This window comes from Modestobacter lapidis (assembly GCF_054780755.1).
This window is the reverse complement of record NZ_BAAGVS010000013.1, coordinates 57,672-99,112: the sequence shown is the minus strand read 5'-3', so window position 1 is coordinate 99,112 and position 41,441 is coordinate 57,672. Positions and strand designations below refer to the sequence as shown.

Sequence of the window (41,441 nt, the reverse complement as noted above, 5' to 3'; positions counted from 1 at the left end):
GCTTCTCGGTTCCTCGACAGTCCCGATTATCGCAGGTCAGGGGCACCTTCCGTTTGATCAACTTTGCGCTATGCAGTCCCGACATGAAAGCCCCGGGCTAGGGCAGGTTGGGCAGGACGCGCAGGTGCCCGCGGCGGGTGCCCCTGCCGTCGTCGGCCGGGTCGCGCGGGGGCTCCGGACGGGCCGCCTCGCGGACCGCGTCGGCGAGGGCGAGCAGGTCGTCACCGGTCGGGCCTTCGTCGGTGTCGATCTCGTGCCGGACGACCTCCCAGCCACGCGGCACGGTCAGCCGCTCGGCGTGCAATTCGCACAGGTCGTAGCTGTGCGGCTCCGAGTAGGTCGCCAACGGGCCGACGACGGCCGTCGACTCCGCGTACACGTAGGTCAGTGTCGCCGCTGCCGGTTGCGCGCAGCCGCTGCGCGAGCAGCGACGTGACTGCCTCACCACCGGGTCCTCACAGACAGGCACACTAACCGCGACCCGGCGTCCTGGGGAGCAGGCGCACCGCAAGTCGATACGTCCACTCGCCGCCGATCTTGGGAGAGTGGGCCGGTGACGATCCCGACCGGCACGGTCCTGCTGCTCGGTGCGCGCAGCGAGATCGGCCTGGAACTGGCCGTGCGTCTGGTCCGCACCGGCGACCGGCGGGTGGTGCTGGCCGCCCGGCGCAGCGCGGAACTCGACGACGAGGAGGCCCGGCTGCGGGCGGCCGGCGCCACCGACGTCGTGCGGCTGGAGTTCGACGCCGACGATCTCGGCCGGCACGGGCACGTGCTCGGCGAGGCGCTGGCGCACGGCCCGGTGTCGGTCGCCGTCCTGGCGTTCGGCGTGCTCGGTGACCAGTCCCGCGCGGAGACCGACGCCGCGCACGCCGTGGCCGTCGTCCACACCGACTACGTGGCGCAGGTGTCGGTGCTCACCCACCTCGCCCGGCTGCTGCGCGCCCAGGGATCGGGCCGGCTCGTCGTCTTCTCCTCCGTGGCAGGGGTGCGGGTGCGCCGGGCGAACTACGTCTACGGCTCGGCGAAGGCCGGCCTCGACGGGTTCGCCGGCGGCCTGGCCGCCGCCCTGCACGGCTCCGGCGTCGGGCTGCTGCTGGTCCGGCCCGGCTTCGTCGTCGGCCGGATGACCGCCGGGATGAGCCCGGCACCGCTGTCCAGCACCCCCGCCCAGGTGGCCGACGCCACGGTGCGGGCCCTGCAGCGGGGACGGCCGGTGGTGTGGGTGCCCGGCGCGCTGCGCCCGCTGTTCGCCGTGCTGCGGCTGCTCCCCTCCTGGGCGTGGCGGCGGATGCCCCGATGACGGCCGCCGATCCGTCCGGCGACGGTCCGCGGGGACGTAGGCTGCCCCCTGCGATGGACCGTCCCCCTGCCCGCGCCCGGCGCGACCGTCACGGCCGCGGCCTGCGTGGCCGCCTGGTGCCGCCGGGCGTTCCGCTGTCCCGCAGCCGCGCCGAGCAGTTCGACGACCTCGTCCTCGACGCCGTCGAGGACCTGGAGCGGCGGTGGGAGCGCGAGCTGGCCGGGGTCGAGTTCGCCGTCGAGGACGTGCCGTGGGTCGACCACTCCAGCCCCGACGACGTGGTGCTGGACGCCGACGTCCTCGACGACGGCAGTGTCCCGCTGGCTCGGGTGCTCCCCGCGCACCGCGAGGACGGGCGCGAGCACCCGGCGCGGATCGTGGTCTACCGGCGGCCGCTGGAGATCCGGGCGACCGACCGGGACGACCTCGCCGACCTGGTCCGCGACGTGGTCGTCGACCAGGTCGCGGTGCTGCTGGGCCGCGACCCCGAGGAGATCGACCCCACCGGCTGACCGGCGCCGCCCGCCCGGCCGCCCCGGGCGGCTTTGCCATGCTGGGCCCTGAGATGACCACGCACCGCGGACCACACCGGCCGAGCCTCCCCTCCGGCGTCCTCGCAGGCACGCCGGGAGCGCGCGCGTGACCGCCGCGGCGGTCTCCAGCACCGCGCTGGTGAGCTGGGTGGCCGCCGCCCTGCTCCTGGGTGCGGTCCTGGGGGCGGCGGCCGCGACCCTGGTCGCCGGCCGGTCGGGCCGCCGGGGCGGCGCCGGGACCGGCGGCCCGGGCGGGACGACGGCGCCCGTCCCGGGCGCGCGACAGGTCCGCGAGGTGGACGACCTGCCCGGCTTCCTCGAGCACCCCCCGGGCTCGCCCGACCCTCCGCCGGCGGCGGTCGCCGGGCCGGCTCCGGCCACCGGCGCGACGGCGACGCGGCCCGCCCGCCGGTCCGGTGCCGGGCGGCACTCCCCCGACGCCCTCTCGGCCCGGCGCACGCTGCTGGCGATGGCCTCGGCCGCGGCCGTGCTCGTGCTGGTCGCCGCCGTCATCGCCCTGGTGGGCGGCGACGACCCGGCGGGCGACGGGACGCCGGCCTCCTCGCCCGTGCCGTCGCCCACCCCACCGGAGCCGACCCCGCTGGAGCCGACCCCGGCGGAGCCGGCTCCGACCGAGGTCGCCGCCGGGGCGCTCGCCGACCGGTCGGTGGCGCCCGGCGACGACGGCCTGACGGCCCGGGCGAGCTTCGGCACCGTGCTGCTGGAGCGACGGGCGGTGGGCGTGACGGTGACCCGGCCGGATTTCGACGTCAGCAGCGACGGGGAGCGGTCGCTCGCCCACGTCCGGCTGCCGACGTTCAACTGCCTGGTCCGGGAGCCGCCGGCGGACCCGGAATCGGCCGGGTGCGCGCGAGGGGCCACCGAGTACGCCGACCTCAGCAGCCCCGGCCTGCGGATGACCCGCGCCGGCGACCGGCTGGAGCTGGCCGGCCGCATCGCCACCTACACCCGCCCACCGGCGGGCCCGGCGGCCTACACCGGGCGCAGCTACCCGATCCGCGCGACCCTCACCGCCGAGGGGCCCGAACGCGACGGCCGCACTCCGGCCGGCGGCGTGCTGCGGCTCGGTCCGGACAGCGCCCCGACCACGGACCGGCCCGGCGCGAACGTCCTGCAGTTGCGCGGCTGACCGCAGCCCCGCTCAGACCCGGCGGGCGAGACCGCGGAACCCGGCGGACGCGGTGAGGGTGACGACGGGCGAGCCGAGCGCCCGGTCCAGCCCGCCGACGTCGGAGAATCCCCACCACGGCAGCCGGATGGCCGCATCGGGCCCGTCCAGCAGGGTGAGCAGCACGGCGGCCGGTCGCTCCCGACCGGGCAGCACGGCGACCTCCACCCGGCCGATCGCGGCGTGCAGCCGGGCCGCGGCCCGGGCGAAGCGCTGCTCCCGCGCCGGCAGCCGCGCCAGCAGCCCCGGCAGCCAGTGCTCGAGCTCGCCGGGGTCGCGGCTGCGCCGCACCTCGCCGACCGCGTCCAGCTCGTCGACCAGTCGGCGGCTGCGGCTGGTGGCGACCTCGGCGGTGGCCAGCACCGCGGCCAGCCGGCACACGGTGGGGTCGCCGAGCGGCAGGCCGGTCAGCCGCAGCGTCCAGGGGCCGCGGACCCGGGCGAGCTGGTCCACCACGCCGTCGGCGAGCCGGCCGGCGATGCCGTCGTCCCGGGCGTACAACCTGCTCGACGGGCTCCCGCCGGGCACGGGCCCGGCGGCGTCGCCCAGCAACGTCACCGCGGTCGAGGGTCCCCGGCGCCGGAACGACAGCAGGGCCGTCCCGTCGGGACGACCCTGCTGATGCTGCTCGACCACCACCGCCCGCGGCCGGGCGGAGGCGAGGAGGGGCGCCGACTGCTCGTTGAGAACGGCGGTCAGCCACGGCCCTCGGGCGGTGAGGGGAGCTGCGGGTTCGGACATGAGCGGCGCGGCCGCGCGGATCTCCTGGACCACTCGGGCACGTCCGACGGCGACCCGGGTCAGCACACCGACCAGTCGACCACACGGCCGGTCCGGCCGGGACGAGCGGCCCTTCGGCCTCGTCGTAGGGGCCCGCGCCGAGCTCGCGAGGTGCGGGGGGCGACGAGGTCCTCTTTCAGCCGGCGCGACGGCGCAGGCGGCGGCGCTCACGCTCGGACAGGCCGCCCCAGATGCCGAAGCGCTCGTCGTTGGACAGTGCGAACTCCAGGCACTCGGCCCGGACCTCGCAGCCGGTGCAGATCTTCTTCGCCTCGCGGGTCGAGCCGCCCTTCTCCGGGAAGAACGCCTCGGGGTCGGTCTCGGCGCACAGGGCGCTCTCCTGCCAGCCCTGCTCATCGGCGTCCAGCCCACCGAGCGGCCCACCGGTGAGGCCGATGTCGAACGCGGCCCCACCCCCGGCGCCCAGCCCCAGCACGTCACCCGGCCGCTCGACCGGCGCGGCACCGGCTGCGGCGCTCTTGTACTCGCTCAACCACGAAACCTCGGCCATCACGATGCGTCCCCTCACGTCTCGTCACGGCGAGCGTTCCCGGGCGGTTCCCGAGCGGCCAGCGCCTGATGACAACGACGGAATTACACGCGTGTCGTTGAGTCGCGGTCAAGTTGACGAGGTGTAACGCCGGACCCCATCCGTCACAGCGGTCACCGCCTGTCTCGAAGAGGTCACGAAGACCCTCGACACGCCGCCTCCCAGGGCACCTTCTGCCCACGGTCACGCACAGGTTTCGTACAGATCATCATCTCTCCGGCAGTCCCGATCCGGGTCGCCCGTGGACTTCTGCCATCGGGCAGGATGACCGGGTGCAGATCGTCGTGCTGGCCGGAGGCGTCGGCGGCGCCCGTTTCCTGCGCGGCGTGCTGGCCGCCGCCCCGGGCGCCCAGGTCACCGCCGTGGTGAACACCGGCGACGACGTGACCCTGCACGGACTCCGGATCTGCCCCGATCTCGACACCGTGATGTACACGCTCGGTGACGGGATAGCCGAGGAGCGCGGATGGGGCCGGCGCGGTGAGACCTGGACGGTGAAGGACGAACTGGCCGCCTACGGGGCCGAGCCGAGCTGGTTCGGCCTCGGCGACCGCGACCTGGCCACCCACCTCGTCCGCACCCGGATGCTGGACGCCGGCTACCCGCTCTCGGCGGTGACCGCGGCGCTGGCCGACCGCTGGCGGCCGGGGGTCCGGCTGCTGCCGATGAGCGACCAGCGGGTCGAGACCCACGTGGTCGTGACCGATCCCACCACCGGCCGCCCGCAGGCCATCCACTTCCAGGAGTGGTGGGTGCGGCACCGCGCGGCCCTGGCGGCGCACTCCTTCGTGCAGGTGGGCGTGGACGAGGCCCGGCCCGCCCCGGGCGTGGTCGAGGCGCTGGCCGCCGCCGACGCCGTGCTGCTCGCCCCCTCGAATCCGGTGGTCTCGATCGGCACCGTGCTGGGCGTGCCCGGCATCCGGGAGGCGCTGGCCGCCGCGCGGGGCCGGGTGGTCGGGATCTCGCCGATCGTCGCCGGCTCGGTCGTCCGCGGCATGGCCGACCGGTGCCTGCCGGTGATCGGGGTGGAGGTGACCGCCGAGGGGGTGGGGCGCCATTACGGCGCCCGCGCCGAGGGCGGGGTGCTGGACGCCTGGCTGGTGCACACCGGAGACGACGCCACCGTGCCGGGCGTCGACGTGCGGGCCGTGCCGCTGCTGATGAGCTCCCCGGCGGCGACCCGCGACCTGGCCCGCGCCGCGCTGGACGCCGCCCTGGAAGCAGCAGGACCCCGTTCTCCCCACCCTTCGCGAGCTCAGGGCGGTGCCCGGAACGGGGCCGAGGGGCCTGATGCCTGAGGAGCCCCCTCAGCCGCCGGCTGAGCCGCCGGCTGAGCCGCCGGCGGGCCTCTCGATCCACCCGGTGCCCGGGCTGCCCGAGTTCGTCCCTGGCGACGACCTGGCGGCCGCGATCGCCGCGGCGGCCCCCTGGCTCGCCGACGGCGACGTCGTGGTGGTCACCTCCAAGGCGGTGTCCAAGGTCGAGGGCAACCTGGTGCGCCTCGAGCCCGGCACCGACCGGGAGGAGGCCCGCCAGCGGGCGGTGGCCGCGGAGACGGTGCGCGTGGTGGCCCGCCGCGGGCCGCTGTCGATCGTCGAGACCCGGCACGGCTGGGTGGTGGCGGCCGCCGGCATCGACGCCTCGAACGTCGCCGCCGACGCGCTGGTCCTGCTGCCGGTCGACGCCGACGCCTCCGCCCGGCGGCTGCGCTCCCGCCTCGCCGGGCTGCTCGGCGTCTCGGTGGCCGTGGTGGTGAGCGACACGTTCGGCCGCACGTGGCGCGACGGCCTGACCGACGTGGCGATCGGCTCGGCCGGGTTGCCGGCCCTGCTGGACCTCCGGGGCGCGGTCGACGCGCACGGCAACCGGCTGGAGACCACCCAGATCGCGCTGGTCGACGAACTGGCCGCCGCGGCCGACCTGGTGAAGGGCAAGCTGGCCGGGGTGCCGGTCGCCGTGGTCCGCGGGCTCGCCGTCCCCGCGCCGTCGCCCGACCCCGGCACCCGGCCGCTGGTCCGGGTGGGGCCCGGCGACCTGTTCCCGCTGGGCAGCCGGGACGTGGTCGCCGGCCGCGCGCCGGCCACCCGGATCGGGTTCCGCGACGGGGACCAGGCCGCGGTGGCCGCCGCGTTCCGGGTGGCCGCCGCCGCGTTGCCCGAGTTCCCGGTGGTGCTGTCCTGGGGGCAGGACGACGACGGCGTGATCGACGTGCACCTCACCGACGCCACCGGGCTCACCACCGCCCTCAACGTCGGCGCCGTGGTCGGAGTGGCGCTGGTGCACCTGCGGGCCGAAGGCTGGGCGACCCGCTGGGAGCCGGTCAGCAGCCCGGGGGCGTCGTCACTGGTCGGCCGGCTGCGGGTGGGCGCGGAGGCCGATCCCGGACCGGCCGGTGCGGCGGGCAGCCCGGCCGGCCACGCCCGTTAGCCCGGCCACGCCCGTCAGCCCGGCCACGCCCGTTAGCGTTGCGCCGCATGCGGGGCATCATCCTGGCCGGTGGCACCGGCAGCCGGCTCTATCCGATCACCCAGGCCGTCAGCAAGCAGCTGATGCCGGTCTACGACAAGCCGATGATCTACTACCCGCTCTCGACGCTGATGATGGCCGGCGTCCGGGAGGTGCTGGTGATCACCACGGCCGGCGACCAGGCCGCCTTCCGGGCCCTGCTGGGTGATGGTTCGCGGCTGGGCATGCGGATCGAGTACGCCGTGCAGCCCCGGCCGGAGGGCCTGGCGCAGGCGTTCCTCATCGCCGCGGAGTTCCTCGCCGGGCAGGCCGCGGCCCTCGTGCTGGGCGACAACATCTTCTACGGCGCGGGGCTGGGCACGGCGCTGTCCCGGCTGCCCGATCCCGATGGCGGGCACGTGTTCGCCTACCACGTGGCCAACCCCAGCGACTACGGCGTGGTGGATTTCGACGCCGACGGGCGGGTGCTGTCGATCGAGGAGAAGCCCGCGCGGCCGAAGAGCTCCTACGCCGTCCCGGGGCTGTACTTCTACGCCCCCGACGTGGTCGAGGTGGCCAGCGGCATCACCCCCAGCGCCCGGGGTGAGCTGGAGATCACCGCGGTCAACGAGCACTACCTGCGCCAGGGCCGGCTCACCGTCACCGTGCTCGACCGGGGCACCGCCTGGCTGGACACCGGCACGTTCACCTCGCTGCGGCAGGCCACCGAGTTCGTCTCCGTGGTCGAGGAGCGGCAGGGGCTCAAGATCGGCTGCATCGAGGAGGTCGCCTGGCGCAACGGCTGGCTGGACGACGACGCCCTGCACGCCGCCGCCGTGCCGCTGGCCAGGAGCGGCTACGGCGACTACCTGCTCGGCCTGCTCCGCTAGGGCCGCTGAAGAAGAACCCTCCTGCCCCCCACCACTCGCAAGCTCGCGGCGGGCCCCTGCAGGAGGGCCTACAGGGCCCGGTGGTCGGTGGGCGCCATCCGCGGGCCCCGCTTGGGCGGCATGCTGCCGCCGACCTCCAGCAGCCGGACGACCCGCTGCCGGTGCCCGCGCCACGGCTCGAGCAGCGCCAGCATCCCGTCGTCGTCGGTCTTCCGGCCGGCCAGCGACCAGCCCACCAGGTTCTTCAGGTGGTAGTCGCCCACGCTGACCGAATCCGGGCACCCCACGGCGCGCTGCGCCACCTCGGCGGCCGTCCACACCCCGATGCCCGGCACCGACTGCAGCCGCCGGCGCAGGTCGGCGCAGTCGGTGTGGTCGGTGACCTCCAGCCGGGCGGCGACCGAGGCGACCGCCCGCAGCGCCCGCCGCCGGGCGCCGTCCAGGCCGCAGCGGTGCCACTGCCAGTCGGTCACCTCCAGCACCCGCTGCGCGGACGGGACGACGCGCATCCCGGCCGGCGCCGGACCCGGCGCCGCGTCCCCGGTCAGCCGCAGCAGCTCGCGCCACGTGCGGTGCGCCTCGAGACCGGTCACCTTCTGCTCCAGCACGGCCGGCACCAGAGCGTCCCAGGTGCGACCGGTACGGCCCAGCCGCAGCCAGGGGGTGCTGCGGTGCAGCCGGTCGACCAGGGGGTGCTCCCCCACCGGGAAACCCCCGGGCACGTCCTCGGCGCCGAGCCACCCGGGCACCGCCGTCCCTGCCCAGGCCGCGCCCGGCCCCCAGGCGGCGATCCGCAGCTCGGCAGCGGTGCCCCACAGCCGCACCGTCGACGGCCCGTCCGGGGTGGTGGTGGTCCGCCAGACCCCGGACTCGGCGTACTGCAGCGTCGGGTCGCCGACACCGCGGCGGTCGCGGGACAGCACCCGGCGCACGTCCAGCGGCCAGTCCGGCCGCCACACCGCGGTCCAGTCGGCCGTCGTGAGCGCGTCGGCCCCCGTGCAGGGTCCCGCCGCGAGCTTGCGAGTGGTGGGGGGCAAGGGAGCCTCCCTCAGCGCGGGGCCATCCGCAGCGCGGCGTCCATCCGGACGACCTCGCCGTTGAGGTACCCGTGCTCGACGATCGCCAGCGCCAGCTCGGCGAAGTCCTCCGGGCGGCCCAGCCGCCGCGGGAAGGGGATGCCGGCGGCGAGGCTGGTCCGGGCCTCCTCGGGCAGGCCGGCCAGCAGCGGGGTGTCGACCAGACCCGGTGCGATGGTGCACACCCGGACGCCCACCGAGGACAGGTCGCGGGCGGCGGGCAGGGTCAGCCCGACGATGCCGCCCTTGGAGGCGGCGTAGGCGATCTGGCCGATCTGCCCGTCGTAGGCGGCGATCGAGGCGGTGTTGACCACGACGCCGCGCTCGCCGTCCGCACCGGGCTCCGTGCGCGCCATCGCCGCGGCGGCCAGCCGGAGCACGTTGAACGTGCCGACGAGGTTGACCATCACGGTGCGGGTGAACGGGGCCAGCTCGTGCGGGGAGCCGTCGCGGCCCAGCGTGCGGGCGGCCCAGCCGATGCCGGCGCAGTTCACCGCGATCCGCAGCGGCCGGTCCTTGCCGGTGGCGTCGGCGATCCCGGCCTGCACCGACTCCTCGTCGGTGACGTCGGTGCGCACGAACGTGGTGTGCCCGCCCAGCTCGGCGGCCAGCGCCTCACCGCGGTCGGCCTGCAGATCCAGGATCGTGACCGCTGCGCCCCGTGCGGCCAGCGCCCGGGTGGTCGCCTCCCCCAGGCCCGAGGCGCCACCGGTGACCACTGCTGCGACGTCGAAGTCCTTCATGCGCGCCAAAGTATCCCGGAACGAGGTCCTTCTTCAGGCGAAGCCGTCGCCCAGGCGCCCCTGCACCTCGGCCAGCAGCGACTTGACCCGCTCGGCGTCGCCGACCGGGCAGACCATGGTCACGTCGGCGGTGTGCACCACGACGCTGTCGCGCACCCCGACCAGCGCCACGAGGTGCCCGGGATCGTCGCTGAGCACCACGTTGCCGCTGCTGTCGAGCAGCACGGTCAGCCCGCGGACGGCGTTGCCTGCCGGGTCGGTGTCCAGCGTGTGCGCCAGCGCCGGCCAGGATCCGACGTCGAGCCACTCGACGTCGAGGTCGACGACGGCGACCCGGCCCGGTTCGGCGGCAGCCGGCTCGAGGACGGCGTAGTCGACGCTGATCTTCGGCAGCGTCGGGAACACCTCGGCCAGCACCGCGTCCCGGACCGGCCCGGCCGGGGCGGCCACGATGCGGCCGAGCCCGGCGGCGGACTCCGGAAGGTGCTCGGCGAGCGCGTCGAGCACGGTCCGCGCGCGCCACACGAACATGCCGGAGTTCCACAGGTACTGGCCGCTGTCGAGGTACCGCTGCGCGGTGGCCCGGTCGGGCTTCTCCCGGAAGGACGCGACCTCCGCCGCGCCCTGGACCTCGGTGCGCGCACCCTTCTGCACGTAACCGAACCCGGTGGCGGCCGACGTGGGCGTGACGCCCAGGGTGACCAGGGCCCGCGGCCGGACGGACAGCAGGTCGTAGGCGGTGTTCACCGCGGCGGCGAACCGCTCGACGGGCCGGATCACGTGGTCGGCGCTGACCACGGCGAGCTCGGCGTCCGGGTCGACGTCGGCGACCAGCGCCGCGGCCAGGCCGATGGCATTGGCGGTGTCCCGGGCCACCGGCTCGAGCACCAGCCGGTCGGCCCGCAGCTCCGGCAGCGCCGCGCGCACCTGGTCGCCGTAGCGCGCGGCGGTGCAGACCCAGATCCGCTCGGCCGGCAGCACCGCCTCGAGACGGCTGAACGCCTCGGCCAGCAGGCTGTGCGCTCCGCCCTGCCCCCCGCGCCCGGCGTCCCCTCCGTGCCCGGCATCCCCCGCCACGATGTCGAGCAACTGCTTGGGCCGGTGCGCCCGGGAGAGCGGCCACAACCGTGTCCCGGAGCCGCCGGCCATGATCACCGCGTGGCGCACCGTCAGGCCCTGCGGTCCAGCTCGCCGGCCGCCCGCTGGAAGCGGGCTCCGGCGGCCACCCGGCCGCTGACGTAGGACACCAGCATCCGGCCGCCCAGACCGAGCCGCAGGGCCGCACGCAGCGGCGCATGGCGGCGGCCGGGGTACTGCCCGGCCAGGTAGCGCAGCGCGCTGGTGTGGTGCACCCGCTGCATCCGGTGCGGCTCGCGGCGGGTGGCGTGGCCCCCCTCGTGGACCACGACGGCCGACGGGGCGTAGACGTTCAGCCAGCCCCGCCGGCCCAGCCGCTCGGCCAGGTCGACGTCCTCGAAGTACATGAAGTAGCCCGGATCGAACCCACCGACGGAGTGGAAGGCCGCCAGGTCCACGAGGAAGCAGGAACCCGACAGCCAGCCGGCCGGCCGCTCCCGGGGCGCCTCGCGCTCGCGCCGGTACCGCGCCGTCCACGGGTTCGCCGGCCAGGCCCAGCCGACCAGTGCGTGGCCGATGCCGGTGCCCAGCGCGGGCAGGTCGCGTGCGGAGGGGTAGAGCTCGCCCTCGGGCGTGCGGATGGCCGGGCCGACGGTGGCGGCCCGCGGCCAGCGACCGGCCACGGTGAGCAGCTCGTCGACCGAGCCGGGCTCGAACCGGACGTCGGGGTTGGCGATCAGCGCGCGCCCCTCCCGCACGTCGGCGAGGGCGGCGTTGGCCGCCGCGCCGTAGCCGACGTTGCCGCCGGTGCGGAGCAGGTGCACGTGCGGGTACCGGGCCGCCGCCCGCTCCGGCGCCCCGTCGGTGGAGCCGTTGTCGGCGAGCACCACCTCCACCGGCCGGGTGGTCGCCGCGGCGAGGGACTCGATGAAGCCGGTGAGCGTGTCACCGGGCGAGTAGGTCACCGCCACCACCCGCAGCGGGGGCATCGGTGCGGTCGTAGCCACGCGTCGACCCTAGAGGCGGTCCACCCGGAGGTTTCGGACCGGGCGGTCCGGGCAGGCAGCACGGTCCCGGAACGCCCGCACGCCGCACCCCGTACCCCAGGAGTACCCATGGCAACGAGCACGGCGGAACGGGACGGGGCAGGCGCGCCGCCGGCAGCCGACGGCGGTGCGGCCCGGCCGCCCGGGGCGCGCGCCGACCTGTGGTGGGCCCTGCCCGGTGCCGTGATCGGCGGCCTGGTCATCTGGGCGGCGCACCGCGGCCTCATCGACGACGCGTACATCACGCTGGACTACGTCCGGAACGTCGCCCGGGACCTGCACTGGGGGATGATCCCGACCGAGGAGTCCAACGCCGCCACCTCACCGCTCAACGTGCTGATGCTGTCGCTGAGCACGTGGCTGCTCTCCGTGGTCACCGGCGACGTCCGGCCGGTGCTCGGCCTGGGCCTGCTCACCGCCGTGCTGTCCGCGGCGCTGGCCGTCTGGGCGGCGCGGACGGCCCGCCGGCTGGGCGTGTCCGGCGCGTGGTCCCTGGCGGTGCTGGTCGTCGTCCTCGCCAACCCGTTCGTCAACTCCGCGCTGGGCCTGGAGGTGCTGCCGATCTCGGCGTTCCTCATGGGGCTCACCGCGCAGGCGGTCCGGGGCCGGCGGGTCGCCTTCGGCGTGCTGGCCGGCCTGCTGGTGCTGACCCGGCTGGACCTCGGCGTCATCGTGGCCGTCGTCTACCTGCTCACCCCGGCGCTGCGGCGACGCTGGTGGGTCGCCCCGGCCGTGGCCTCGGCGGTGGCCCTGCCCTGGTACGCGTTCAGCTGGTGGCACTTCGGCTCCGCCATCCCGGCCACGTTCGTGATCAAGACGCTGCAGGAGTCCTTCGGGAACCAGACCTTCTTCAACGGGCTGTGGACCCTGTGGGCCGGTCGCGGCGAGCTGCCCATCGCCCTGGCCCTCGCGCCGGCGGCCGCAGGCGCGGTGACCGTGGTCGCGATCCTGGTCGCCGGCGTGCGGCGCCGGCTGTCGGCGCACCTGTGGCCGGTGGCCGCTGTCGGCCTCGGCGGCGCCGCCTACTACGCCGCCTACTCACTGCTCGAGGTGCCGCCGTACCAGTGGTACTACGTGCCCAGCACCGTCGCGCTCGGGCTGGCCGGCGTCTTCGGCCTGGCGCTGGTGCTCCGGCAGACCACCCCCGTCTCCCGGCGGGAAGTCCGGCTGGCCGGCCCGGTGGGCACCGCGGCGCTGTTCGCCGCCCTGGCCGTCGTGTCCCTGGACGGACGTTCCCTGCCGTGGCAGTACCCCGTCTACTTCGGCTCCTGGGCGCTGCCGTCCGAGTACCGGGACATCGGTGCGGCCGTGCACGAGGAGATCGGCGACGCCACCGTGCTGGCCCCGCCGGAGATCGGCACGCTGGCATACGGGTGCGACTGCTCGATGGTGGACATGTTCTCCGACCCCGGGATCACGTTGCCGTTGATCGAGCAGCGGATCGACGAGGCCGGCCCGGTCGGCCGCTTCCTGCTCGAGCTGAACTTCGCCCGCCTCGACCGGGACGAGGAACCCCGGGAGCTGGACTACCGGCTGGTGTGGACGCAGGGCGAGGTGCCCGAGGGGGTGCCGTCATGGCCGACCACGTCCCCGGCGACCGGTCCGGCGGCCCTCTACCTCGAACCGGTCGGCTGACCCGGCAGCGCCCGACGCAGTAGCGTCGGACCGGTGCAATCCCTGGACACCAGCGCCGTCGCCGACGACCGTCCCGACGCCCGGTACCCCGCCCGGCGCCGGCACGTGCTCGCCGCCGGGCTGGGTGCGGTGGCCGCCGCGCTGGTGTTCCTGCTGGTCCGCGGCAGCCTGATCGACGACGCGTACATCACCCTCTCCTACGCCCGGAACCTCGCCGAGCACCTGCACTGGGGGCTGACCGAGTACCGCACGGCCAACAGCGCCACCTCGCCGCTCAACGTCCTCGTCCTCGGCGCCGCGGCGTTCGTCGTCCGGGATGCGGTGTGGGGGCTGGGCCTGGTCTTCGTGCTGCTCACCGCCGCGCAGGCCTGGGGGCTGTCCCGGCTGGCCGGGGCCGCACGGCTGGGGCCGGTCACGGTGGCCCTCGGTGTCGGCATGGTGCTGCTCTCCCCGCTGATGCTCTCGGTCGTGGGCATGGAGATGGCGCTGGCCGCCGCCCTGCTGGTGTGGCTGACGGTGGCCGCCGTCGAGGACCGCCCGGCGCTGTTCGGCGTCCTCACCGGAGCGCTGGTGCTCACCCGCCTGGACCTCGGCGTCTTCCCGCTGGTGCTGCTCCTGGCCGTCGGCGCGATGCGCCGCCGGGCGGTCCGGGTGGTCCTGGTGGCGGCTGCGACCGTCGCCCCCTGGTTCGTGTTCAGCTGGATCGCGCTCGGTGCGCTGGTGCCGGACACCCTGGTGATCAAGACGGTGACCAGCGCCGGCTGGGGGCCGTGGGCGTTCGGCAACGGCCCGGGGCTGTACCTGGACGTCTACCCGGCGGCGACCGCGGTGACCGCCCTCCCCGTGCTGCTCGGGCTGGTCGCGCTGCTGGCCTGGCCGGCCACCCGGGCGTGGCGGCGACCGCGCTGGGCCGGGCTGGGCGCGGTCGCCGCGCTCGGCCTGGGCGGTGTCCTGCACTACGCGGCCTACTCGTTGCTGGCCCCGCCGCCGTACCACTGGTACTACGCCCCGTCGGTGATCGCGCTGACCCTCGTGGCCGCCGTCGCGGCCGGTACCGCCGGCCGCGGGGACCCCCGGTCCGGGAGCTCGCCCGAGCCCGGCCGGCGGCCCGCGACGCCCGCCCTGGTGTGGGCCACCGCGGGCGTCCTGGTGCTCGCGGCCGACGTCGGCTTCGCCGCGCAGCGGCCGCTCCCCTGGACCCAGGTGCCGATCATGACCAACTGGGCCACGGCCGCCCAGTACGAGACCGCCGGCACGGCGATCGGCGAGCGCGTCGGCGAGGAGGTGGTGCGCAGCCCCGGCGAGATCGGCACGCTGGCGTACTACTGCCGCTGCGACATCGTCGACCTGTTCTCCGACCGCGGAACCCTGCAACCGATGATCGACCAGCGGGAGCGCGAGGCCGGCCCGCTGATGCGGTGGCTGCTGCAGCTGAACTTCGCCAACCTCGACCCGGCGCCCGCCGCCGTGCCCACCCAGGCGGTGATCTGGGTCGGCGGCCCGGAGGCGGCGGACGCACCCTGGCCGGTCGACTCCAACTGGCGCGGCCCCGGTGCGCTGGACCTGGTCCCGGTCGGCCCCTGACCGGTCGCTCCCGGGGGCTCGGGTGGCTCCTGGGGGCGATGTGACGGAACGGGTCACCACATCGCCGCCGCGCCCGGGTTGCGGTCGTGGGGACGGTGACCATCCGGGTACCGTCGGTCCTCGTGACTTCCGCGCGTCCTGACCTCGTCGTCGTCGGCTCCGGTTTCTTCGGCCTGACGGTGGCCGAGCGGGTGGCCACCGAGCTGGGAAAGCGGGTACTGGTCATCGACCGCCGCGACCACCTCGGCGGCAACGCCTACTCCGAGGCCGAGCCCGAGACCGGCATCGAGATCCACCGCTACGGCGCCCACCTGTTCCACACCTCCAACAAGCGGGTGTGGGACTACGTGAACCGGTTCACCGAGTTCACCGGCTACCAGCACCGGGTCTTCAGCATCTACTCGGGCCAGACCTACTCGATGCCGATCAACCTGAGCACCATCTGCGGCTACTTCGGCAAGAGCTTCTCCCCTGCCGAGGCCCGGGCCCTGGTGGCCGAGCAGGCCGGCGAGATCGAGACCGGCCAGGCGGCCAACCTGGAGGAGAAGGCGATCTCGCTGATCGGGCGCCCGCTGTACGAGGCGTTCATCCGCGGCTACACCAAGAAGCAGTGGCAGACCGACCCGACGGAGCTGCCCGCCGAGGTCATCGCCCGGCTGCCGGTGCGCTACACCTTCGACAACCGGTACTTCAACGACACCTACGAGGGCCTCCCGGTCGACGGGTACACCGCCTGGCTGACCAGGATGGCCGACCACCCGAACATCGAGGTCCGGCTGAACACCGACTGGTTCGACGTCCGGGACTCCCTCCCCACCGACGTGCCGACCGTGTTCACCGGCCCGATCGACAAGTACTTCGACTACCAGGCCGGCGAGCTGGGCTGGCGGACGCTGGACTTCGAGCAGGAGGTCCTGCCGATCGGCGACTTCCAGGGCACCCCGGTGATGAACTACGCCGACGAGGACGTGCCCTACACCCGGATCCACGAGTTCCGGCACTTCCACCCCGAGCGCGACTACCCCACGGACAAGACCGTGGTGGTGCGGGAGTACTCGCGCAACGCCTCGACCGGCGACGAGCCGTACTACCCGATCAACACCCCCGAGGACCGCGCCAAGCTCGAGACCTACCGCGAGCTGGCCAAGAAGGAGGCCGCGGAGAAGCGGGTCCTCTTCGGTGGCCGGCTGGGCACGTACAAGTACCTGGACATGCACATGGCCATCGGGTCGGCGCTGAGCATGTTCGACAACCGCATCCGACCCTTCTTCGACCAGGGCGGCTCCCTCGACGGCCGTCTGGAGGACTGACCGCCCATGACCACGACCGACGAGATCGCCCCGCCCGACGCCCCGGTCTCCCCCGAGGTCGTCAGCGAGCCCACTGCCGAGGACCTCGTCCCCGGCAGGGCCGTCGAGCTCCTGCAGCGGGTGCTCATGCCCCGCCCCGCCGACCAGCTCAAGGTGCGCAGCCTCTACCTCGACGAGGTGAACGCCGGGCGGGTCCGAGCCCGCGACCGGTTCAGCGCGGACGTCAGCGCAGCGTCCGAGCTCTCCTTCGCCACCTACTTCAACGCCTTCCCGGCCAGCTACTGGCGGCGGTGGAGCGTCCTGGAGTCCGTGGTGCTGCAGGTGACGATCTCGGGCACCTGCCGCGTCGACGTCTACCGCTCCAAGGCCGACGGCGAGTCGATGCACATCACCGGCGCCACCCACGAGGGCGGTGACGAGCAGACCTTCGAGTTCGAGCTGGACCTGGGGCCGTTCATCGACGGCGGCTGGTACTGGTTCGACGTCACCACCGAGGAGGACACGACCGTCCACCGGGCGGCCTGGTACGCCCCGCAGGCCCCGGTCGAGCAACCGCGGCTGGGCATCGGGATCTGCACGTACAACCGCCCGGTCGACGCGGTCGCCGCCCTGACCGCACTGGTCGAGGACGACACCGTGCGCGAGGCACTGCACCTGGTGACCGTCGCCGACCAGGGGAACAACCACGTCCGCGACGCCGCCCACTACCCGCAGGTCGCGGCGGCCCTGGGTGACCGGTTGCGGATCGTCGAGCAGCCCAACCTGGGCGGCAGCGGCGGGTTCGCCCGGACCATGTACGAGTCGTTCGCCAACAGCGACGTGACCCACCACATCCTGCTCGACGACGACATCCAGCTCGAGCCGGACAGCATCCTGCGCGCGCGGGCGTTCGCCGCCTACTGCCGCAAGCCGATGCTCGTCGGTGGGCAGATGCTCGCCCTGCAGGACCGCTCGGTGCTGCACACCATGGGCGAGATCGTCGACCGGTCCAACTTCTTCTGGCGCAACGCCCCGAACACCGAGTACTTCCACGACTTCGGGGAGCACTCGCTGCGGGAGTCACCGGACCTGCACCGCCGCATCGACGTCGACTACAACGGCTGGTGGATGTGCCTCATCCCCCGGACGGTGTTCGAGGAGATCGGCATGCCGCTGCCGGTCTTCATCAAGTGGGACGACGCCGAGTACGGCCTGCGGGCCTTCGCCGCCGGCTACCCGACGGTCTCGCTCCCCGGTACGGCGATCTGGCACCTCTCCTGGGGGGACAAGGACGACGCCAGCGACTGGCAGGCGTACTTCCACATCCGCAACCGACTGATCGCGGCGGCCCTGCACTCGCCGCACAAGCACGGCGGCAAGCTGTTCCCGGAGATGATCAAGCACGACCTCCGGTTCCTGATCAACCTCCAGTACTCCACGGTCGAGCTGCACCAGATGGCCTACCGGGACTTCATGGCCGGCCCGGGGCACCTCTTCGAGGGGATGGCCGGATCCGTGGGCAAGGCCCGCGAGCAACGGTCCACCCACCCGGACGGTCGGGTGCTGCCCTCCTCCGCCGACCTGCCGCTGCCCTCGATGAGCACGGCCGAGGCGATCCGGTTCCGCCGGATACCGGTGACGCCGAAGCAGATCGGCACGACCCTGGTGAAGGCGATCGCGAACAACGTCTCGCCCGTCGACCCGGCGCACCGGGAGGTGCCGCAGCTGAACCTGGCCTTCCAGGACGCCCGCTGGTTCCTGCTCGCCCGGCTCGACAGCGCGACCGTGGGCACCGCCGACGGCCGCGGGGTGACCTTCCGGCAGCGTGACCCGAAGACGTTCCGCCGGCTGTCGGCCGGATCCACCCAGCTGCTGCGGCAGATGTACCAGGAGTGGCCGGAGCTGCAGCGGCGCTACCGCGAGGCGGCCGGCGAGCTGACCTCGATGGAGCGGTGGGGCGAGGCGTTCGAGTCCTGGGGTTCCACCCGGGTCTGAAGAAGGACCACCCTTCCCCCCACGCCTCGCAGGCTCGGCGCGGGACCCTGAAGGGTGGCCGCCGGAACGCGCGAGAGGCCCCCGTCCGCTGGACGGGGGCCTCCACGCTTTCAGGCGCCGGGTCGGGTGAACCGCTCCCGGCGTCCGGCCCGGGTCAGCCGCAGCCACTCACGCCAGCCGGCCCGGTCGCGCCGGGACACCAGGAAGAACCAGCCGAACCGGACGAACTCCAGGGGGAGCAGCCAGCGCATGCCCGGCTGGGCCATCAGGTACCCGCGGTTGCGGTAGGTGAAGTACCGCTTGACCTCGTTGCCGGGGTACTGCGCCGACAGCCGGCCGCCCAGGATGGGCTGGAACTCCGACGTCCCCTCGGGGTGCTGGTAGGCCGCGGCCACGCAGGTGCCGAAGGGCAGCCCCGCCCGGAGCATCCGGCGGTGCACCTCGGTCTCGTCGCCGCGGAAGAACAGCCGGTAGTCCGGGACCCCGACGACGTCGAGGGCGTCGGCGCGGAACAGCGCGCCGTTGAACAGCGAGGCGTAGTTGCGCAGCACCTCGACGCCGGCGAAGTCGCTGCGCCGGCGACGCCAGCGCAGCCCGCGGCGCAGCGGGAAGGCCAGCCGGTCGGGGTCGGCGAGGTCGGTGACCATCGGCGAGACCTCGGCCAGGCCGTGCCGCTGCGCGGTGTCGAGCAGCGTGGCCAGCACCGTGCCGTCGGCCGGCCGTCCGTCGTCGTCGGCGCACCAGACCCAGTCGGCGCCCAGGGCCAGCGCGTGCAGCATGCCGAGCGCGAACCCACCCGCACCGCCGAGGTTCCGCTCGCTCGGGAGGTAGGTGACCGGTAGACCGCTGGCCAGCACCACGGTCTCCGCCGGCTGGTCGACGCCGTTGTCCACCACGACCACGTGGTCGGGTCGCCGGCTCTGTCCCGCGATGGCGGCCAGGCTCTGCCGCAGCTGCTCCTGACGGTGCCGGGTCACGATCACGGCGACGACGCGGCCGTCGGTCACGCGGAGGCGCCCTTGTACGCGCGCAGCACGTCCTCGAGGTCGCCGTGCTGCACGATCCGCCCGTGTTCCATCCAGATCGCGGTGTCGCAGAGCTCGCGGAGGAACTCGTCGGAGTGCGAGGCGAACACCAGCAGCCCCGAGCGCTCGACCAGCTCGGCGAGCCGCTTCTTCGACTTGTCCAGGAAGGCGGCATCGACGGCGCCGATGCCCTCGTCCAGGAGCAGGATCTCGGGATCGATGCTGGTGACCACCCCCAGGGCCAGGCGCACCCGCATGCCGGTGGAGTAGGTGCGCAGCGGCATCCGCAGGAAGTCGCCGAGCTCGGTGAACTCGGCGATGTCGTCGACCCGCGCCTCCATCTGCTTGCGGCTCATGCCCAGGAACAGCCCCCGGACGACGATGTTCTCCAGCCCGGACACCTCCGGGTCCATCCCGACGCCCAGGTCGAACACCGGGGCGACCCGGCCGGTGACGACCGCGGAGCCCCGGGTGGGCTCGTAGATGCCCGACAGCAGCCGGAGCAGCGTCGACTTGCCGGCGCCGTTGTGCCCGACCAGCCCGACGCGGGCGCCGTGGCCGAGCTGCAGGGTGATGTCCCGCAGCGCCTCGATGACCGGCACCCGCGACTCGCTGGCGATGTTGCCGCCGACCATGCCCATGACCGTCTTCTTCAGGGACCGGCTCTTCGCGTCGAAGATCGGGAAGTCGACACAGGCGTTCTCGGTGGTGATGCTGACCAGGGGTCTGTCCTCCGACACGGTCACACCCAGTAGGAGATGCGCGCGCGGTAACGGCGCAGCACGACCAGCGTCACGGCCCAGCCGACGACGGTGATCGCCAGGACGATGATCCAGTGCCGGATCTGCTGGTCCTGGCCCAACATGGGCTGGCGGATGATCTCGATGAAGTGCAGGAACGGGTTGAACTCGACCAGCCGCGCCCGCTCGGCGATGGCCGGGTTGGGGCTGTTGACCAGGTCCTCGTAGATCCAGACGATCGGGGTGAGGAAGAACATCAACTGGACGATGCTCTGGGTGATCGGGGTCAGATCGCGGAACCGGGTGGTGGCCATCCCGAGGAGCAGCGCCGCCCAGGCGCCGTTCAGCGTGAGCAGCAGGAAGGCCGGGAATGCCGTGAGCGACGTCCAGGACAGCTGCTGGGGGAAGATGATCAGCATGACCGCGTACACGGCGAGGTTGTGCGCGAAGAAGAGCACCTGCCGCCACACCAGCCGGTACACGTGCACCGACAACGGCGAGGGCAGGTGCTTGATCAGCCCCTCGTTGGCGATGAACACCTCGGAGCCCTCGCTGATGCAACCGCTGATGAAGCCCCACACGATGAAGCCCACGAGGATGTAGGGCAGCTGCACGGAGAGCTCGTTGCCGAACAGGCCGGCGTAGAGGATGCCCAGCGCGACGGCCGTCACGGCCATGCTGATCGTGATCCAGATGGGGCCCAGAAGGGACCGGCGGTAGCGCTGCCGGATGTCCTGCCAGCCGAGGTGCCCCCACAGCTGCCGTTGCCCCCACCCGCCGACCAGGTCGTCGGCCGCGCGGCGCCAGCTCCTCGCGCCGGGGACGGCGGTGACGGTCATGTGCCCCACGCTACCTGGGCGGGTCGGCCGGCCGGCACGCCTGACATCGACTGCGGGGGGCATCACGATCGCAGCTGCACAGTGGCCTCACCGGTCACACCGTCCACGGTGATCGACCCCCGCTGGAAGTCCGTCCGGCTGCCACCGGCCACCGGCCGCTCGTCCGACGTCGGATAGCCCAGGGAGCCCTGCTCCCACCCGGTCGCCGCCCAGGCCGCCAGCACGTCGTCGCGCAGCACGCGGGCCCCGGTGGCCGGGGTGGCGTAGATCGCACCGCCCTGGAAGTGGGCGTACTGGCCCACGCCGTCGGGGGTGCCGGTGACGTCGGTCGTCGGGTAGCCGAGGACACCGGCCTCCCAGCCGGTCCGCGTCCACGCCGCGCGTACCGGCCCGTGCACGGCGTGCGCGCCGGTGGCCCGGGTCCAGTAGATCGACCCGCCCTGGAAGTGCTGGTAGCGGCCGAGGCCGTCGGGCGTCGCGGTGACCCCGGCCGTCGGGTAGCCCAGCGGGCCGCGTTCCCAGCCGGTCAGCGACCAGGCGTCGCGGAAGACCACGGGCAGGGCGCGGGCGCCGGTGGCGGCGGTGGCGTACAGCGACCCGCCCTCGAAGTGCTGGTAGGTCGCCGCGCCGTCCGGGGTCCTCCCCGCGTCGCTGACCGGCAGCCCGAGTTCGCCGGCCGCCGCGCCGTAGGCGCTGAGCAGGGCGGTGGGCACCGCGTGCGTGCCGGTGGCCGGTGAGACGTAGAGCTCGCCGCCCTGGAACGCCTGCACCTGCCCCCGGCCGTCCGCGGTCGCCGCGGCCGTGCCAGTCGGGTAGCCCAGCGGGCCACGTTCCCAACCCGAGGCCGCCCAGCCGTTCCGGATAGCGGTGGGGACCACCCGTGCGCCGGTGGCGGCGGTGGCGTAGATCGACCCGTGCTCGAAGTGCTGGTAGGTCGCCTTGCCGTCCGGGGTCCTCCCCACGCCGCTGACCGGCAGGCCGAGCGACCCGCTCGCTCCGCCGGCCGCCGTGTAGGCGCCCAGCAGCGCCGCGGGAACCGCGTGCCCGCCGGTGGCCGGCGAGGCGTAGATTGCGCCGCCCTCGAAGCGGACCAGCAGGCCCCGGCCGTCGGGGGTGGCGACGGCGTCGGCGTTCGGGTAGCCGAGCGGGCCCCGCTCCCAGCCGGAGGCCGCCCAGCCGTCCCGGATGGCGGTGGGCAGCACCCGGGTGCCGGTCGTCGCGGTCGAGTAGATCGACCCGTGCTCGAAGTGCTGGTAGGTCGCCTTGCCGTCCGGGGTCCTCGCGGCGTCGTCGACCGGCAGGCCGAGCGAGCCGGCCGGGCCGCCGGCCGCCTCGTACGCCGGGAGGAGGGCGGTGGGCACGCCGTGCCCACCGGTGGCCGGCGAGGCGTAGACCTTGCCGCCCTGGAAGCTCTGCACCTGGCCACGGCCGTCCGCTGTCGGGGTGGCGCCGGAGGTCGGGTAACCGAGCACCCCGGCCTCCCAGCCCGCGGCCGCCCAGCCGTCCCGGATGGCGGTGGGCAGCACCCGGGTACCGCTCGTCGCGGTCGAGTAGATCGACCCGCCCTCGAAGTGCTGGTAGGTCGCCTTGCCGTCCGGGGTCCTCCCTGCGCCGGTCACCGGCAGGCCGAGCGGACCGTTCTCCCAGCCGCTGGCCGCCCAGGCGGCCAGGATCGGGCCGGACAGGGCGCGCGCGCCGGTGGCCGCCGAGACGTACACCGAGCCGCCCTGGAAGTGCACGTACTGCGCTGTGCCGTTCGGCGTGCCGGCCACGTCCGACACCGGGTAGCCCAGCGGACCGTTCTCCCATCCGGTGCCGGCCCAGGCGGCGTAGACCGGCTCGGGGAGCAGCCGGGCGCCGGTGGTGGGCGTCCAGTAGATGGAGCCGTGCTCGAAGTGGGCGAACAGGCCCACTCCGTCCGGCGCCACGGCCAGGTCGGTCACCGGCAGCCCGAGCGGGCCGTTCTCCCAGCCGGACGCGGCCCACCGGTCGTAGACCACGCCACCGAGCACGTGGGCACCGGTTGCCGCGGACCAGTAGATCGACCCGCCCTGGAAGTGCGCGTAGTGCGCCGCGCCGCCGCGGATGCCCGCCTGGTCGCTCGTCGGGTAGCCGAGGTAGCCGCCCTCCCAGCCGGTGGTCCCCCACTTGTCCCGGACCGCACCGTTGACGCTGTGGGCGCCGGAGGCCGGCGACCAGTAGATCGAGCCGCGCTGGAACTCCTGGAAGCAGCCGTCGCCGGGCAGTTCGCACATCGCGTCGCGCACCGGCCAGCCCAGCGGGCCGGCCTCCCAGCCCAGCGAGCCCCACTTGTCGCGCACCGCGCCGTAGAGCACGTACCGGGCGCCGGTCGCCGGCGACCAGTAGATGGCGCCCCGGGCGTAGGACTGCAGGCAGCCGCCACCGGCCAGCCCGCAGACGACGTTGCCCGCGATGCTCCCCAGCACGCCGGTCGCCCCGCCCAGCTCGGCGTACCGGCCGGTCACCTGCGCGGCGCCGGGCACCTGGGTCGAGCCGAACCAGTCGGTGTAGTAGATCCAGAAGTTGCGGTTGCCGTACGCCGAGCACCCGTCGCCGGTGCCCTTGCCGGCGTTGAGCGCCGCGGCGTTGGGCTGGTAGGGGGTGTAGTTGTAGAGGCCGGCGGTCGCCTGGTTCTCGATGAAGACCGGCGTGCTGCCGCAGGCGGCATTCGGGTGGTAGCGCAGGTTGTTGACCAGCCCGGCCTTGTAGTTGTACCGGCTGGAGTCCGCCGCGTAGTTCCGGTACTGCCACGCGGCGCTGTAGACCTGGTTGAAGAAGCCGTTGTACTCCGGCTTGCACGGCGCGGTGTCCGGGCAACCGAAGCCCATCGCCTCCCGGTACCGCTTGGCGTAGAGGCTGGAACCGCTGGCGGTGACCAGGCTCTGCTCCTTCTGCAGGATCACCAGCAGCACCCGCTGGCTGACGCCGCAGGCCTGCCCGACCTTGGCGATGACCGCCGCGGCCCGCTCGGCGGCCGCTCCGACGTAGGTGCCGGGGCACCTGCTGTCCGCGGGCTTGGTGGCGGTGTCGACCAGGTAGTCCTTCAGACACCAGGTGCCGTCGTTGCCGACCTTGCAGTTGGGGTTCTTCGCGTTCAGGAACGTCTGGACCGCGCCGGTGTCCATCGCGTTGCCGTCGAAGAACAGCTGGTCGCTGATGATGTTGCCGGGCCGGAACTGCGACGTGTCCGCCGCCTCCACCAACGGGGTCGGCGCCGCCGGCGGAAGGGTGGCGAGCACACCGGCGACGACGCCCGCGCCGCAGACGACCGCCAGCATCCCGGCGAGCAGCCGACGCAGCACGGTCACTCCGCCACCCGCACGTCGAACGGTTCGGAGGTCCCGCTCGTCGTCCCCGACTCGTAGCCCAGGACGGCACTCCACTCGCCCGGCGCCAGGTCGTCGCCGAGGACCTGCAGCTGGCCACAGGACGTGGTGGAGGCGTCGGCGACGGCGTCCGACGTCGTCGACACCGACTCTCCGTCCCGGGTGAGCTCGAGGGTGCAGGTTCCGCCGTCCTCGATCACCGGGCTGACGTAGCCACTGGCGATCACCGCGTCCGCGGCCCCGTCCCAGACCAGGTAGGTCAGCACCACGTCGGTGGTGGCCGGCCGCGGGGCGTCGGTCGCGACCGGGGCGTCGTCGTCGGTGACCACGCCCACCGGCGGGGTCACCGGCGCCGTCGTCGACGTCGACGTCGTCGCCCCGGTGACCGTCCCGGCGGCCTGCCCGGCCGCCGCTCGTTCCACGTCGGCTGCACCGCCGGTGCAGCCGGTCAGCCCGACCACGGCGGCGGAGGCGAGCACGAGCCGCCCTCGGCGGCTCCGGAACGGGGAAGACGTCATGTCGGGAGGCCCTTCGGGTCGCGGCCCTCAGCGGTGGTGCTGCGGGGGCGTTGCACGCCGGATATCACCGTACGGTAACGGTGGCCTCACCCGTTGACGTCGACACGCTGATGAAGCCTCGTTCGAAGTCGGTTCGGGTACCGCCGCTGACGGTCCGGGTGTCGGAGGTGGGGTAGCCGAGCCGGCCCTGCTCCCAGCCGGTCCGGGCCCAGGCGTCGAGCACCGCGCCCCGCAGGACGTGCGCGCCGGTTCCCTGGCTCCAGTAGACGGCGCCGCCCTGGAAGTAGGTGTAGGCGCCCTTCCGGTCCGGCGTGACGGTGTGGTCGGTGGTCGGGAAGCCGAGCACGCCCTGCTCCCAGCCGGCGGCCGCCCAGGCGTCGCGCACCGGCCCGCGGACGACGTGGGCCCCGGTCGCCCGGCTCCAGTAGACCGACCCGCCGGCGAAGTGGACGTACTCACCGGCGCTGCCGGGCGTCGGCCGCACCGTCGTGACCGGGTAGCCCAGCGACCCGCCCTCCCAACCGGCGAGCGCCCAGGAATCCCGGATGGCCGCCGGCAGCGCGAACGCCCCACCCGCCGTGGAGTAGACCGATCCGCCGGCGAAATGCTGGTAGGTGGCCTTGCCGTCCGGCGTGCGGCCGGGATCGGTGATCGGGAACCCGAACCGCGCCGTCCCCCCGGCAGCCGTGACGGCCGCCTGGAACGGCGCGGTGACCATGCGGACCGCGCCGCCCGCGGAGTAGAGCGCGCCGCCCTGGAACGTCTGCACGGTGCCGGCCGCCGGCCCGGACGCACCCGTGCCGGGGGTCGTCGTGGTGGTCGTGGTCGGTCCGGAGGTCGGGTAGCCCAGCGGCCCCCGCTCGAAGCCCGAGGCGGCCCAGACCCCGAAGGCGGCTGCGGGCACCACGTGCGTCCCGGTCGCCGTCGTCGAGTAGATCGACCCGCCCTCGAAGTGCTGGTAGGTCGCCTTGCCGTCCGGGGTCCTCCCGGCGTCACCGACCGGCAGGCCGAGCGAGCCGGCCACCCCGCCGGCCGCCACGAAAGCGGTCCGGAGCCGGGCGGAGACCGCGTGCGCACCGGTGGCCGGCGAGGCGTAGACCTCGCCGCCCTGGAAGGTGGCGACGGTCCCGCGGCCGTCGGGGGTGGGGCCGGCGTCGGAGGTCGGGTAGCCCAGCGGTCCCGCCTCCCAGCCGGACGCCGCCCAGCCGTCGCGGACCGCCGTGGTCAGGGTCCGGGTGCCGGTTGCTGCCGTGGAGTAGATCGACCCGCGCTGGAAGTGCTGGTAGGTCGCCTTGCCGTCCGGGGTCTTCCCGGTGCCGGTGACCGGCAGGCCGAGCAAACCGTTCTCCCAGCCGCTGGCCGCCCAGGCGGCCAGGAGCGGGCCGGACAGGGCCCGCGCGCCGGTGGCCGCCGAGGCGTACACCGAGCCGCGCTGGAAGTGCACGTACTCGGCCTGCCCGTTGGGCGTCCGCGTCAGGTCGGTCACGGGGTAGCCCAGCGGCCCGGTCTCCCACCCGGTCGCCGCCCACGCCCCGTAGACGGCCTTGTCGAGCAGCCGGGCGCCGGTGGTGGGGGTCCAGTAGATGGAGCCGTGCTCGAAGTGGGCGAACAGGCCGACCCGGTCCGGCGCCACGGCCAGATCGGTCACCGGCAGCCCGAGCCGGCTGTTCTCCCAGCCGGACGCGGCCCACCGGTCGTAGACAGCGCCGCCCAGCACGTGGGCACCGGTCGCCGCGGACCAGTAGATCGACCCGCCCTGGAAGTGCGCGTACTGCGCTCCGCCACCGCGGATCGGCGTCTGGTCGGTCGTCGGGTAGCCCAGGTAACCGACCTCCCAGCCGGTGGTCGACCACTTGTCGCGCACCGCGCCGGCGACGGCGTGCGCGCCCGTCGCCGGGGACCAGTACAGGGACCCCTGCTGGAAGTGCTGGAACTGCCCCGAGCCGTCCGGGGTCGCGGCCACGTCGGTGATCGGGTAGCCCAGCCAGCTGTTCTCCCAGCCCAGCGACGCCCACTTGTCCCGCAGGACCCCTCGGACGACGTGCGCCCCGGTGTTCGTCGAGGCGTACAGCGACCCGTTGGCGTAGTGGGCGAACGCACCGCCCGGAAGCGGGGTGACCGGGGTGGCCGGCGTGCCGAGCAGCGTCCGGACGGCGGCGTCGGAGTCGTAGCGCTTCTGCACCAGCGGGGCCGCCGAGCCAAGCTGGGCGGTCACCTTGTCGCGGATCTCGGCGAGGCGGGCGTAGCCGTACCGGCCCGGGCAGGCCGTCGAGCCGACGTCCCGGTGGCCGAAGATCGTCGGGAGGGTGACCGTGGTCCCCGCGGCGTACCGCGAGGTGCCGCCGCCGCGGGACGTGAGCACCGTGCTGCCCCTCGGGTCGATGCCGAACAACGAGAACTTCCAGGCGATGATCGCGGCGACGGAGTCGACCGTCCCCTGCGGCACCGGCACCACGTCGTAGTTGCCGAGCATCGAGACGCCGAAGGTCGAGTTGTTGAAGCCACCGGCGTGCGCGGCGATCACCGTGCTGGCCAGGCCGCCGGCCCGGCCCTCGAAGAGCCGGCCGAACTTGTCGACGATGACGTTGTAGCCGATGTCGCCCCAGCCCAGCTTGACGGTGTGGTACTGGTAGATCGACCGCATCATGGCGGGCACCTGGTCGTACGAGTAGTTGTTCGAGTCCGCGGTGTGGTGCAGCGTCGCGGCCTTGATCGTGGGGGCGTACTCCGGCCCCCAGCTGCGGATCCGCTCGTCGGCCCCCCACTGCGCCCGGGAGAAGACGGCCGGCATCGCGGCGGCCGCGTTCGCGGTGTCGGTGATCTCCGGGGCGTCGAGCGCGGCGTCGGCCGCGCTGGCACCCGGGTCGATCAGCTCGAGCTGGACGTCGGTGGGCTGGGCGCCCGACCGCGTCACCAGCTCCGCCTCGACGCCGGTGCTCGGGCCGGTCCACAGCGGGCTGGTCCCACCGCGCAGCTCGGCGCCGGTGGCCGCGGTGGTGCTCTGGTCGGCGGTCTCGGGGGTGACCTCCGTCCACGTGCCCCAGTCGCCGTCCTCGGTGCGCACGCGGACCTGCACGACCGTGTCGGTGACGGCCGGGTCGTGGGTCCAGGTGACGCCGACGAGCGAGAACGGCGCCACGTCGCTGCCGGCGACCGTGAGGGTGGGCTCGGTCGACGAGACCCCGGGAACCGGGGCGGTGGTGCCCGGCTGCACATCGGCGGCGGGCGCCGGCGCGTCGACCGAGCCCATCGAGACCTCGGCACTGGAACCGGCGACCGGCTCCGGTTCGGGGACCGGTGCGGCGTAGACGGGCAGGACGAGCAGGGTGCCGGTCAGGGCCAGCAAGGCGATGAGGCCCGTGAGTGTACGACGCACGTGGTGGTCCTCCGATGAGCGGTGAGCAGCGGCCTGCCGGACAGCACAGGCACGTTCAGCTCATCTTCTCGACACTCAGGCGAGTCGACCGATGGCAGACCGTGACGAAAACACACCCCCATCTGGTGACCCCGGCTTCTCCGGCGGAACCGTCCTGGTCGCCGTCGGCCGGAGGCGCCGGAGCCCGCGGAGCCGACGCCGGTGAGCGTTCCCGGGTCGCGTGTGACGGATGTGCCACCGCGGCCCGGACACGGCAGACGCCGGCGTGGCGACGTGACCACCGGGCACAGTTCCGGGTCGTACAGTCGCCGACGACCACGCCGCTCGACGACGGGCCTCTTCCTGGCACCTTCCCGACGTCGGCCACCTGACGTGAGGACGTACCCGTGAGCAGAGACGACGAGCGCGCAGCGCCTGGACCGGCGCGCCCTCTCCCGCCACGGCTGGACCCTCGCCTGGGCCGCTCCCCCGGCCGGCCGGACCGCACCGCCGCGGCACCCCGGTCCGGTCGCGGTGGCTCCCGCGCCGCCGTCGCCGCCCGGGTCGTGGCCGGCCTGGTGTCCCTGGTCCTGCTGGGCACCAGCGGCTGGGGCTGGTACCTCGGCCGGGTGGCCGAGGCGACCGTCAACCGCACCGACGCCATCCCCACCGCGGGCAACGAGGACGCCGGCTCGGTCGGCGAGGCGATGAACCTCCTGCTGGTCGGCAACGACAGCCGGGCGGCGCTGACCGAGGAGCAGCTGGCCCAGCTCAACGCCGGCAAGGACTCCGGCATCAACACCGACACGATGATCCTGGTGCACGTCCCGGCGGACGGGTCGAAGGCGTCCTTCGTCTCCTTCCCCCGCGACTCCTACGTGCAGATCCCCGGCTACGGCTGGGACAAGCTCAACGCCGCCTACGCGTACGGCTACCAGAACTCCGAGGCAGCCACCGAGGAGGAGCAGCTGGCCGCCGGGGCCCAGTTGCTGGTGCAGACGATCAGCTCGCTCACCGGCCTGCAGATCGACCACTACGCCGAGGTCGACCTGCTCGGCTTCTTCGAGCTCAGCAGCGTCGTCGGCGGGGTGGAGGTCAACCTCTGCAACGCGGTGGATGACTCCTACTACTCGGGCGCGGTCTTCCCGGCCGGCGTCCAGACCATCAGCGGCGCCGACGCGCTGGAGTTCGTCCGGCAGCGCCACGAGCTGCCCCGCGGCGACTTCGACCGGATCGTCCGCCAGCAGGTGTTCATCGCCGGCGTGCTGCGCAAGATGCTGTCCGAGGAGGTCCTGCTGGATCTGGGCAAGCAGCGGGAGCTGGTGCAGGCCGCGGCGAACTCCCTCACCGTCGACCAGTCGCTGAACCTGCTGCAGCTGGCCCAGCAGATGCAGTCGGTCACCGCCGGCAGCATCGACTTCCAGACCGTGCCGAACCTCGGGACCGACAAGGAGGACGGCATGTCGATCGTCCGGCTGGAGGACGTGCCGACGCTGCACGCCTTCTTCGCCGACCTGTCGGCCGAGCCGGTCGACGCCGCCGCGCCGACCGCCGAGGCACCCGTCGCCGCCACCCCGGCCGAGGTGGACGTCGAGGTCTACAACGGCTCGGGCACCTCCGGGCTGGCCGGCGATGCCGGCACCGCGCTGACCCAGGCGGGCTTCACCGTCACCGGGACCGCCAACGCCGACTCGATGGACTACACGGTCACCGAGATCCGGCACGCGCCCGGCGACGAGTCGCTGGCCACGGCGCTGGCCGCCGTCGTGCCCGGCGCCGTCGTCAAGGAGATGACCGACGCCACCACCGGCACCGTCCAGCTCGTCCTGGGGTCGGACTTCAACGGCGTCGGCCAGGCCGTCACGCCGGCACCGCCGGCCGAGCCCACCGAGGGCATGGACCCGCGCACCGCCGCGGACACCACCTGCATCAACTGACGACCGGCACGGCACCAGGCCGTCCGGGCAGCGCCCGGACGGCCTGGCGCCGTCGCGCGGGCCGTCAGATGGGCAGCCGGCGGAAGACCGGTCGCGGCACGTGCCGCAGCACGCTCATCACCACCCGCATCGCGCCGGGGACCCAGACCGTGTGCCGCCCCCGGCGGATGCCGCTCACGATCGCCTCGGCCACCGCCTCGGGGGTGGTCGCCAGCGGTGCATCGGGCATCCCGGCGGTCATCTTCGACCGGACGAAGCCCGGCCGCACCACCAGCACCGATACACCGCTGCCGGCCAGGGAGTCGGACAGCCCCGAGTAGAAGGCGTCCAGGCCGGCCTTGGTCGAGCCGTAGACGAAGTTCGACGCCCGCGGGCGTTCCCCGGCCACCGAGGACAGCGCGACGATCACGCCGTGCCCCTGCCGACGCATGTGCTCGGCCAGCACGGTGCCGACCACGGTCGGCACCACGTAGTTGACCCGGGCCAGCTGCGCCACCGCAGCGGCGTCGCTGCGCAGCTGCTCGGCGTTCCCCAACTGCCCGAACGCGACGAGCGCGACGTCGACGTCCCCGCCGGCCGCGACCCGGGCCAGCATCCGCTCCGGCGAGCCCGGGTCGTCGGCGTCGAAGTCGACCACCTCGACCGACCCACCCGCGGCGCTCAGCTGGTCGGCCACCGCCGCGCGGCGGGGGGTGTCCCGGGCCGCGACGACGACCCGCAGCGGACGCTCCCGCAGGTACCGGTGGGCCGTGGCGACGGCGATGTCGGAGGTGCCGCCGACGAGCAGCAGCGAGCCGACCGAACCGAGGGCGTCGATCACAGCGAGAGCCTCCTGGCCAGGTCCGAGGTGAACACGCCATCGGGGTCGACCCGCTGCCGGACGGCACGGAAGCGGCCGAGGTCGGGGTACATCCGCTCGAACACCTCCGGGCGCAGCCGGGAATCCTTGGCGAGGTAGATCTTCCCGCCGGCCTCGACGACCAGCTGGTCCAGCTCGTCGAGCAGCGTGGCCAGCCGGCTGCCGCCCACCGGGATGTCCAGCGCGAGCGTCCATCCCGGGGCGGGGAAGGACAGCGGGCCGGGGTTGGCCGGGCCGAAGCGCTTGAGCACGGCGAGGAACGACGCCGTCCCGGCGGAGCTGATCCGCAGCATCGCCTCGCGCAACGCCTCCTCGGCACCGAACGGGACGACGAACTGGTACTGCACGAACCCGCGCGGGCCGTAGATGCGATTCCACTCCCCCACCCCGTCCAGCGGGTGGAAGAAGGTCGGGATGCCCTGCAGCTGGTCGCGCTTGCGGGTGGGCGACTTCCGGTACCAGACCTCGTTGAACGCCGCGACGGTGCCGAGGTTGAGCAGGCCGGGCGGAAAGAGATCGGGCGCGCTCAACTTGACCGAGGTGGCGTAGCGCAGCGGGTCGCGCTGCTTCTTCTCCGGCAGTTCGTCGCGGCGGGCGAACCGGCCGCGGGTGAGCACCGACCGGCCCATCCGCCGGCCGCGGGCGACGCAGTCGATCCACGCGACGGAGTAGTCGTACAGGTGGTCGGTTTCGGTCAGCAGGGCCATCAGCGACGCGAGGTCGGGCGTCCGGTCGGTGTCGACGAGCACCTGCGACGACTCGATCCGCTTCATCCGCACCCGGGCGGCCAGCACGACGCCGGTGAGCCCCATGCCGCCGGCGGTGGCCCAGAACAGCTCGGGGTCCGCGTCGGGCGAGACCCGGCGCACCTGGCCGTCGGCGGTCAGCAGATCCAGCCAGTCGACGTGCTGGCAGAAGCTCCCGGCCTGGTGGTGGTTCTTGCCGTGGATGTCCGCCGCGATCGCGCCACCCACCGTCACGTACCTGGTCCCGGGAGTGACCGGGACGAACAGACCCATCGGCACCAGCAGGGACATCAGCCGGTCCAGCGGCACCCCGGCGTCCACCTCGACCGCGCCGGCGGCCAGGTCGACCTGACGCACCTGGTCCAGCCCGGCCATGTCCAGCACCGTGCCGCCCGCGTTCTGCGCGGCATCGCCGTAACTGCGGGCCAGGCCGCGCGCGGCGACGCCACGACCACCGGCCCGGCGGACGGCCGCGCGCACGTCCTCGGCCGTGCGGACGCCGACGAGCTCGGCCGGGGTGGGCGCGGTGCGCCCCCACCCGGCGAGGAACCGGCGATCGACGGGCGGCGCGGGCAGTGCCTCAACCACCGAACACACCCAGCGCCACGGTGACCAGCCAGACCACGCCGAGGCCGAGCAGCACCTTGTCGTGCAGCACGACGTCCTCCGGCTCGCCGGCCTCGCCCTTGTCCAGGTCGACCGCGTTGCGCAGCAGGCCGAGCACGAACGGCGCGATCGAGATGGCCGCCCAGGGCACGCCGTCCTGGCTCTCCCCGATCTCGAAGGCCCACAGGCTGTAGACGGTGACGGTCACGCCGGCGGACATGCTCCAGACGAACCGGAGGTAGCTGGCCGAGTACTCGCGCAGGCTCTTGCGCGTCGCGGCGCCCTCACCGATCGCCACCAGCTCGGAGTACCGCTTGCCGGCCACCATGAACAGCGAACCGAACGCGGCCACCAGCAGGAACCACTGGGAGATCGCGATACCGGCCCCGACACCGCCGGCGACGGTGCGCAGCAGGAAGCCCGAGGCGACGATCGCCAGATCGATGACCGGCTGCTGCTTGAGCGCGAGGCAGTAGGCCAGCTGGAGAACGACGTACACGGCGAGCACCCAGGCCAGCGCCGGCCGGGTCAGCAGGGCGGCGATCACCAGCGCGGCGACGAACAGCACGCCGGCGAGCACCAGTGCCAGCGACCGCGGCACGATGCCCGCCGCGATCGGCCGGAACCGCTTCACCGGGTGGCGGCGGTCCTCCTCGGCGTCCACCGAGTCGTTGACCAGGTAGATGCCCGACGAGACCGCGCAGAAGAGGACGAAGGCGACGAGGGTCGCGCTGAGCACCTCGAGCTCGAGGATCCGTCCGGAGGCCAGCGGGGCGGCCAGCACCAGGACGTTCTTCACCCACTGGCGCGGGCGGAAGGCGCGCACCACACCCCAGGCGAAGGAGCCGCGCCACCCGTCCGGCCGGTTCCCGTCCGGCGGGAGGGCGTCCGGCAGGCCGGCCTCCGGCGTGCCGCCGGCCGGCGGTACGCGGACCGGCTCGCCTGCCACCAGCGGGGGCAGGGGCATGACGGCGTTCGGCCGCCGGGGCGGCGCCTCGTGCTCGGGATCGTGCTGCATCGCTCGCCTCGGTGGGGGTGTCATGACGGTCCTCCAGCAGTTGCGGCGCGCCGGACGCCGGCGGCCACACCGCCGCCCAGCAGGGCGCCGGCGACGACATCGCTGGGCCAGTGCACCCCGAGCAGCACCCGGGAGACGGCCATGGCGCCCAGCGCACCCACCAGGACGGGCCGGCCGAGAACCGGCCCGTACCCGACGACGGCTGCCGCGGTGGACGTGGCGTGCGCGCTCGGGAAGGAGAGCAGGCTGTGCACCGGCCCCAGCGGGGGGACGTGCGCGAGGTCGGGCCGGACCCGCCGGACGGCGCGCTTGAGGCCGACGGCCGAGCCGTGCGCGAGCGCGACGCCGGCGGCCCCGGTCAGCCACTCCCGGCGGTGCCGGCCGGTCGCCCAGCCGATGGCCCCCAGGGCCAGCCAGCCCCGGGCGTGCTCGCCGAAGGCCGACAACGCCTGGGCGACGGGAACGGCGGGGGTCTCGCCCAGCCCGCGCCGGATCGAGGCCAGCACGGCGATCTCCGCGCGCTGCAACGTGCTCGTCCAAGTGCTGTTCATCGCCACTGACCCTAGGTCCAGGAGGGGCGTCGCACCCGGCCAGCTCCCACGGGGACCTGTCCGTCACATTCCGGGTGTTCCCGGACGCGACGGTGCCGGCCGGGCGCGACGGGTGGGACCGGTGTGACGAAGGGGGCAGAACTGCCCACGAACGGCGGCGCCACGCCACTTGAGCCCAGCTCCGGAGCGTGTCCGGATCGTTACGCTCTCGCAGCACGGACAGCGACAGCTGCCGCGTGCGACCAGCTGTCGGGGAACCGCCGCCGGTCACCACGGGCGGGCACCGGACCTCGGACCCCGCCGGATGCGAGACGAGGGAAGCGTGGCGGGTCAGCACACGATGACGATGGACGTGGCGAGCGGTCGGGCGTCGGTGACGGTGGACGACCTCACCGAGCGGATGGCCCCGCTCGGGAGCACCCGGACCACCCGCCCGCCGGTGCCGCCGGTCCCGCCGGCGCCGGCCGGGCAGAAGTCCTCGGGCGTCCGGGTCGAGATCCAGGCGCTGCGCGCGCTCGCGGTCTCCCTGGTGGTCATCTACCACGTCGTTCCGCTCCGGCTGCCCGGTGGCTACGTGGGCGTCGACGTCTTCTTCGTCGTGTCCGGCTTCCTCATCACCGGTCACCTGCTGCGCGAGGTCGAGCGCAACGGGCGGGTGCGACTGGGCCACTTCTGGGCCCGCCGCGCGCGCCGGCTGCTGCCCGCCGCACTGCTGGTGCTGTTCAGCACCACGGTGGCGACGTTCGTGTGGGTGCCCCAGACCTACTGGCAGTCGTTCCTCCGCGAGATCGGCGCCTCGGCGCTGTACGTCGAGAACTGGCTGCTGGCCGGCGACGCCGTCGACTACCTCGCCCACACCAACGCCGCCTCCCCGGCGCAGCACTACTGGTCGCTGTCGACGGAGGAGCAGTTCTACGTCCTCTGGCCGCTGCTGATCGTGGTCGCCGTGTGGCTCGCCATCCGGATCGGCGTCCACCGCCGTACCGTCGTGGGGCTGCTGCTCGGCCTGATCACCGTGGTGTCCTTCGGCTACTCGCTGTGGACGACGACCACCAGCCCGCCGGAGGCCTACTTCACCACCCCGGCCCGTGCCTGGGAGTTCGGCCTCGGTGGGCTGCTCGCCCTGCTGGCCGCCACCCCGCTCGCCGGGTCGCACCGGCTCCGCACCGTGGTGTCCTGGCTGGGGTTCGGCGCCATCGCCGTCAGCGCGTTCACCTTCACCGCGGCCACCCCGTTCCCCGGCACGGCCGCCCTGCTGCCCGTCCTGGGCACCGTGGCCGTCATCTGGGCGGGCGCTCCGCGCCACGACTGGAGCCCCACGACGGTCGCGGACTTCGGTCCCGTCCGCTTCCTCGGCGACATCTCCTACTCGGCCTACCTGTGGCACTGGCCGCTGGTCGTCATCGTCCCCTTCGCCATCGGCTCCGAGATGGGCACCGTGTCGAAGGTCGGCGTGCTGGTGGCCACCGTCGTGCTGGCCTGGGCCACCAAGGTCTGGGTCGAGGACCCGGTCCGCACCGGCACCCCGCTGGCCCGCCGCGGCCTGGGCGCCACGGCGCTGGCCACCGCGGTGGCCACCGCACTGGTCGTGGTCCTCGCCTCCGGTGGCTGGCTGTTCGTCAAGCACCAGGTGGAGGAGGCGCGCGCGGTGGCCGAGGCCTGGGCCACCGGCGGCGACCCCTGCTTCGGCGCCGGGGCGATGGACCCCGAGCGCGGCTGCGGCGACCCCTTCGCCTACACCGAGACCGTCAACACCACGTTCGCCAAGACCGACGTGTCCAAGGGCCTCGGTTGCGCCTCCGTGCTCGCCGAGACCGAGGTGAAGACCTGCCGGTTCGGCAGCACCGACCCGGTCGAGACGGTCGCGATCTTCGGCGACTCGCATACCTCCAGCCTGTACGAGGCGATGGAGGAGGCCGCGGAGGAGCGCAACTGGGCCGTGGTCACCTACCTCAAGGCCGGGTGCCCGCCGCTGGCCACCGCCCGGATGCCCGCCGCCAACCAGCCGGCCGACGAGCCGCCGGCCTGTGCGGCGTGGGGCGAGGAGGCGCTGCGGCAGATGGCGGCGGACCCGGCCATCACCCGGGTCTTCACCAGCTACCGCTCGGACATCTACAAGTACGAGGACGACGAGGGCGCCCTGCACGACGAGATCCCGGCCGAGGTCGCCCAGGCGCCGCTGCGGCTGCTGGCCGACGCCGGCAAGCAGGTGCACGTCGTCCGTGCCGTGCCGACCACCAACGGCGTGCACCTCGGCCGGGAGCTGATCAACCAGGAGGTCAGCGCGCCGGACTGCATCGCCGCGGCCGGTGAGGTCGACGACCCGTGCGCCGGCCCCCGCGACGTGCGCCTGACGCCGGACCGGATCGCCGACGCGGCCGTCGCCCTGCAGCACGACCGGGTGTCCGTGCTCGACCTCACCGATGCGTTCTGCGACGAGTCGCAGTGCCACTCGGTGATCGGCGGGACGGTCGTCTACTTCGACGGCAGCCACATCTCGGCCACCTTCTCCCGATCGCTGGGTCAGCTCATCGCCGCGCGGGTGTGAGGAAGGGGGCCACCCTCCTCCCCACGCCTCGCAGGCTCGGCGCGGGCCCCTGGAGGGCGGCCGACGACGACGAAGCCCCTCCCGCCGGCGGGAGGGGCTTCGTCGTTCCGGCTAGACCGGGGCGCCGGTGGCCTCGAACGCCGCGAGCTCCTCGGGGGTCCCGAAGCAGTAGAAGTCGCCGTGCACCAGCCCGACCCGGCGGCCGGAGTCGATCAGCTCGTTGAACACCAGGGAGACGTAGTACTCGGGCATGGCCGCATCGATCTGGCGGGCCATCAGCCGGTCGGCAGCGTCCAGGAACACCCGCGCCGAAGGGAACGAGTACACGCCCATGAGCGCGTCGGAGGAGATCGCCTGCTTCTCCGCGGTGCGCACCACCAGGCCCGCGGCGTCCACCTCGGCGAAGCTGTAGCGGGGCTCGGTGGACCGGAAGGACAGCAGCAGGCCGTCGACGTCCCGGGCCTGGACGGCCTCCGCCAGCACCCGGAAGTACTCCGGGCTGTCGAAGGCGATGTCGCAGTCCATGATGACCAGCGGCTGGTCCGGGTCGAGCCGGTCGCGGGCCTGCAGGCAGGTCTCCACCGCACCGCGGGTGTCGTGGTCCAGGAGCACGATGTCGGCGGACGGCTCGACGCCGCGCACCCGGGCGGCCAGGTCGAACTCCCGGTCGTTGTCCTCGCGGACCACGACGGTCACCGTCTTGTCACCCGGCCACGGCGCGAACGAGCGCAGCGCCCGGGAGAACATCGGCACCCCGGCCACCTCGATCAGCGGCTTGGGCGTGGTGATGCCGACCTTCCGGAACCGCGTCCCGAGCCCGCCCATCGGCATGAGCACCTGGAGGGTGGCCATCACTGCACCTCGTCCCACTCGTAGTCGCGGTCGGCGACCGGGGCCGACGTCTGCCGGCCCAGCCGCCACAGCGCCAGGTTGCGCAGCGCCGTCCGGAAGATGTTCCAGTTGCGGGCGTTGGACACCTGGTCCTCTTCCCGCCAGGTGATCGGCACGAACGCGAAGCGCACCCGGCGGGCGACCAGGTCGAGGATGAGCTCGTAGTTGAACGTCAGCTTGTCGGCGAAGCGCAGGTAGGTGGCCGGGTCGAGGTCGCGGAGCGCGAACAGGTTCAGCCCCGACCCGAGGTCGTCCAGCCGGCGCAGGGCCACCGCGCTGTAGACGGTGTTGAGCACCCGGTTTCCCCAGACCCGCTTGGCGTCGTAGCCGTGCAGCCGGGAGTCGCGGCTGAACCGCGAGCCGAGCACCGTCTGGGTCCCGGGGTGGGCCGCTGCGTGGTCCAGCAGCAGGGCCACCTCGTCGCTCCTGGCCTGGTTGTCGCCGTGCAGGATCACCACGTGGGTGTGCCCGGCGGCGCGGGCGTGCTCGAAGGCCACCTTGTGGGTGCCGCCGAGGCTGTTGTTCTGCCGGTTGCGGAAGACCCGGAGGTTCGGCAGCCGGCCGGCGCGGCGGTACTCGAGGGCGCGGGCGAGGGTGTCGTCGGTGCTCTGGTTGTCGATCACCCAGATCTCGCTGACCCGGGCGGCCACGTCGTCGGTGATCTCGTCGAGCACCCGGCCGATCTGGGGGGCGCAGTTGTAGGCCGGGATGGCGATCACGGCGTTCACGTGGCGAGGACCTGTCCTTCTCTCGGCTCGGTGCCGAAGATGTCGTCCCGCGCGTCGGTCCGCGCGAGTTCGTACTGGTCGAGGAAGCGGTTGAGCGCCTGGACGCACACCGCGTAGTACTTCAGCGCGGTGGCCGGGTTGATCACCACGCGGTGGGTGAGCATCCGCCCGTAGAACAGCCCGACGTGGAACAGCACCGAGCGCTGTTCGGCGACCGAGAGGTGCTTGGGCATCACCACCGTGCTGACGTAGTCGGCCAGCTCGGCGTACCGGGCCGACCGGTCGTCCCGGTAGGTGATCTCGGGTGCGCCGTCGGCCCAGCCGAGCACGACCGGCGTGCTGTCCTCGTTGAGGAACTCGTAGCCGTAGAGCAGGGACTGCATGTGCCGGCCGAAGTCGATGACCGGGCCGCGGACCTGGTTGTCGTCGGAGGGGTCGATGACCAGCACGTCCCGCATGGGCAGGTCGACCAGGATGTTGTCCACGGTCAGGTCACCGTGGATGTGCGAGGAGGACTGGAAGGTGGCGAGGTCGCGCCAGGCGGTCTCGTTGCGCTGGATCCGGTCGAGGATCCGGTCGAAGTTGTCCAGCCGCTGGCCGTTGACGACGATCTGGTCGCCCTTCATCGCCTCGGCCAGCCCGGAGTGCTGCTCGGCGGCCGCGCGGACGCGCAGCACGAAGCGCTCCCCGACGTAGTCGTCGCGCAGCTGCGGCCGCTGCTCGACCGGACCGAGCTGGTACACCCGCCCGTACATGTAGTCCCAGACGTCGGCCAGCTTGGCCTGGCACTCCTCGAGCGGGTTCTCGTGGACGTACTCGAAGAGCGGCACGCTGCTGGGCCGGTACTCGAGGTCGATGGCGTAGTGGTCCTCGGCGGCGGTCTCCCGCAGCACCGTGACCAGCTGGTGGTGGTCGGCGCGCTCGGCCAGCCAGTCGTGCTGGTTCTTCAGCCGGTGGGCGTGCTCCAGCGGGACCATCTTCTTCACGAACAGCTCGGTGCCGTCGGTGGCGAGCAGGGTGACCGCATTGGACCCGCCCTTGAAGAACTGCACCAGGCTGACGTTGCCGTTGACCTCCAGCCGGTGCAGCACCTGGCTGAGGTGCTGGCGCTGGAAGTAGGCATCCAGGAAGTGCGTGATCGATCCGGAGATGTCCTGGTCACGCCCGAGCTTGTTGACGTAGCCGTCGGCCGGGGCGAGCTCCGTGCCGGCCAGCGGGTCGCCGGTGCGGCGGGCCCAGTTGACGAACAGCGCGACGACGGCGACCAGCAGCACCGGCACGTTCGTCACCGCCCAGGCCGCGGCGGCGAAGACCGCGACCGCGGTCCCGCTGAGCGAGCTGCTGCCCTCGAGGAAGGACGTCGCACCGTCCACGTAGGGGGCCGGGTTCGCGTTGCCGAGCGAGGGGCTGACCACGGCCGAGGGGGTGGCGGTCGCCGCGACCCCGTTCCGCAGCGACAGCTGGGGGAAGACGGTGAAGGCGATCATCGTCGCGGCGCCCAGGTAGCAGGCCCACGAGGCCAGGGCCAGCACGCCGTAGCGGACCAGCTGCCGGCGCTGCCGGAAGAACCGCTGGAACCCGAAGATCGCCGACCAGAGCTTGAACCGGGCGCGGTTCTCCAGGTCGTGGTTGAGCCAGCCGGTGGCCCGCCAGGCCAGCCGCATGAGGACGGTGTTCTCCCGCACCAGCGCGGCGAAGGAGGCGATCAGCGCGACCGACACGACCAGCGCCACGGCGGCTGCCGCCGGCACGACACCGTTGAGGGGCGCACCGACGACGGCGACGAACACGAGGAAGGCCACCGACACCAGCACGACGTCGATGAGCCGCTCGAGGACGACGGCCAGCAGCGTGTACAGGAAGCTGATCCGCACCGTCTTGGCGATCAGCCAGGCGCGGACCACCTCGCCGATCCGCAGCGGCCACACGACGTTGAACAGGTAGCCGATCGACAGGTGCCGGAACTGGCCGGCCAGGCTGCCCCGTCGCACGTTGTCGATCGGCACCTTGGTGCGGGCCGCGCGGAGCACGTGGCCGCCGAGCTGGACCAGCGCGGCCAGGCCCAGCACGGCCCAGTCGCCGGCGCCGAGACCGGCGGACAGCCGGGTCCACAGCTCCTGCAGCGTCGGCCAGGTGAGGGCGGCGAAGCCGGCCAGGGAGAGCAGCGCGACCACGATCAGGACCACGCGGCCACGGGAGTACCGGGGAGCGGACATCAGAAGTGCGGCACCTCGAGGACGGGGAGGCCGGCGGCGAGCGCCGCCTGGCGGCCGGTCGCGGAGTCCTCGAACGCCAGCGCGGCGGCCGGGTCGGCGCCGAGCAGGTCCAGCGCGCGCAGGTACCCCTCCGGATCGGGCTTGCTCTTCTCGACCTCGTCACCCCACACGATGACGTCGAACAGCGGCGTGAGCCCGTGCACGTCGAGGATCTGCCGGCCGTTGCCGGACTTCGCGGTGCTGACCAGCGCGGTGCGGTGGCTCGGTGCCATGAGCCGCAGGAACGCGATCAGCGCCTCGTTGACGGTGGTCCGGTGCAGCTGGCCGGCGTAGAGCCGGCTCTTGGCTGCGCGGATGGTGTCGACGTCGTCCGGCCCGATGCCCGGCAGCAGGTCGGGGATGAAGTCGCGGGAGTCGCGTCCCCACGTGGTGGCGAACGCGTCGACGGTCAGCTCGTGCCCGGACTCGGCGAACGCGTCCCGGTAGGCCTGGTAGTTCGCCTCGCGGGTGTCGACGAGGGTGCCGTCGAGGTCGAAGAGGAGGGCCTGCACGGTGCCGGCTGTCCTGCCCATGGTCACGCGTTCCCCCACTCCCCCCGACCAGTTCCCCGGCCCGTTCCGCTCCCCGGCGCCTGCTCGCCGCACAGCTGCTCCCGTCGCGTCGGCGACGTGCTCCGCACGCATCAGGCCGCCGGGTGCCGGGCCGGCGGGGCGACCTGCCCCGGCTGGTCGTCCGAGGATGCGTCAGGGCGCCCACCCGCGCCCCGACGCTGCCCGAAGAGCACCTTGCTGGCCCCGAAGTTGGCGGCGAACGACAACGGCAGCGACACCAACTTACAGACGAAGGGCAGCCATCCCGTCGTCCCGTGCAGGACCTCGATCAACACCGAGAAGATGATGATCGAGACCACGTACCAGCCGACGAACAGCAGGAACGAGGTCCGGGACCGTTCGGTGGCGAACGCGTACTTGGTGACGAAGAGGTAGACGACGACGACCGCACAGCCGGAGCTGACGGCGTTGGCCAGCCCCGGCGTCGCGCCGAGCAGCACCCCGGTCTGGAAGACCACGAGGTCGACGGCCAGGCCGAGGCAGGAGCCCAGCAGGAAGCGGACCACCTGGTGGACCAGGCCGCGCGGCCCCCCGCTCATCGGGCGCTCCGGCGACGGGCGACCGCACCGGCCAGCGCGGCCAGCACGATGACCCCGACACCGGCCAGCGTGGCCGGGACCACCGCACCGGCACCGGCCGGCTCGTAGGCGAGGTCCAGCCGGCCGCGGTCGACCCCGGCAGGCAGGTCGACGGCCAGTGCCGCGCCCTCCACGGTGGTCACCGGGAGCGGCCGGCCGTCCAGGGAGGCCGTCATGCCCGGGTAGTAGGGGA

Annotated in this window: 35 protein-coding genes (1 of these 35 only partly in view); 12 read left to right on the top strand and 23 right to left on the bottom strand. The window is 73.6% G+C overall.

Annotated elements, in window-relative coordinates; genetic code table 11:
* Nucleotides 1-97: 97 nt before the first annotated feature.
* Entirely contained in the window at nucleotides 98-445 is a 348-nt protein-coding gene (locus ACYVG5_RS14195) for a DUF3499 domain-containing protein (RefSeq protein ID WP_460683270.1), read from the bottom strand.
* Between the two features lie 108 nt (nucleotides 446-553).
* Here ACYVG5_RS14195 and ACYVG5_RS14190 point away from each other — a divergent pair, with 108 nt between their 5' ends.
* From ACYVG5_RS14190 to ACYVG5_RS14180, 3 genes are all read left to right on the top strand, one after another.
* A complete protein-coding gene (locus ACYVG5_RS14190; RefSeq protein WP_460683269.1) occupies nucleotides 554-1,303 on the top strand; it encodes an SDR family NAD(P)-dependent oxidoreductase in 750 nt (249 codons plus the stop codon).
* Between the two features lie 53 nt (nucleotides 1,304-1,356).
* Nucleotides 1,357-1,815 carry a metallopeptidase family protein gene (locus ACYVG5_RS14185; protein WP_222049953.1) on the top strand — a complete coding sequence of 153 codons (459 nt, stop codon included), beginning with the start codon at nucleotides 1,357-1,359 and terminating at the stop codon, nucleotides 1,813-1,815.
* A 127-nt stretch (nucleotides 1,816-1,942) separates the two neighbouring features.
* The gene (locus ACYVG5_RS14180) at nucleotides 1,943-2,986 is read left to right on the top strand and encodes a hypothetical protein (protein WP_222049882.1); all 1,044 of its coding nucleotides are present in this window, start codon (nucleotides 1,943-1,945) and stop codon (nucleotides 2,984-2,986) included.
* 12 nt (nucleotides 2,987-2,998) lie between these two features.
* Here the strand turns inward: ACYVG5_RS14180 and ACYVG5_RS14175 are convergent, their stop codons facing one another.
* Together ACYVG5_RS14175 and ACYVG5_RS14170 are read right to left on the bottom strand one after the other, a co-directional pair.
* Nucleotides 2,999-3,799, bottom strand: coding sequence for a hypothetical protein (locus tag ACYVG5_RS14175; protein ID WP_460683268.1), 801 nt, complete (start codon nucleotides 3,797-3,799; stop codon nucleotides 2,999-3,001).
* 142 nt (nucleotides 3,800-3,941) lie between these two features.
* On the bottom strand, nucleotides 3,942-4,202 hold the full coding sequence (locus ACYVG5_RS14170) for a WhiB family transcriptional regulator (protein WP_460683272.1): 261 nt from the start codon (nucleotides 4,200-4,202) through the stop codon (nucleotides 3,942-3,944).
* A gap of 425 nt (nucleotides 4,203-4,627) precedes the next feature.
* Here ACYVG5_RS14170 and cofD point away from each other — a divergent pair, with 425 nt between their 5' ends.
* Genes cofD through rfbA form a run of 3 tightly spaced genes read left to right on the top strand, consistent with a single transcriptional unit; the run spans nucleotide 4,628 to nucleotide 7,690 of the window.
* Nucleotides 4,628-5,653: a 2-phospho-L-lactate transferase gene (gene cofD / locus ACYVG5_RS14165; RefSeq protein WP_222049883.1), complete on the top strand. Its 1,026-nt coding sequence runs from the start codon at nucleotides 4,628-4,630 to the stop codon at nucleotides 5,651-5,653.
* Nucleotides 5,646-6,782 (top strand): coenzyme F420-0:L-glutamate ligase, encoded by a 1,137-nt coding sequence (locus ACYVG5_RS14160; RefSeq protein WP_222049884.1) that lies wholly within the window; start codon nucleotides 5,646-5,648, stop codon nucleotides 6,780-6,782. The genes cofD and ACYVG5_RS14160 overlap by 8 nt, the downstream gene beginning before the upstream one ends.
* Nucleotides 6,783-6,829: 47 nt before the next feature.
* Entirely contained in the window at nucleotides 6,830-7,690 is an 861-nt protein-coding gene (gene rfbA, locus ACYVG5_RS14155) for a glucose-1-phosphate thymidylyltransferase RfbA (protein ID WP_222049885.1), read from the top strand.
* A gap of 68 nt (nucleotides 7,691-7,758) precedes the next feature.
* Here rfbA and ACYVG5_RS14150 read toward each other — a convergent pair whose 3' ends face one another.
* The 4 genes from ACYVG5_RS14150 to ACYVG5_RS14135 are packed head-to-tail and all read right to left on the bottom strand — an operon-like array spanning nucleotide 7,759 to nucleotide 11,593.
* A complete protein-coding gene (locus tag ACYVG5_RS14150) occupies nucleotides 7,759-8,727 on the bottom strand; it encodes a DNA-3-methyladenine glycosylase family protein (protein WP_246630819.1) in 969 nt (322 codons plus the stop codon).
* 11 nt (nucleotides 8,728-8,738) lie between these two features.
* Nucleotides 8,739-9,509: an SDR family NAD(P)-dependent oxidoreductase gene (locus ACYVG5_RS14145; protein ID WP_222049886.1), complete on the bottom strand. Its 771-nt coding sequence runs from the start codon at nucleotides 9,507-9,509 to the stop codon at nucleotides 8,739-8,741.
* Nucleotides 9,510-9,542: 33 nt separating this feature from the next.
* Nucleotides 9,543-10,676 carry a mannose-1-phosphate guanylyltransferase gene (locus ACYVG5_RS14140; RefSeq protein WP_222049887.1) on the bottom strand — a complete coding sequence of 378 codons (1,134 nt, stop codon included), beginning with the start codon at nucleotides 10,674-10,676 and terminating at the stop codon, nucleotides 9,543-9,545.
* Nucleotides 10,677-10,678: 2 nt separating this feature from the next.
* Complete coding sequence (locus tag ACYVG5_RS14135; RefSeq protein ID WP_460683267.1) at nucleotides 10,679-11,593, bottom strand: glycosyltransferase family 2 protein; 915 nt, start codon at nucleotides 11,591-11,593, stop codon at nucleotides 10,679-10,681.
* A 108-nt stretch (nucleotides 11,594-11,701) separates the two neighbouring features.
* On the opposite strand from ACYVG5_RS14135, the gene ACYVG5_RS14130 reads away from it, so the two are divergent.
* The 4 genes from ACYVG5_RS14130 to ACYVG5_RS14115 all read left to right on the top strand — a co-directional run bounded on the left by ACYVG5_RS14130 (nucleotide 11,702) and on the right by ACYVG5_RS14115 (nucleotide 18,135).
* Nucleotides 11,702-13,267, top strand: a complete 1,566-nt coding sequence (locus ACYVG5_RS14130; RefSeq protein WP_222049888.1) for a glycosyltransferase family protein — start codon at nucleotides 11,702-11,704, stop codon at nucleotides 13,265-13,267.
* 33 nt (nucleotides 13,268-13,300) lie between these two features.
* Nucleotides 13,301-14,851, top strand: a complete 1,551-nt coding sequence (locus ACYVG5_RS14125) for a hypothetical protein (RefSeq protein ID WP_222049889.1) — start codon at nucleotides 13,301-13,303, stop codon at nucleotides 14,849-14,851.
* A gap of 122 nt (nucleotides 14,852-14,973) precedes the next feature.
* Entirely contained in the window at nucleotides 14,974-16,161 is a 1,188-nt protein-coding gene (gene glf, locus ACYVG5_RS14120; RefSeq protein ID WP_222049890.1) for a UDP-galactopyranose mutase, read from the top strand.
* A 6-nt stretch (nucleotides 16,162-16,167) separates the two neighbouring features.
* Entirely contained in the window at nucleotides 16,168-18,135 is a 1,968-nt protein-coding gene (locus ACYVG5_RS14115) for a glycosyltransferase (protein WP_222049891.1), read from the top strand.
* Between the two features lie 110 nt (nucleotides 18,136-18,245).
* Here ACYVG5_RS14115 and glfT1 read toward each other — a convergent pair whose 3' ends face one another.
* The 6 genes from glfT1 to ACYVG5_RS14085 form a co-directional block, all read right to left on the bottom strand.
* Complete coding sequence (glfT1, locus tag ACYVG5_RS14110) at nucleotides 18,246-19,142, bottom strand: galactofuranosyltransferase GlfT1 (RefSeq protein ID WP_222049892.1); 897 nt, start codon at nucleotides 19,140-19,142, stop codon at nucleotides 18,246-18,248.
* On the bottom strand, nucleotides 19,139-19,906 hold the full coding sequence (gene wzt, locus ACYVG5_RS14105; RefSeq protein ID WP_460683266.1) for a galactan export ABC transporter ATP-binding subunit Wzt/RfbE: 768 nt from the start codon (nucleotides 19,904-19,906) through the stop codon (nucleotides 19,139-19,141). The genes glfT1 and wzt overlap by 4 nt, the downstream gene beginning before the upstream one ends.
* A complete protein-coding gene (gene wzm, locus ACYVG5_RS14100; protein WP_222049893.1) occupies nucleotides 19,903-20,739 on the bottom strand; it encodes a galactan export ABC transporter permease subunit Wzm/RfbD in 837 nt (278 codons plus the stop codon). The genes wzt and wzm overlap by 4 nt, the downstream gene beginning before the upstream one ends.
* Before the next feature lie 62 nt (nucleotides 20,740-20,801).
* The gene (locus ACYVG5_RS14095; protein ID WP_222049894.1) at nucleotides 20,802-24,068 is read right to left on the bottom strand and encodes an LGFP repeat-containing protein; all 3,267 of its coding nucleotides are present in this window, start codon (nucleotides 24,066-24,068) and stop codon (nucleotides 20,802-20,804) included.
* Nucleotides 24,065-24,604: a hypothetical protein gene (locus tag ACYVG5_RS14090; RefSeq protein WP_222049895.1), complete on the bottom strand. Its 540-nt coding sequence runs from the start codon at nucleotides 24,602-24,604 to the stop codon at nucleotides 24,065-24,067. The genes ACYVG5_RS14095 and ACYVG5_RS14090 overlap by 4 nt, the downstream gene beginning before the upstream one ends.
* Before the next feature lie 64 nt (nucleotides 24,605-24,668).
* Entirely contained in the window at nucleotides 24,669-27,980 is a 3,312-nt protein-coding gene (locus ACYVG5_RS14085) for an N-acetylmuramoyl-L-alanine amidase (protein WP_222049896.1), read from the bottom strand.
* A 386-nt stretch (nucleotides 27,981-28,366) separates the two neighbouring features.
* On the opposite strand from ACYVG5_RS14085, the gene ACYVG5_RS14080 reads away from it, so the two are divergent.
* Entirely contained in the window at nucleotides 28,367-29,896 is a 1,530-nt protein-coding gene (locus ACYVG5_RS14080; RefSeq protein WP_222049898.1) for an LCP family protein, read from the top strand.
* Between the two features lie 64 nt (nucleotides 29,897-29,960).
* Here ACYVG5_RS14080 and ACYVG5_RS14075 read toward each other — a convergent pair whose 3' ends face one another.
* Genes ACYVG5_RS14075 through ACYVG5_RS14060 form a run of 4 tightly spaced genes read right to left on the bottom strand, consistent with a single transcriptional unit; the run spans nucleotide 29,961 to nucleotide 33,676 of the window.
* A complete protein-coding gene (locus tag ACYVG5_RS14075; protein WP_222049899.1) occupies nucleotides 29,961-30,716 on the bottom strand; it encodes a decaprenylphospho-beta-D-erythro-pentofuranosid-2-ulose 2-reductase in 756 nt (251 codons plus the stop codon).
* On the bottom strand, nucleotides 30,713-32,089 hold the full coding sequence (locus ACYVG5_RS14070; RefSeq protein WP_460683265.1) for an FAD-binding oxidoreductase: 1,377 nt from the start codon (nucleotides 32,087-32,089) through the stop codon (nucleotides 30,713-30,715). The genes ACYVG5_RS14075 and ACYVG5_RS14070 overlap by 4 nt, the downstream gene beginning before the upstream one ends.
* Complete coding sequence (locus ACYVG5_RS14065; RefSeq protein WP_460683264.1) at nucleotides 32,082-33,125, bottom strand: decaprenyl-phosphate phosphoribosyltransferase; 1,044 nt, start codon at nucleotides 33,123-33,125, stop codon at nucleotides 32,082-32,084. Before ACYVG5_RS14065 ends, ACYVG5_RS14070 begins: the two co-directional genes overlap by 8 nt.
* A gap of 20 nt (nucleotides 33,126-33,145) precedes the next feature.
* Nucleotides 33,146-33,676: a phosphatase PAP2 family protein gene (locus tag ACYVG5_RS14060; RefSeq protein WP_222049901.1), complete on the bottom strand. Its 531-nt coding sequence runs from the start codon at nucleotides 33,674-33,676 to the stop codon at nucleotides 33,146-33,148.
* Nucleotides 33,677-33,998: 322 nt separating this feature from the next.
* Between ACYVG5_RS14060 and ACYVG5_RS14055 the strand changes: the two genes are divergently transcribed.
* On the top strand, nucleotides 33,999-36,224 hold the full coding sequence (locus ACYVG5_RS14055; protein WP_222049902.1) for an acyltransferase family protein: 2,226 nt from the start codon (nucleotides 33,999-34,001) through the stop codon (nucleotides 36,222-36,224).
* Between the two features lie 111 nt (nucleotides 36,225-36,335).
* Here ACYVG5_RS14055 and ACYVG5_RS14050 read toward each other — a convergent pair whose 3' ends face one another.
* The 6 genes from ACYVG5_RS14050 to ACYVG5_RS14025 form a co-directional block, all read right to left on the bottom strand.
* A complete protein-coding gene (locus ACYVG5_RS14050) occupies nucleotides 36,336-37,076 on the bottom strand; it encodes a glycosyltransferase family 2 protein (RefSeq protein ID WP_222049903.1) in 741 nt (246 codons plus the stop codon).
* On the bottom strand, nucleotides 37,076-37,843 hold the full coding sequence (locus ACYVG5_RS14045; RefSeq protein ID WP_222049904.1) for a glycosyltransferase family 2 protein: 768 nt from the start codon (nucleotides 37,841-37,843) through the stop codon (nucleotides 37,076-37,078). The genes ACYVG5_RS14050 and ACYVG5_RS14045 overlap by 1 nt, the downstream gene beginning before the upstream one ends.
* Entirely contained in the window at nucleotides 37,840-40,059 is a 2,220-nt protein-coding gene (locus tag ACYVG5_RS14040) for a lysylphosphatidylglycerol synthase domain-containing protein (protein WP_222049905.1), read from the bottom strand. Before ACYVG5_RS14040 ends, ACYVG5_RS14045 begins: the two co-directional genes overlap by 4 nt.
* The gene (locus tag ACYVG5_RS14035) at nucleotides 40,059-40,631 is read right to left on the bottom strand and encodes an HAD family hydrolase (RefSeq protein ID WP_246630835.1); all 573 of its coding nucleotides are present in this window, start codon (nucleotides 40,629-40,631) and stop codon (nucleotides 40,059-40,061) included. The genes ACYVG5_RS14040 and ACYVG5_RS14035 overlap by 1 nt, the downstream gene beginning before the upstream one ends.
* 110 nt (nucleotides 40,632-40,741) lie before the next feature.
* Nucleotides 40,742-41,209, bottom strand: a complete 468-nt coding sequence (locus tag ACYVG5_RS14030) for a GtrA family protein (RefSeq protein WP_222049907.1) — start codon at nucleotides 41,207-41,209, stop codon at nucleotides 40,742-40,744.
* On the bottom strand, nucleotides 41,206-41,441 hold the 3' portion of the coding sequence (locus ACYVG5_RS14025) for a hypothetical protein (protein WP_222049908.1). The gene runs 2,182 nt beyond the window's last position; the window shows 236 of its 2,418 coding nt (coding positions 2,183-2,418); its start codon lies beyond the right edge, outside the window; its stop codon occupies nucleotides 41,206-41,208. The genes ACYVG5_RS14030 and ACYVG5_RS14025 overlap by 4 nt, the downstream gene beginning before the upstream one ends.

Coding starts and splice junctions, on each gene's coding strand:
- ACYVG5_RS14185 (WP_222049953.1), top strand. CDS start 1,357: ATGGACCGTCCCCCTGCCCGCGCCCGGCGCGACCGTCACGGCCGCGGC.
- ACYVG5_RS14160 (WP_222049884.1), top strand. CDS start 5,646: ATGCCTGAGGAGCCCCCTCAGCCGCCGGCTGAGCCGCCGGCTGAGCCG.
- rfbA (WP_222049885.1), top strand. CDS start 6,830: ATGCGGGGCATCATCCTGGCCGGTGGCACCGGCAGCCGGCTCTATCCG.
- ACYVG5_RS14145 (WP_222049886.1), bottom strand. CDS start 9,509: ATGAAGGACTTCGACGTCGCAGCAGTGGTCACCGGTGGCGCCTCGGGC.
- ACYVG5_RS14130 (WP_222049888.1), top strand. CDS start 11,702: ATGGCAACGAGCACGGCGGAACGGGACGGGGCAGGCGCGCCGCCGGCA.
- ACYVG5_RS14115 (WP_222049891.1), top strand. CDS start 16,168: ATGACCACGACCGACGAGATCGCCCCGCCCGACGCCCCGGTCTCCCCC.
- wzm (WP_222049893.1), bottom strand. CDS start 20,739: ATGACCGTCACCGCCGTCCCCGGCGCGAGGAGCTGGCGCCGCGCGGCC.
- ACYVG5_RS14090 (WP_222049895.1), bottom strand. CDS start 24,604: ATGACGTCTTCCCCGTTCCGGAGCCGCCGAGGGCGGCTCGTGCTCGCC.
- ACYVG5_RS14065 (WP_460683264.1), bottom strand. CDS start 33,125: ATGCAGCACGATCCCGAGCACGAGGCGCCGCCCCGGCGGCCGAACGCC.
- ACYVG5_RS14060 (WP_222049901.1), bottom strand. CDS start 33,676: ATGAACAGCACTTGGACGAGCACGTTGCAGCGCGCGGAGATCGCCGTG.
- ACYVG5_RS14050 (WP_222049903.1), bottom strand. CDS start 37,076: ATGGCCACCCTCCAGGTGCTCATGCCGATGGGCGGGCTCGGGACGCGG.
- ACYVG5_RS14040 (WP_222049905.1), bottom strand. CDS start 40,059: ATGTCCGCTCCCCGGTACTCCCGTGGCCGCGTGGTCCTGATCGTGGTC.
- ACYVG5_RS14035 (WP_246630835.1), bottom strand. CDS start 40,631: ATGGGCAGGACAGCCGGCACCGTGCAGGCCCTCCTCTTCGACCTCGAC.
- ACYVG5_RS14030 (WP_222049907.1), bottom strand. CDS start 41,209: ATGAGCGGGGGGCCGCGCGGCCTGGTCCACCAGGTGGTCCGCTTCCTG.